The organism is Bradyrhizobium sp. Ai1a-2 (assembly GCF_000426245.1).
In the GTDB taxonomy this organism is placed as follows: Bacteria; Pseudomonadota; Alphaproteobacteria; order Rhizobiales; family Xanthobacteraceae; genus Bradyrhizobium.
The window spans coordinates 1-56,469 of the sequence record NZ_AUEZ01000026.1 but is presented as its reverse complement, the minus strand read 5'-3'; the positions used below and the strand labels follow the sequence as shown (position 1 = coordinate 56,469).

Annotated in this window: 53 protein-coding genes and 1 pseudogene (1 of these 54 only partly in view); 30 read left to right on the top strand and 24 right to left on the bottom strand. The window is 64.4% G+C overall.

Going from position 1 to position 56,469, the window contains the following annotated elements:
- From K288_RS0118045 to K288_RS0118005, 9 genes are all read right to left on the bottom strand, one after another.
- On the bottom strand, positions 1 to 224 hold the start of the coding sequence (locus K288_RS0118045; protein WP_027580820.1) for an RNA pyrophosphohydrolase. 280 nt of this gene lie to the left of the window's left edge; the window shows 224 of its 504 coding nt (coding positions 1–224); the start codon lies at positions 222 to 224; the stop codon falls past the left edge of the window.
- A gap of 2 nt (positions 225 to 226) precedes the next feature.
- Positions 227 to 733, bottom strand: coding sequence for an RNA pyrophosphohydrolase (locus K288_RS0118040; protein ID WP_027580819.1), 507 nt, complete (start codon positions 731 to 733; stop codon positions 227 to 229).
- A 267-nt stretch (positions 734 to 1,000) separates the two neighbouring features.
- Positions 1,001 to 2,197: a divergent polysaccharide deacetylase family protein gene (locus tag K288_RS0118035; protein ID WP_027580818.1), complete on the bottom strand. Its 1,197-nt coding sequence runs from the start codon at positions 2,195 to 2,197 to the stop codon at positions 1,001 to 1,003.
- A gap of 243 nt (positions 2,198 to 2,440) precedes the next feature.
- Positions 2,441 to 3,808 carry a S41 family peptidase gene (locus tag K288_RS0118030; RefSeq protein ID WP_027580817.1) on the bottom strand — a complete coding sequence of 456 codons (1,368 nt, stop codon included), beginning with the start codon at positions 3,806 to 3,808 and terminating at the stop codon, positions 2,441 to 2,443.
- The gene (locus K288_RS0118025) at positions 3,805 to 5,181 is read right to left on the bottom strand and encodes a peptidoglycan DD-metalloendopeptidase family protein (RefSeq protein WP_027580816.1); all 1,377 of its coding nucleotides are present in this window, start codon (positions 5,179 to 5,181) and stop codon (positions 3,805 to 3,807) included. Before K288_RS0118025 ends, K288_RS0118030 begins: the two co-directional genes overlap by 4 nt.
- A 29-nt stretch (positions 5,182 to 5,210) precedes the next feature.
- Positions 5,211 to 5,693 (bottom strand): 23S rRNA (pseudouridine(1915)-N(3))-methyltransferase RlmH, encoded by a 483-nt coding sequence (rlmH, locus tag K288_RS0118020; RefSeq protein ID WP_027580815.1) that lies wholly within the window; start codon positions 5,691 to 5,693, stop codon positions 5,211 to 5,213.
- A gap of 48 nt (positions 5,694 to 5,741) precedes the next feature.
- Positions 5,742 to 6,092, bottom strand: coding sequence for a ribosome silencing factor (gene rsfS / locus K288_RS0118015; protein WP_027580814.1), 351 nt, complete (start codon positions 6,090 to 6,092; stop codon positions 5,742 to 5,744).
- Positions 6,093 to 6,315: 223 nt separating this feature from the next.
- Complete coding sequence (locus K288_RS0118010; RefSeq protein ID WP_027580813.1) at positions 6,316 to 6,942, bottom strand: nicotinate-nucleotide adenylyltransferase; 627 nt, start codon at positions 6,940 to 6,942, stop codon at positions 6,316 to 6,318.
- A gap of 34 nt (positions 6,943 to 6,976) precedes the next feature.
- A complete protein-coding gene (locus tag K288_RS0118005; protein ID WP_027580812.1) occupies positions 6,977 to 8,269 on the bottom strand; it encodes a glutamate-5-semialdehyde dehydrogenase in 1,293 nt (430 codons plus the stop codon).
- 183 nt (positions 8,270 to 8,452) lie between these two features.
- On the opposite strand from K288_RS0118005, the gene K288_RS0118000 reads away from it, so the two are divergent.
- Together K288_RS0118000 and K288_RS54750 are read left to right on the top strand one after the other, a co-directional pair.
- Entirely contained in the window at positions 8,453 to 8,722 is a 270-nt protein-coding gene (locus K288_RS0118000; RefSeq protein ID WP_027580811.1) for a type II toxin-antitoxin system ParD family antitoxin, read from the top strand.
- A 135-nt stretch (positions 8,723 to 8,857) separates the two neighbouring features.
- Positions 8,858 to 9,016, top strand: coding sequence for a type II toxin-antitoxin system RelE/ParE family toxin (locus tag K288_RS54750; protein WP_244443170.1), 159 nt, complete (start codon positions 8,858 to 8,860; stop codon positions 9,014 to 9,016).
- Positions 9,017 to 9,019: 3 nt separating this feature from the next.
- Here K288_RS54750 and proB read toward each other — a convergent pair whose 3' ends face one another.
- The 3 genes from proB to K288_RS0117980 form a co-directional block, all read right to left on the bottom strand.
- Positions 9,020 to 10,162, bottom strand: coding sequence for a glutamate 5-kinase (proB, locus tag K288_RS0117990; protein WP_027580810.1), 1,143 nt, complete (start codon positions 10,160 to 10,162; stop codon positions 9,020 to 9,022).
- A gap of 123 nt (positions 10,163 to 10,285) precedes the next feature.
- The gene (gene obgE / locus K288_RS0117985) at positions 10,286 to 11,341 is read right to left on the bottom strand and encodes a GTPase ObgE (RefSeq protein ID WP_027580809.1); all 1,056 of its coding nucleotides are present in this window, start codon (positions 11,339 to 11,341) and stop codon (positions 10,286 to 10,288) included.
- A gap of 160 nt (positions 11,342 to 11,501) precedes the next feature.
- Positions 11,502 to 14,306, bottom strand: a complete 2,805-nt coding sequence (locus K288_RS0117980; RefSeq protein WP_027580808.1) for a [protein-PII] uridylyltransferase — start codon at positions 14,304 to 14,306, stop codon at positions 11,502 to 11,504.
- 238 nt (positions 14,307 to 14,544) lie between these two features.
- On the opposite strand from K288_RS0117980, the gene K288_RS0117975 reads away from it, so the two are divergent.
- From K288_RS0117975 to K288_RS0117955, 5 genes are all read left to right on the top strand, one after another.
- Positions 14,545 to 15,486, top strand: coding sequence for an aliphatic sulfonate ABC transporter substrate-binding protein (locus K288_RS0117975; protein ID WP_244443171.1), 942 nt, complete (start codon positions 14,545 to 14,547; stop codon positions 15,484 to 15,486).
- Between the two features lie 166 nt (positions 15,487 to 15,652).
- Complete coding sequence (locus K288_RS0117970) at positions 15,653 to 16,501, top strand: ABC transporter permease (RefSeq protein WP_027580806.1); 849 nt, start codon at positions 15,653 to 15,655, stop codon at positions 16,499 to 16,501.
- Positions 16,501 to 17,286: an ABC transporter ATP-binding protein gene (locus K288_RS0117965; RefSeq protein WP_027580805.1), complete on the top strand. Its 786-nt coding sequence runs from the start codon at positions 16,501 to 16,503 to the stop codon at positions 17,284 to 17,286. The genes K288_RS0117970 and K288_RS0117965 overlap by 1 nt, the downstream gene beginning before the upstream one ends.
- Positions 17,287 to 17,339: 53 nt before the next feature.
- Positions 17,340 to 17,849, top strand: coding sequence for an OsmC family protein (locus tag K288_RS0117960; RefSeq protein ID WP_027580804.1), 510 nt, complete (start codon positions 17,340 to 17,342; stop codon positions 17,847 to 17,849).
- A 177-nt stretch (positions 17,850 to 18,026) separates the two neighbouring features.
- Positions 18,027 to 18,824, top strand: a complete 798-nt coding sequence (locus tag K288_RS0117955; RefSeq protein ID WP_027580803.1) for a hypothetical protein — start codon at positions 18,027 to 18,029, stop codon at positions 18,822 to 18,824.
- A 109-nt stretch (positions 18,825 to 18,933) separates the two neighbouring features.
- Here K288_RS0117955 and mutS read toward each other — a convergent pair whose 3' ends face one another.
- Positions 18,934 to 21,663 carry a DNA mismatch repair protein MutS gene (gene mutS, locus K288_RS0117950; RefSeq protein WP_027580802.1) on the bottom strand — a complete coding sequence of 910 codons (2,730 nt, stop codon included), beginning with the start codon at positions 21,661 to 21,663 and terminating at the stop codon, positions 18,934 to 18,936.
- Positions 21,664 to 21,963: 300 nt separating this feature from the next.
- Between mutS and pcaF the strand changes: the two genes are divergently transcribed.
- From pcaF to pcaG, 3 genes are all read left to right on the top strand, one after another.
- On the top strand, positions 21,964 to 23,172 hold the full coding sequence (pcaF, locus tag K288_RS0117945; protein WP_027580801.1) for a 3-oxoadipyl-CoA thiolase: 1,209 nt from the start codon (positions 21,964 to 21,966) through the stop codon (positions 23,170 to 23,172).
- A 189-nt stretch (positions 23,173 to 23,361) separates the two neighbouring features.
- Positions 23,362 to 24,066 (top strand): protocatechuate 3,4-dioxygenase subunit beta, encoded by a 705-nt coding sequence (gene pcaH, locus K288_RS0117940; protein ID WP_027580800.1) that lies wholly within the window; start codon positions 23,362 to 23,364, stop codon positions 24,064 to 24,066.
- Positions 24,063 to 24,662, top strand: a complete 600-nt coding sequence (pcaG, locus tag K288_RS0117935; protein ID WP_027580799.1) for a protocatechuate 3,4-dioxygenase subunit alpha — start codon at positions 24,063 to 24,065, stop codon at positions 24,660 to 24,662. Before pcaH ends, pcaG begins: the two co-directional genes overlap by 4 nt.
- 100 nt (positions 24,663 to 24,762) lie before the next feature.
- Here the strand turns inward: pcaG and K288_RS0117930 are convergent, their stop codons facing one another.
- Positions 24,763 to 25,689 carry a LysR family transcriptional regulator gene (locus K288_RS0117930; RefSeq protein WP_027580798.1) on the bottom strand — a complete coding sequence of 309 codons (927 nt, stop codon included), beginning with the start codon at positions 25,687 to 25,689 and terminating at the stop codon, positions 24,763 to 24,765.
- A 135-nt stretch (positions 25,690 to 25,824) separates the two neighbouring features.
- Between K288_RS0117930 and K288_RS0117925 the strand changes: the two genes are divergently transcribed.
- The 8 genes from K288_RS0117925 (at position 25,825) to K288_RS0117890 (ending at position 34,554) form a co-directional block, all read left to right on the top strand.
- Complete coding sequence (locus K288_RS0117925; protein ID WP_043160139.1) at positions 25,825 to 26,880, top strand: class 1 fructose-bisphosphatase; 1,056 nt, start codon at positions 25,825 to 25,827, stop codon at positions 26,878 to 26,880.
- Positions 26,881 to 26,891: 11 nt separating this feature from the next.
- Positions 26,892 to 27,767 carry a phosphoribulokinase gene (locus K288_RS0117920; protein ID WP_027580796.1) on the top strand — a complete coding sequence of 292 codons (876 nt, stop codon included), beginning with the start codon at positions 26,892 to 26,894 and terminating at the stop codon, positions 27,765 to 27,767.
- Entirely contained in the window at positions 27,764 to 29,785 is a 2,022-nt protein-coding gene (gene tkt / locus K288_RS0117915; RefSeq protein WP_027580795.1) for a transketolase, read from the top strand. The genes K288_RS0117920 and tkt overlap by 4 nt, the downstream gene beginning before the upstream one ends.
- A 2-nt stretch (positions 29,786 to 29,787) precedes the next feature.
- Positions 29,788 to 30,870 carry a class II fructose-bisphosphate aldolase gene (gene fba, locus K288_RS0117910; RefSeq protein WP_027580794.1) on the top strand — a complete coding sequence of 361 codons (1,083 nt, stop codon included), beginning with the start codon at positions 29,788 to 29,790 and terminating at the stop codon, positions 30,868 to 30,870.
- A gap of 32 nt (positions 30,871 to 30,902) precedes the next feature.
- Entirely contained in the window at positions 30,903 to 32,363 is a 1,461-nt protein-coding gene (locus tag K288_RS0117905; RefSeq protein WP_027580793.1) for a form I ribulose bisphosphate carboxylase large subunit, read from the top strand.
- Positions 32,364 to 32,375: 12 nt separating this feature from the next.
- Positions 32,376 to 32,801, top strand: coding sequence for a ribulose bisphosphate carboxylase small subunit (locus K288_RS0117900; protein ID WP_027580792.1), 426 nt, complete (start codon positions 32,376 to 32,378; stop codon positions 32,799 to 32,801).
- 110 nt (positions 32,802 to 32,911) lie between these two features.
- Positions 32,912 to 33,835, top strand: coding sequence for a CbbX protein (gene cbbX / locus K288_RS0117895; RefSeq protein ID WP_027580791.1), 924 nt, complete (start codon positions 32,912 to 32,914; stop codon positions 33,833 to 33,835).
- Positions 33,832 to 34,554 (top strand): HAD family hydrolase, encoded by a 723-nt coding sequence (locus tag K288_RS0117890; protein WP_027580790.1) that lies wholly within the window; start codon positions 33,832 to 33,834, stop codon positions 34,552 to 34,554. Before cbbX ends, K288_RS0117890 begins: the two co-directional genes overlap by 4 nt.
- Positions 34,555 to 34,671: 117 nt before the next feature.
- Here K288_RS0117890 and K288_RS0117885 read toward each other — a convergent pair whose 3' ends face one another.
- The 4 genes from K288_RS0117885 to K288_RS0117870 form a co-directional block, all read right to left on the bottom strand.
- Positions 34,672 to 35,736 carry an SDR family oxidoreductase gene (locus tag K288_RS0117885; RefSeq protein ID WP_027580789.1) on the bottom strand — a complete coding sequence of 355 codons (1,065 nt, stop codon included), beginning with the start codon at positions 35,734 to 35,736 and terminating at the stop codon, positions 34,672 to 34,674.
- A 303-nt stretch (positions 35,737 to 36,039) separates the two neighbouring features.
- Positions 36,040 to 37,653 (bottom strand): MDR family MFS transporter, encoded by a 1,614-nt coding sequence (locus K288_RS0117880; RefSeq protein WP_256378833.1) that lies wholly within the window; start codon positions 37,651 to 37,653, stop codon positions 36,040 to 36,042.
- A 177-nt stretch (positions 37,654 to 37,830) separates the two neighbouring features.
- Positions 37,831 to 38,991, bottom strand: a complete 1,161-nt coding sequence (locus tag K288_RS0117875; protein WP_027580787.1) for an HlyD family secretion protein — start codon at positions 38,989 to 38,991, stop codon at positions 37,831 to 37,833.
- Complete coding sequence (locus tag K288_RS0117870; RefSeq protein ID WP_027580786.1) at positions 38,984 to 39,463, bottom strand: MarR family transcriptional regulator; 480 nt, start codon at positions 39,461 to 39,463, stop codon at positions 38,984 to 38,986. Before K288_RS0117870 ends, K288_RS0117875 begins: the two co-directional genes overlap by 8 nt.
- A gap of 153 nt (positions 39,464 to 39,616) precedes the next feature.
- Between K288_RS0117870 and K288_RS0117865 the strand changes: the two genes are divergently transcribed.
- A complete protein-coding gene (locus tag K288_RS0117865; protein ID WP_027580785.1) occupies positions 39,617 to 40,120 on the top strand; it encodes a transcriptional repressor in 504 nt (167 codons plus the stop codon).
- 75 nt (positions 40,121 to 40,195) lie between these two features.
- Positions 40,196 to 41,140 (top strand): DMT family transporter, encoded by a 945-nt coding sequence (locus K288_RS0117860; protein ID WP_027580784.1) that lies wholly within the window; start codon positions 40,196 to 40,198, stop codon positions 41,138 to 41,140.
- A gap of 48 nt (positions 41,141 to 41,188) precedes the next feature.
- Here K288_RS0117860 and K288_RS0117855 read toward each other — a convergent pair whose 3' ends face one another.
- Entirely contained in the window at positions 41,189 to 42,061 is an 873-nt protein-coding gene (locus tag K288_RS0117855; RefSeq protein WP_027580783.1) for a sulfurtransferase, read from the bottom strand.
- 267 nt (positions 42,062 to 42,328) lie between these two features.
- On the opposite strand from K288_RS0117855, the gene ispG reads away from it, so the two are divergent.
- Together ispG and K288_RS0117845 are read left to right on the top strand one after the other, a co-directional pair.
- Entirely contained in the window at positions 42,329 to 43,612 is a 1,284-nt protein-coding gene (ispG, locus tag K288_RS0117850; RefSeq protein WP_027580782.1) for a flavodoxin-dependent (E)-4-hydroxy-3-methylbut-2-enyl-diphosphate synthase, read from the top strand.
- Positions 43,613 to 43,829: 217 nt separating this feature from the next.
- Positions 43,830 to 44,726, top strand: a complete 897-nt coding sequence (locus K288_RS0117845; RefSeq protein WP_027580781.1) for a TauD/TfdA family dioxygenase — start codon at positions 43,830 to 43,832, stop codon at positions 44,724 to 44,726.
- A gap of 31 nt (positions 44,727 to 44,757) precedes the next feature.
- Here the strand turns inward: K288_RS0117845 and K288_RS0117840 are convergent, their stop codons facing one another.
- A complete protein-coding gene (locus tag K288_RS0117840; protein ID WP_027580780.1) occupies positions 44,758 to 45,033 on the bottom strand; it encodes a hypothetical protein in 276 nt (91 codons plus the stop codon).
- A 182-nt stretch (positions 45,034 to 45,215) separates the two neighbouring features.
- Between K288_RS0117840 and K288_RS0117835 the strand changes: the two genes are divergently transcribed.
- Positions 45,216 to 46,556 carry a Rieske 2Fe-2S domain-containing protein gene (locus K288_RS0117835; protein WP_027580779.1) on the top strand — a complete coding sequence of 447 codons (1,341 nt, stop codon included), beginning with the start codon at positions 45,216 to 45,218 and terminating at the stop codon, positions 46,554 to 46,556.
- A 103-nt stretch (positions 46,557 to 46,659) separates the two neighbouring features.
- Positions 46,660 to 47,460 carry an N-acetylmuramoyl-L-alanine amidase gene (locus K288_RS0117830; RefSeq protein ID WP_027580778.1) on the top strand — a complete coding sequence of 267 codons (801 nt, stop codon included), beginning with the start codon at positions 46,660 to 46,662 and terminating at the stop codon, positions 47,458 to 47,460.
- A gap of 16 nt (positions 47,461 to 47,476) precedes the next feature.
- On the opposite strand, the gene K288_RS0117825 is transcribed toward K288_RS0117830, so the two are convergent.
- Together K288_RS0117825 and K288_RS0117820 are read right to left on the bottom strand one after the other, a co-directional pair.
- The gene (locus K288_RS0117825; RefSeq protein WP_027580777.1) at positions 47,477 to 49,084 is read right to left on the bottom strand and encodes a Na+/H+ antiporter; all 1,608 of its coding nucleotides are present in this window, start codon (positions 49,082 to 49,084) and stop codon (positions 47,477 to 47,479) included.
- A 135-nt stretch (positions 49,085 to 49,219) separates the two neighbouring features.
- A complete protein-coding gene (locus tag K288_RS0117820; protein ID WP_027580776.1) occupies positions 49,220 to 49,594 on the bottom strand; it encodes a nuclear transport factor 2 family protein in 375 nt (124 codons plus the stop codon).
- Positions 49,595 to 49,698: 104 nt separating this feature from the next.
- Here K288_RS0117820 and K288_RS0117815 point away from each other — a divergent pair, with 104 nt between their 5' ends.
- Both K288_RS0117815 and K288_RS0117810 read left to right on the top strand, forming a co-directional pair.
- The gene (locus K288_RS0117815; protein WP_027580775.1) at positions 49,699 to 50,127 is read left to right on the top strand and encodes a GFA family protein; all 429 of its coding nucleotides are present in this window, start codon (positions 49,699 to 49,701) and stop codon (positions 50,125 to 50,127) included.
- A gap of 210 nt (positions 50,128 to 50,337) precedes the next feature.
- Positions 50,338 to 52,206, top strand: a complete 1,869-nt coding sequence (locus tag K288_RS0117810; protein ID WP_043160148.1) for a caspase family protein — start codon at positions 50,338 to 50,340, stop codon at positions 52,204 to 52,206.
- A gap of 59 nt (positions 52,207 to 52,265) precedes the next feature.
- Here the strand turns inward: K288_RS0117810 and K288_RS0117805 are convergent, their stop codons facing one another.
- Complete coding sequence (locus K288_RS0117805; RefSeq protein ID WP_027580773.1) at positions 52,266 to 52,946, bottom strand: DUF1345 domain-containing protein; 681 nt, start codon at positions 52,944 to 52,946, stop codon at positions 52,266 to 52,268.
- A 104-nt stretch (positions 52,947 to 53,050) separates the two neighbouring features.
- Positions 53,051 to 53,971, bottom strand: coding sequence for a polyprenyl synthetase family protein (locus K288_RS0117800; protein WP_027580772.1), 921 nt, complete (start codon positions 53,969 to 53,971; stop codon positions 53,051 to 53,053).
- A 185-nt stretch (positions 53,972 to 54,156) separates the two neighbouring features.
- Between K288_RS0117800 and mtgA the strand changes: the two genes are divergently transcribed.
- The 4 genes and pseudogenes from mtgA to K288_RS54745 form a co-directional block, all read left to right on the top strand.
- The gene (gene mtgA, locus K288_RS0117795; protein ID WP_027580771.1) at positions 54,157 to 54,828 is read left to right on the top strand and encodes a monofunctional biosynthetic peptidoglycan transglycosylase; all 672 of its coding nucleotides are present in this window, start codon (positions 54,157 to 54,159) and stop codon (positions 54,826 to 54,828) included.
- 148 nt (positions 54,829 to 54,976) lie between these two features.
- Positions 54,977 to 55,159: a 50S ribosomal protein L32 gene (gene rpmF, locus K288_RS0117790; protein ID WP_007598106.1), complete on the top strand. Its 183-nt coding sequence runs from the start codon at positions 54,977 to 54,979 to the stop codon at positions 55,157 to 55,159.
- Positions 55,160 to 55,447: 288 nt separating this feature from the next.
- Entirely contained in the window at positions 55,448 to 56,080 is a 633-nt protein-coding gene (locus tag K288_RS0117785; protein ID WP_027580770.1) for a hypothetical protein, read from the top strand.
- A 212-nt stretch (positions 56,081 to 56,292) separates the two neighbouring features.
- Positions 56,293 to 56,469 (top strand): annotated as a pseudogene (locus K288_RS54745) (IS5/IS1182 family transposase); the annotation flags it as partial.

The following is a 56,469-nucleotide window of genomic DNA, read 5'->3' as shown; positions in this document are numbered from 1 at the left end:
AGATAGTCGGCGGAGACGGCGCCGGTCTCCTCCCAGAGTTCGCGAATGACCGCCTGGCGCGGTTCTTCGCCTGCATCGATGCCGCCCTGCGGCATCTGCCACTCGAGACCGGGAAGGATGATTTCCGGACCATCGTCCCTGAATCTGTGGCCGATCAGCACGCTGCCGGACGTGTTGAACAGCGCGATCCCGACATTGGGGCGGTATAGCTTCTGCTCGGACATTCCTATCGGCCCGCAAGCCTGGAAAATTCCTGCACCACACGTTCGTAAACCGGCCGCTTGAACGGCACAATCAATTCGGGAAGATTCTGCATCGGCTCCCACCGCCAGTTCGAGAACTCGGCTTTGTGGCCTCCGCCGCCGGGATGCTCCACGTCGATCTCATTGTCCTTGCCGGTGAAGCGCACCGCGAACCATTTCTGGCGCTGGCCGCGATAACGGCCTTTCCAGGCGCGGCCCGCCACCGTGCGCGGAATATCGTAGATCAGCCAGTCGCCGACTTCGCCGAGCTTCTCGACCGAGCGGACGCTGGTCTCCTCGTAGAGCTCGCGCTTGGCGGCTTCCCAGGTGTCTTCGCCGGGGTCCACGCCGCCTTGCGGCATCTGCCAGATGTGAGTGTCGTCGACATGCTCGATGCCGCCGGCGCGGCGTCCGATAAACACCAGCCCGTTTCGGTTAAGCAGCATCACGCCGACGCAGGTCCGGTAAGGCAGCTCCTCGTAACGCGTCATTCGACCAGGACTCCCAGAGCGTGATCGGGAAACAATGGCAATCAATTCTCCGAAACGATCACGCGCCAACAAAAAGACGAGACCATGACCCGATGCATCCTCGCGGATCGTGATCTGAAAGACGGGCGGGTCCGGAAGTCCGAAGTCGCGCCATCAGGGTGATGCTCTAGAGCATATTCGGTTCTGATTGAATCAGAACCGAAGCTCCAGATCCTTGTTTTGACGCATTTTCTTCACGCGACCGGCATCCACTTCGCTCGAAAACGCTTAGCTCGATTTTGATTTCAGCATCGCGGTTGTCAATGGCGCAAGCAGGATGCCGCGCGCTTCCAGCGTCCTGGTCCAGGCCGCAAGGCGCTCGATCGAAATCGGCAGCGCCGATGCCACGCCGACCGCGACGCCGCGTTCCTTGGCGAGCGTCTCAAGTTTGACCAGCACGCGGTCGATCTCCACCGAGGTCGGAACCGCATCGATGGTGAAATCGGCTTTGGCAAAGGGCAGCGCCTGGCCGGCGGCGAGAGAGGCCGCGACACTGCGCGGGGTGGCGCCGTCGTCGAAATAGCTCAAACCGCGCTTGGCCGCTTCCCGCATGATCGGCTGCATCACCGGGTCGGTCGCCACGAAACGGGCGCCCATGAAATTGGCGATGCCGGCATAGCCCTGGATGCGGCTGAAGTGCCAATAGAGCCGATCGAGATTCTGTTCCGCGTTCAGGGTCGTGAGCAGGGTCTGGGGGCCCGGATCATTGTCCGGGTAATCGAACGGCTCCATCGGGACCTGCAGCAGGATCTCGTGGCGCTGCGCCCGCGCCCGTTCGGCAAGCTTTGTCGGATCGGCGCCATAGGGCGTGAAGGCCAGCGTTACCGCCGGCGGCAGCTTCATGATGGCGTCGGTGGTCTTGGCGGCCCCGACGCCGAGTCCACCGACCACGATCGCCACCACAGGCATTTTCGCCGCCTTGGCGCGGTCGGCATCGGCCGCATAGACCGTGAACGGCTTCAAGCCGTCGGCGACCACCGGGATCATGCCGTAGCGCGATTTTTCCAGAAGGCGCTGGTCAATGCCGGCCATCGGCCCAGGTGCGGCGTCGGACTCGGCCTTGTCGGCGGCGTCGCCGCCGATCACGACGTCATGCCGCGCGCCGCTTGAGCCATCGATGATCGTAACAGTCCTGCCCTCGCCAGCGGCCGGCTTGGGCGGCGATTTCGCTGCAGGCTCGGCGGGAGGGCCGGCCGCCGCGGGTTTTTCTTCTGCTACCGGCACCTTGCGCAAGGCGATATGGGCGACCGGCTCGCCGCCGAGTGGATCGTCGTTGAACAAGGCGACGCCGGCGAAGGCGACCAGAATCAGGCCGAGCACCACCGCGAGCGCCTGCATGGCCGTGAACGGCACCTGAAACCGGCGCTTTTTGGCCACGGTTTCCTGTCCGAGCGGTGCGCTCAGCTCGTCAGCCGCCTCTGCCATGAACCCCCCGAATCAGCTGCACCGACGATAGCACGTGGTAGCCGGTTGCAGAGAAGGTCGGCCCTGTAGCCCGGGTGGAGCGCAGCGCAACCCGGGGACTTCGCCCCCGCATTGAGCAGCGGTCCCGGGTTACGCTGCGCTCCACCCGGGCTACGGGGACTCCGCTTCACCCGGGCTACGACACCTTCCAAATGAAAAGGGCGGCCGAAAGGGCCGCCCTTTGTCTGAATGCGTGGTGGCCGATCAGTTCGCGGCCTTGCTGCCCGGCTTGTTGTCGACCGCAGCCTTGTCGCCGCTCGCGGGCGGCGGCGCTGAACTGGCGGTGGACTTGATGCCATGCAGGAGGTCGTCGGCCAGCTTGAGCGCCTTGTCGTCCTTGGCGTCCGGCGGCACGTAGGACTGCGAGCCGGTCTTCTCGTCGCCGTCGGATTTCAGATGGCCGCGCAGCGAGGCCTCACCCTTGGTGTCGGTACGAGCCTTCAATTCGTCCGGCACGTCCTGCAGCACTTCGATATCGGGCACGATGCCCTTGGCCTGGATCGACTTGCCTGACGGCGTATAGTAGCGCGCCGTGGTCAGCCGCAGCGCGCCATTGCCGCTGCCGAGCGGGATGATGGTCTGCACCGACCCCTTGCCGAAGGAGCGGGTGCCGACCAGCGTCGCGCGCTTGTGGTCCTGCAGCGCGCCGGCGACGATTTCGGAGGCCGAGGCCGAGCCGCCGTTGATCAGCACGATCACCGGCTTGCCCTTGGTCAGGTCGCCCGCGTGGGCGGCCCGGCGCTGAGTTTCCTCGGCGTTGCGCCCGCGGGTCGAGACGATCTCGCCGCGCTCCAGGAAGGAGTCGGAGACCGTCACGGCTTCCTCCAGCAGACCGCCGGGATTGTTGCGGAGGTCGATGACGTAGCCCTTCAGCTTGTCGCCGATCTGGTTCTGAAGATTGGCGATCTCCTTCTTCAAGCCTTCGGTGGTCTGCTCGTTGAAGGTGGTGATGCGGATATAGGCGATATCGTCGGCCTCGACGCGCGCACGCACCGAGCGGACTCGGATGTTGTCACGCACCAGCGTGACCTCGATCGGATTGTCCTGGCCCTTGCGGATGATCTTCAGCCGGATCTTGGTGTTCACCGGCCCGCGCATCTTCTCGACAGCCTGGTTCAGGGTCAGGCCCTGCACCGCCTCGTCGTCGAGCGTGGTGATGATGTCGTTGGCCATGATGCCGGCCTTCGACGCGGGGGTGTCGTCGATCGGGGAGACGACCTTGATCAGCCCGTCTTCCATCGTGACCTCGATGCCGAGGCCGCCGAACTCTCCGCGGGTCTGCACCTGCATGTCGCGGAAGCTCTTGGCGTCCATGTAGCTCGAGTGCGGATCAAGCCCGGCCAGCATGCCGCTGATGGCGCTTTCCACGAGCTTGCTGTCATCGGGCTTCTCGACATAGTCGCTGCGGACGCGCTCGAACACGTCGCCGAACAGATTGAGCTGGCGGTAGGTGTCCGACGTCGCGGCGCGTGCGCTCGATCCCATCAGCACGGCGCGCGGTTGAGTAACGAACAGCGTCAACGCTGCACCGCATGCGGCGCTGAGGAGAATTACAGAAGTCTTGCGCATCATCCGCGAACCTTTTCGCCTTCATTTGCGGCCCACCATGGGCCTGGATCAATTGGAGTGCCGTCCTTACGGAACTCGACATAGAGCACGGGTTGGCTCGCGTTTGTCGCGAAAATGGACGCAACCTGGGATGTAGACCCCATGGTCGCGACCGGCTCCCCCGTAAGTACAAACTGGCCGATGTTTACCGAAATACGCTCCATCCCGGCGATCAAAACATGATACCCGCCCCCGGCGTTGAGGATCAAGAGTTGACCGTAGCTTCGGAAGGGGCCGGCATAGACGACCCAGCCGTCACACGGGGTTGTGACCTGGGCACCGGGCAGGGCTGCCAAAGAAATGCCTTTTTGCACGCCGCCAGCTCCGTCGGACCCGCCAAAATCACGAATCCTGGTACCGTTAACGGGATAGGCGAACAGCCCCTTGGCGGAGGCAAAGGCGACCGCCGGGCTCAGCCGCGCCGAATCCTTCAAAGCGCCCAGATTGGGCTTGCCGTTCGGTGCGGCGGGCGTTCCCTGCAGATTGGCGGTGGCGGCCGCTTTCGCGGCGCTCTTTACATCCTGTTCCATCTTGGCGATCAGGCCCTGCAGGCTGTCAACCTGCTTGGACAGGGCGATGGCGCGCGCGCCTTCCGCTTCCATGTCCTTTTCGACCGCGCTTTGCTGACGTTGCCGCTCCTCGACAAGCGCCGCGAGCCGGACCTGGTCCTCCTTCAGCTTGTCGCGGTCGCGCGCCATTGCATCGCGCTCGCTGGCGATGGTCTTGCGCAATGCAACCAGCTCGCCGAGGTCGGCGGTCAGCTTTTCCGCGCGCCCCCTCAATTCGGGTACGACCGCTCCGAGCAGCATCGCGGTCCGCAGCGACTGGAGTGCGTCTTCTGGCCGCACCAGCAGGGCCGGCGGCGTGCGCCGGCCGGCGCGCTGCAGCGCCGCCAGCACCTCGATGATCTCGGCGCGGCGTGAATCGAGCGAGGCGCGGATCTCCTGCTCGCGGCCGTCGAGCGGGCGCAGCCGCGCCTCAGCATCGACAATCCGACCTTCGACCCCGCGCACCTGGCCTGCAATGTCGATGATCTGCTGGTTGAGCTTGCTGCGGTCCTGGCCGATCGCGGCAATGTCGGCCTTCATTTTCTCCTGCAGCTCGGTCGCTTTTCGCTGCTGCTCGCGGGCGGCCTCAAGTTCCTGCTCCCGCTGCTTGATGGCGTCGGGCGAGGGCGCGGTTGCCGCCGTCTGCTGCGGCTGCGGCGCTGTTTGCGCGATCGCGGCCGTCGCAAGGCTCGCCGACAACAACACGACCGGGAGGGGGAGCGAGGATGCCGGATACCGGCGTCGGCGCGCGGTGTTGGGATAACGGTGAAGGTCGCGCAGCGACGGCATCGGATTGTTCAGCGCTTTCTCTTGTCGGTTCACGCGCGATGATAGGGGTGGTCGGCCAAAATCGTCGCCGCCCGATAAATCTGTTCCAGAAGCATGACGCGGACCATCTGGTGCGGCCAAGTTGCTGCGCCGAATGCGACGCGCAGCTTGGCCTTGCGCTGCAAATCAGGCGAAAGTCCGTCCGCGCCGCCGATGACGAAAATAGTGTTGGCGACCGATTGGTCCCGCCAGCGCCCGAGATACCCGGCAAATGCCGAGCTGTCGACGTTCTCGCCGCGTTCGTCCAGCGCAACGAGCACATGCTTTTCCGGGATCAGCGCCAAGATCGCCGCCGCTTCCTCCGCCATCCTTGTTGCGGCATCGCGCGCGCGGCTTTCCGAAATTTCATGAACGTCCAGGCCGCGGAAGCCGAGCTTGCGGCCGACGTCGTCGAAGCGCTCGCGATAGCGCTCCGCCAGTTGCCGCTCCGGGCCCTGCTTCAATCGGCCGACTGCGATGACGAGTAATCGCATTAACGCATGTTAGCATGCGCATCGGCCGATTTGCATCGGCTCAGAGACCTAGACCGCCGCGACCGGGCTTTGCGTCCACAACCGCTCGAGATTGTAGAACTCGCGTACCTCGGGCCTGAACACGTGCACGATCACATCGCCGGAATCGATCAGCACCCAGTCGCAATTGGGCAAGCCTTCGACATGGATTTTGCCGACGCCGTTTTCCTTCAGGGCTTTCGTGACGTTCTCCGCGATCGCACCGACGTGCCGGTTTGCTCGGCCCGAGGTGATGACCATGTAGTCGGAGTATGCTGATTTGCCGCGAAGGTCGATGGTGACCGTTTCTTCCGCCTTCATATCGTCGAGGCGGGAGAGGATCATATTCAGGGTCTTGTGGGCGTCGCCTTGCGCCTTCAAGGCCGCAGTTTGGGTCGATGTTTTACGCGCAGGTTTTGCTGCCTTGTTAGCTACCTTGGGTAAAACAGACTTGGACAATACAGGTGTGGCCAGGGACCATTCCTTTCACTGTATCGCGAACGCCGAATCTCGGCGCCCGCCGCCTATACTACGCATGTGGGGTTAAGGGTTTCAATATTCCAGTAAGCCCCACTTTACTTGGCATGATCCACACGATCATGCGCTAGACCGTCCTCCAGCTCCCATCAGGGTTCCGAAGGCCGGTCGACGACAGATTGGATTTCATCCCGGTAAGAAAGACCCAGGCCGGCGCCCGCAGATCGGCCAGCCGGGTCGCCTGATTCTCGGGCACGCGGTAGCGCGCGAGCGCCTGGGCGGCGGGCGCGGCGAGCGCGCGGAAACTTTGTGGCGGACGATCGATCACGGCAATCGGCACATCGGAGGCGATGCGCCGCCAGTCTTTCCAACGGTGGAACTGCGCGAGGTTATCGGCGCCCATGATCCAGACAAAATGCACGCCGGAGACGCGGCGCCGCAGATGGATGATCGTGTCGACAGTGTAGCGCGTGCCGATGACAGCTTCGAGACAGCTCACATCGATCCGAGGATCGTCGGCCACTTTCAGTGCGGCTGCAGCGCGCTCGGCGAGCGCATGCAGGCCGTCGTGATTCTTGAGCGGGTTGCCGGGCGTGAGCAGCCACCAGATGCGATCAAGCTGCAGCCGCTTGAGCGCGAACTGGCTGATGGCGCGATGCGCGGCATGCGGCGGATTGAAGGAGCCGCCGAGCAGGCCGATGCGCATTCCGTTGGTGTAAAACGGAAGCGCCTGCGCGACGGATGGCGACGCGATCTGGGCTGGCTTCAACGGGATCACGAGTTTGGGTTCACGGCCGCGTCTGTCCGCTGCCGTGGATGCGATATTTGAAGCTTGTCAGTTGCTCGGCGCCGACCGGCCCGCGGGCGTGGAATTTGCCGGTGGCAATTCCGATCTCCGCCCCGAAGCCGAACTCGCCGCCGTCGGCGAATTGGGTCGAGGCGTTGTGGAGCACGATCGCGGAGTCGACCTCGTTGAGGAATTTCTCCGCAACCGCCGTATCCTCAGTCACGATCGCGTCGGTATGCCGGGAGCCGTGCTGTTGGATATGCGCGATCGCTTCATCCACGCCCTCGACGATGCGGGCCGCGATGATCGCAGCCTCATATTCGGTGTCCCAGTCTTCTTCGGATGCCGGCTTCACGCGGGCATCGGCGCGCTGCACGGCGTCGTCGCCGCGCACCTCGCAGCCGGCATCGATCAGCATCTCGACCAGCGGCTTCAAGCTCGTAGGCGCGCCGGCGCGGTCGACCAGCAGTGTCTCGGCCGCGCCGCAGACGCCGGGACGCCGCATCTTGGCGTTCAGCACGATCGACTTCGCCATCTCGAGATTGGCGGCGCGGTCGACATAGACGTGGTTGACGCCCTCGAGATGGGCGAACACCGGCACGCGTGCTTCCGCTTCCACGCGCGCGACCAGGCTCTTGCCGCCGCGCGGCACGATCACGTCAACGCCGCCGTTCAAGCCGGTGAGCAATAGCCCGACCGCGGCGCGGTCGCGGGTCGGCACCAGCGTGATCGCGGCCTCCGGCAGGCCCGCCTCGCGCAGGCCCTGCACCAGGCAGTCATGGATCGCGCGGCAGGAACGGAAACTGTCGGAGCCGCCGCGCAGGATCACGGCGTTGCCCGATTTCAGGCACAGCACGCCGGCGTCGGCCGCGACATTGGGGCGGCTCTCGAAGATCACGCCGATGACGCCCAGCGGCACGCGGACGCGTTCTATGGTCATGCCGTTCGGACGCTGCCACCTGTCGGTGACGGCGCCGACCGGATCGGGAATGTCGCGCACGGTGGCGACGCCGTCGGCCATCGCATCGATGCGCGCCTGTGTCAGCGTCAAGCGGTCGACGAACGCCGATGTCGCGCCGCTCGCACGCGCCTCGGCGACATCCTCGGTATTGGCGGCAAGGATGGCCGGCGCGTTCTCCCGGATGGCGCGCTCAATCGCCGTAAGCGCGCGATTCTTCTGCTCGGGCGGCGCAAGCGCCAGCACGCGCGCAGCCGCACGCGCTTGTGTCGCGAGTTCATTCATCAGGGTCGGCAGATCGGCGTTCCCGTCGATCGCCTTCAGCGGCGCAGTCATGGAGCGTCCCAGCGTTCAGTTAAGGCCATGGTCTAGCACGGAAATCGGGCCCTTGGCGAGGCAAGGAACCGGCATGGCTGGCGGGCGAGTCCTAACGTCGGCCTATGGTCGAGCTTGGCGGACGGTATCTTGCCTCTGCCGTGGATATCATTAGATATCATTTATTGATATCCACGTACGACCATGGCCACCAGCTACAGCATCGGCAAGCATTTCGAGGACATGATCCAAGGCCTGATCGAAAGCGGCCGCTATTCGACGGCGAGCGAGGTCTTGCGCGACGGGCTGCGCCTGATCGAAGAGCGCGAAGAGCGCCGCAAGGCCAAGCTCGAAGCGCTGCGCGCCGAGATCCAGAAAGGCTTTGATAGCGGTCCGGCAGAGGAAGTTGGTGACATGTTCGCGCGGATAAAGGCCGAGGGACGAAAGCGGTTGGCTGCTAAGCGTGGCCAATAACAATAATAGGGCGCGCAAAAGCCCTCAGGCCGAGGTTGACGTGACCGCAATCTGGGAATTTGTCGCCGAAGATAACATTCGGCCGCCGACGCGCTGCTCGACCGCATTGAAGCTGTATTTGACAAGCTGGCGGAGATGCCGCGGGCAGGCCGCGCGCGGGAGGACCTGGCGCCTAAGCTGCGCAGCTTCCCTGTCGGTAACTACCTGATCTTCTATGTGCCGGTACCCGACGGCATCGAGGTTGTTCGCGTGATGCACGCCCGGCGAGATATCGACGCAGACGACATGCAATAGAGATCAGGCCGGATCGGCGATCCTTGGTCCACCCACCACCAAATCGTCCCGGTGGATCATCTCGGCCCGGCCACTGATGCCGAGGATGGCCATTACGTCCGGGGAGGAGCGGCCCTTGATCTTGTCGGCTTCCTCGGCGTCGTAGGCGACGAGGCCCCGGCCGATCTCATGGGTGTCGGGGCCGCGGACGATCACTGCGTCGCCGCGGGCGAACTGGCCGTCGATCCGGATCACGCCGGCCGGCAACAGGCTTTTTCCGGCCCGCAGGGCAGCCACCGCGCCGGCGTCGATGGTCAGCGTGCCCTTCGGTTCCAGCGAGCCCGCGATCCAGCGCTTGCGCGCGGTGATCGGATTGGCCGGCGTCAGGAACCAGGTGCAGCGCCCGCCGTCCGCGATCGCCTGCAGCGGATGCTCGATCTTGCCCGAGGCGATCAGCATATGCGTGCCGCCGGTGGTCGCGATCTTCGCCGCCTCGATCTTGGTGCGCATCCCGCCGCGCGATAGCTCGGACCCGGCTTCGCCCGCCATCGCCTCGATCTCCGCGCTGATGCTTTCCACGACTGGGATCAATTTTGCGTCCGGATTGCTGGCCGGCGGCGCGTCATAGAGGCCGTCGATGTCCGACAGCAGGACCAGGAGATCCGCGCTCGCCATCGTGGCGACGCGGGCAGCGAGCCGGTCGTTGTCGCCATAGCGGATCTCGTTGGTGGCCACCGTGTCATTCTCGTTGATCACAGGCACCGCGCGCCATTCCAGGAGCTTTGCGATGGTCGAGCGGGCATTCAGATAACGGCGGCGCTCCTCGGTATCCTGCAGCGTGACCAGGATCTGCCCGGCGCGGATCCCGTGATCGCCAAGCACTTCGGACCAGATCCGTGCCAGCGCGATCTGGCCAACGGCGGCCGCACCCTGGCTCTCCTCGAGCTTGAGCGGCCCACGCGGCAGCCTCAGGCGGCTGCGCCCGAGCGCGATCGAGCCGGAGGAGACGATCAGAACCTCGCGGCCTTCTCCGTGCAGCTTGGCGATATCGGCGACCAGCGCCGACAGCCATGACGCCTTGACCTCGCCAGCCTCGGAATCGATCAGCAGCGACGAGCCGACCTTGACGACGATGCGGCGAAAACGGTTGAGCGCGGGGCGTTTCATGGGATCGGTCAGCAGTGGAGCGTCGGTTGCGAAGCAATACGCATCACCCCCTTACTTTGGAAGTGGCGCACGGGAAAGAGCGTTAAGGGAACATCAACCCTGCGGGCCGAACAGGCCCTGAAATCAGCCCTGCGGCGTCGGCTGCGCCCAGGGTTCGGCATCAGCGCCACTCTTGGCCTTGGCCGACACCGGCGCTTCGCCGATCACCTCGACCAGCGCCTGCAGCGCTTCCGGGATGCCCTCGCCGGTGGCGGCGGAGACCAGCAGCGGCGTCTTCTTCGCCGCCCGTTTCAGGCGGTCCCTCTGCTTCTTCAATTCGTCCGGGGAGACTGCGTCGATCTTGTTCAGTGCGACGATCTCGATCTTCTCGGCAAGGTGGCCCTCATAGGCCTCGAGTTCGGTACGCACCGTCTTGTAGGCCTTGCCCGCATGTTCGCAGGTGGCGTCGATCAGGTGCAACAGCACGCGGCAGCGCTCGACATGGCCCAAAAAGCGGTCACCGAGGCCGGCGCCCTCGTGCGCGCCCTCGATCAGCCCGGGGATGTCGGCGAGCACGAATTCGCGGCCCTGCGCGCTCACGACGCCGAGCTGCGGGTGCAGTGTGGTGAAGGGATAGTCCGCGATCTTCGGCTTGGCGGCGCTGACCACGGACAGGAAGGTCGATTTGCCGGCGTTCGGCAGTCCGACCAGGCCCGCATCGGCGATCAGTTTCAGGCGGAGCCAGATCCAGCGTTCATCGCCCGGCAGGCCGGGATTGGCATTGCGGGGGGCGCGGTTGGTGGACGACTTGAAGTGCGCATTGCCGAAACCGCCATTGCCACCTTCGGCCAGCACGAATTTCTCACCGAGCTTGGTGAAATCGTGGATCAGCGTTTCGCGGTCCTCGTCGAACACCTGGGTTCCCACCGGCACCTTCAGCACGATCGGCTTGCCGTTGGCGCCGTGGCGGTCCTTGCCCATGCCATTGGTGCCCTTTTGGGCCTTGAAATGCTGCTGGTAGCGGTAGTCGATCAGCGTGTTCAGCCCGTCGACCGCCTCGATGATGACGTCGCCGCCACGCCCGCCATTGCCGCCGGAGGGGCCGCCGAACTCGATGAACTTCTCGCGCCGGAACGCGACGCAGCCGTTACCGCCGTCGCCGGAACGGATATAGACCTTTGCTTCATCGAGGAATTTCATAAATCTACCATAGCGTTTTCGAGCGGTTCGCGTCGAGAAAACGCCCAAGACAAAAGTTCAGAGCCTAGCTCACGAAGGCTCTAGGTAAGGCAGGGGGTCCCGTGCGGCAACCCCGTTTCGTCCCGGAAAGTCACCCAAACCCCTACTTCCAGGCCCGAAACTATGCCGCCGGCTGGGCGGCCGCATTCTCATCGGCGAGCAGGTGCAGCAGAGCGCTCTTGATCGCAGCCTGCCGGGTCGGCGCAGTGATCTGCGCGCCGAGGAGGTCGGTGACGTAGAACACGTCGCGGGCACGCTCGCCGAAGGTCGCGACATGGGCGGAGGCGATATTGAGGTTGAGCTTCGAGATAGCGGTGGTGAGCTGATACAACAGGCCGGGCCGGTCGAGGCCAGACACCTCGATGACAGTGTAGCGGTCCGACCATTGGTTGTTGATCGTGACCTCCGGCTCGACGGTGAACGCCTTCACCTTGTTGCCGCTGCTGCGATGAACGGCGCGCCGCGCCATCGCCTCGGGCAGGCGCAATTTGCCTTCCAGCACATCCTCGATCATTTCGCCGATCCGGGTGGCGCGCCGGCCCTCATCCTCGTCGCGGTCGTATTCCCGGGAGATCGCGATGGTGTCGAGCGCGCGGCCGTCGGTCGTGGTGTAGATCTGGGCGTCGACGATATTGGCGCCCGCTGAAGCGCAGGCGCCGGCGATGATCGACAATAGCCAGGGATGGTCGGTGGCCAGGATCGTCAGTTCGGTGACGCCGCGCGCCTCGTCGAACCCGACATTGATCGCAAGCTTATGCCCGGCCTGCTCGCTGGCGCGGATGAAGCGCGCCTGGCGGATCTTGCGCGGCAGTTCGACCTTGAGCCAATACGCTGGATAATGCCGTTCGATATAGGCGTTGAGCTCCACTTCCGGCCATTCGGTGAAGGCGGCACGGAATTCGGCCTGCGCCACCGCGATGCGGCGGGCTCGGTTCACCTCGGAGAAGCCGCCGGTCAGGACCGGTTCGGTCTCGTAATAGAGTGTGCGCAGGAGCTGCGCCTTCCAGCCATTCCACACGCCGGGGCCGACGCCGCGGATGTCGGCGGTGGTGAGGATCGTCAGCAGTTTCATCTGCTCGACCGATTGCACGACGGCGGCGAAATTCTCGATGGTCTTGCGGTCGGACAGATCGCGCGACTGCGCGACCGTCGACATCGTCAGATGCTCCTCGATCAGCCATGCCACGAGTTCGGTGTCGGCATTGCTGAAGCCGAGCCGCGGGCATAGCCGCCGCGCCACCTTCGCGCCGGCGATCGAATGATCCTCGGGGCGGCCCTTGGCGATATCGTGCAGCAGGGTCGCGATATAGAGCACGGGACGATGCTCGGGGCGGATCTTGCGGAACAGGTCGCTGGCGACGATGAACTCGTCATTGCCGCCGCGCTCGATCTCCTGCAGGAAGCCGATGCAGCGGATCAGATGCTCGTCCACCGTGTAGTGGTGGTACATGTTGAATTGCATCATCGACACGATCTTGCCGAAGGCGCGAATGAAGTGACCGAGCACACCGGTCTCGTTCATCCGCCGCAGCACGATCTCGGCGTTGTCCGACGTCAGGATCTCCATGAACAGCCGGTTGGCTTCCGTGTTTTCGCGAAGCTGCGTGTTCACGAGCTTCAGCGAGCGTGTCACCGTGCGCATCGCGTCGGGATGGAAGGCGAGGTTGTTCTTCTGCGCCAGGCGGAAGATCCGGATCAGATTGACCGGATCGTGCTTGAAGACGTCGGGCGCGGCCAGGTTGATACGATTGTTGTCGACGATGAAGTCGTCGCTCTCGGACACGCGCCGCTTGGTGCCGCCCGGACGCAGACGGGCCACCATGCGGCTCAGCACCGGCGCCGGCTTCTTCTGCTCCTCTTCCAGCTTGGCGCACAGGATCGCCGTGAGGTCGCCGACGTCCTTGGCGATCAGGAAGTAGTGCTTCATGAAGCGCTCGACGTCCTGCATGCCGGGATGCGAGGTGTAGCCGAGCCTGATCGCGATCTCACGCTGGACATCGAAGGACAGCCGCTCCTCGGCGCGGCCGGCGACGAAATGGATGTTGCAGCGCACCGACCACAGGAAGTCGGCGCAGCGGCGGAAGGTGCGGTACTCCTGCGCGTCGAATACGCCGCGTTCCAACAGCTCGTCGGTCTCGCGCACGCGGTAGACGTATTTTGCGATCCAGAACAGCGTGTGCAGGTCGCGCAGACCGCCCTTGCCGTCCTTGACATTGGGCTCGACCAGATAACGCGACTGTCCGACGCGGCGGTGGCGCTCCTCGCGCTCGGCCAGTTTGGCGGTGACGAATTCGGCCGCGGTGCCCTGCACGACGTCCTTGTCGAAGCGGTCGACCAGTTCGTCATAGAGCGGCCGGTCGCCGGCCAGGAACCGCGTCTCCAGGATCGCGGTGCGGATCGTCATGTCGCCGCGCGCCTGGCGGATCGATTCATCGACCGAGCGCGTGGCGTGGCCGACCTTCAGTCCCATGTCCCACAGGCAGTAAAGGATCGCTTCGGCGACCTGCTCGCCCCAGGCGGTTTGCTTGTAGGGCAGGATGAACAACAGATCGATGTCGGACTCCGGCGCCATCAGGCCGCGGCCGTAACCGCCGGTGGCGACGACCGCCATGCGCTCCTCGCCGGAGGGGATCGGCGAATGATAGAGATGCTTGGTCGCCGCCGCATAAAGGATGCGGATGATCTCGTCCTGCACGAAGCAGAGCCGCTCCGCGCAGCGCCGGCCGTGGCGGTCCTTGAGCAGCAAGGCCTGCGCCGTGGCGCGTGCCGCGATCAGTTCCGCCTTGAGCAGTTGCGCCATGGCCGAGCGGAATTGGTCCTCGCGTCCCGCGTGTTTCTCGGTGAGTGCGTCGACCGCGGCGGTGATCCGCGCGGTATCGAAACGGTCATCCACTTCCGGGCGGGGTTCGGCCACGACACTATCCATGGTCTATCCCGATAAAGGACGGCGCCAGCGCTGTCACGGGACATTGTGAGCCCGCGATCACTCTGTGCTGAATTCCCGTCGATTTGAGCAAATCCATTCTCGCGCGGCCCTCTTCAAGGTGCGGATTTTCTTGTTGACCTTCGAACCTAACTCATTGAGATAAAAAGACGTTTTATCAAGATTTTCCAACACCTGGAGGCTGAGGATGGTCCGGATTTCAAGGCGCGCCGTGGCTGCGATGATTGCAGGTTTGGCGCTTGCGCCGGCGGCAAGTTTTGCTGCGGAGCCGCTCAAGGAGATACGTATCGATTGGGCGACCTACAATCCGGTCTCGCTGGTCCTGAAGCAGAAAGGGCTCCTGGAAAAGGAGTTCGCCAAGGACGGCATCAGCATCGTCTGGGTGCAATCCGCCGGCTCCAACAAGGCGCTCGAATTCCTCAACGCAGGCTCGATCGATTTCGGCTCGACGGCGGGCTCGGCCGCGCTGGTTGCCAAGATCAACGGCAACCCGATCAAATCGATCTACGTCTATTCGCGTCCCGAATGGACCGCGCTGGTCACGGGCAAGGATTCCAAGATCGCCTCGGTCGCCGACCTCAAGGGCAAGCGCGTCGCGGTGACCCGCGGCACCGACCCGCACATCTTCCTGGTGCGCGCGCTGCTTGATGCCGGCCTCTCCGAAAAGGACATCACGCCAGTGCTGCTCCAGCACGCCGACGGCAAGACCGCGCTGATCCGCGGCGACGTCGACGCCTGGGCCGGCCTCGACCCGATGATGGCGCAGGCGGAAGTCGAGGACGGTGCAAAGCTGTTTTTCCGCAAGGCGGACGCCAACACCTGGGGCATCCTCAATGTGCGTGAGCAGTTTTTGAAGGACAACCCGGACGTCGTCCGCCGCGTGCTCGCCGTTTACGAAGAGGCCCGCAAATATTCGCTGGCGAACTACGACGAGTTGAAGAAGACCTTCATTGCCGTGACGAAGCTGCCGGACGCCGTGGTCGACAAGCAGCTCAAGGAGCGCACCGAGTTGACCCACAGCCGCATCGGCGCCCCACAGCGCGATTCGATCCTCGCCGCCGGTCTCGCGCTGCAGCAGGCCGGCGTGGTCGACGCCAAGGTCGATGTGAAAGCGGTGCTGAATTCGCTGATCGACGACCAGGTCCCGCTGCCGACGAATTGACGACCGTAGCCCGGGTGGAGCGCAGCGCAACCCGGGATGCTCTAACTGCCCGCGAGACTGTTCCGGATTGCGCTGCGCTCCCTCCGGGCTACGAAGCTTCGCGGGGACGACGCGGGGGTGAGACCGACCTTGCAATCTGGCGCGGGAAAGGGTTCTTGCCGTGGCGATGACCATTGAAGTGCCAGTGCTGGAACAGACCAACGCTGACGTCGCGCGCCCCGTGGCGTCGGTGCGGCTGTCGCGTCTTGTGCGGCCCGCGCTAGGGCTGCTCTTGCCGCTAAGCCTCGCTCTCGGCTGGGAGCTGGCGGTCTGGCTCGGCTATTCCAACGGCCGCCTGGTGCCGCCGCCGACCAAAGTCTTCGCCACGATCGTGGAACTGGCGAAAAGCGGCGAGCTGTCGCGGCACATCGCCACGACCCTCTCCCGTGTTGCTGCCGGCTTTGCCCTCGGCGTCGTCGCCGGCACGCTGCTCGGTGCTGTCTCCGGCTATTGGGGCCTGGCGCGACGGCTGCTCGATCCGACCGTGCAGGCGCTGCGTGCGATCCCATCGATTGCCTGGGTGCCGCTGTTCATCCTCTGGCTCGGCATTTTCGAAACCTCGAAGGTCGCGCTGATCGCGGTCGGCGTGTTCTTCCCGGTCTATCTCGGCGTGATGGGCGCGATCCACTCGGTCGACCGCAAGATCGTCGAGGTCGGCCGCATCTTCCGCCTGTCCGGCCCGGCGATGATCCGCCGCATCCTGTTGCCGGCGGTGCTGCCGGCCTATGTGGTGGCGCTGCGCGTCGGCCTTGGCCTCGGGTGGATGTTCGTGGTTGCCGCCGAGTTCATGGGCGCCTCCGAGGGGCTCGGCTATCTCCTGATCGACGGCCAGCAGCTCGGCAAGCCGGCGCAGATCGTCGCCGCGATCGTGATCTTCGCGATCCTCGGCAAGACCACCGACTGGCTGATCGAGCTTGCGACCGCGCCGCTGTTGCGGTGGCAGGACGCCTTCGGCCGCGGGCGCGGAGCGGCCTGATGCTCGCGCTTGATAGAGTCGGCAAGACCTATCCCAACGGGGTCCATGCGCTTTCGCGCTTCTCCGCCGAGATCAAGCTGGGCGAGATCATCGCCATCATCGGCGGATCCGGTTGCGGCAAGTCGACGCTGCTGCGCGCCATCGCCGGGCTCGATCGCGCCACGTCAGGCACGGTGACACTCGACGCCGCCACCATCACCGCGCCGCATGCCAAGATCGGCATCATCTTCCAGGAACCGCGGCTGCTGCCCTGGCTCAGCGTCGCCGACAATATCGGCTTCGGTCTCTCGGACCTGCCAGCCGATGCGCGACGTGAAAAAGTGACCCGCGCGCTTGTCCGCGTCGGCTTGGCCGACAAGGCCAACGCCTGGCCGCGCGAGCTTTCCGGCGGGCAGGCGCAGCGGGTGGCGATCGCGCGCGCCTTGGTGCCGCAGCCGGAGGTGCTGCTGCTCGACGAGCCGTTCTCCGCGCTTGACGCCTTCACCCGGCGTGACCTGCAGGACCACCTGCTCGACCTCTGGGCCGATACAAGACCGACGCTGATCCTGGTGACGCACGATGTCGACGAGGCCGTGATGCTGGCGGACCGCGTGCTGGTGATGCGGCCGCGGCCGGGCCGGCTGTTCGAGGAGATCGCGATCAATCTGGCGCGGCCGCGCGACCGCAACTCGCCCCACTTTGACAATTTCAAGCGTCGCGTGCTCACGGCGCTCGATCGTTCGCTGGACCGCAACGTGCCCGACAGCGAGGCGGCCGCGAACGCAGGCGAGGCGATGTGGTGGTGACAGCGGCGCATCCAGAGAGTACATGCATAAGCAAGAAATCCGGGAGAACAACAATGGACGCCACCGAGCTCCGCGCGCTGCAAGCCCCGATCAAGGAACGCTACAAGGCCGACCCCGCCACCGCCGTCATCACGCTGAAAGCCAAAGGCTCGATCGAGAACGAAGGCATTGCCTGCAAAGTCGAAACCGGCCGCGCACTCGCGGTCGCCGGCCTCCATCCGGCAACCGGCGGCTCCGGGCTGGAACTCTGCTCCGGCGACATGCTGCTCGAAGCGCTGGTCGCTTGCGCCGGCGTGACGCTCAAATCCGTGGCGACCGCGATCGAAGTGCCGCTCAAGAGCGGCAACGTTTTCGCCGAAGGCGATCTCGATTTCCGCGGCACGCTTGGCGTCGACAAGGAGGCCCCGGTCGGCTTTGCCGAGATCCGGCTGCGCTTCGAGGTCGATACCGACGCGCTGCAGGACAAGCTCGACCTCCTGCTGAAGCTGACCGAGCGCTATTGCGTGGTCTACCAGACCATCAGGCACGGCCCGCAGGTCGCGGTCTCGATGAAACGGGTGTGATGTCTTCTCTTACCTCTCCCATAGGGAGAGGTCGCGCCGAAGGCGCGGGTGAGGGGTTTCGCTCTCTCGAGGGACTTGAACCCCTCACCCGATTTGCTGCGCAAATCGACCTCTCCCTCCGGGAGAGGTGAAAGCGGCCGTCGCTATGACGATCCTGCAATAAATTCTTCCACACCAATGCCCCCTGAATTCATCTTCCTGCTGACGCTCGTCTTGCGCATGGCGATCACGGCCGCCTTTGTCGTGACCGCCTCCATCATCACCGAGCGATCAGGGCCGGTGATCGGCGCGCTGGTGGCGACGTTGCCGATCTCGGCGGGACCATCCTACGTCTTCCTCGCGCTCGACCATGATGCGGCATTCATCGCCGAGGGCGCGCTTGCAAGCCTGCCGATCAATGCGGCGACGATCTATCTCGGATTGACCTATGTCGTGCTGGCACAACGCCGCAGTGCATTGCTCAGCACGGCCGCGGCGGTCGCGGTATGGATCATGCTCGCATCCATCTTCCGCCAGTTCCACTGGACGCTCGCCGCCGGGCTGGTCGTGAACGTCATCACCTTTGCGATCTGCGTGCCGCTGCTGCAGCGCTACCGCCACGTGAAGAAGATGCCGCTGATCACGCGCCGCTGGTACGACATCCCGCTGCGCGCCTCGCTGGTCGCGACATTGGTCGCGGTCGTGGTGACATCCTCAGGCTGGGTCGGCCCGCGGGTCAGCGGCATCATCGCGCTGTTTCCGGTGGTGTTCACCTCGATGATGCTGATCCTGCATCCGCGCATCGGCGGCCCGCCGACGGCCGCCGTGATCGCCAACGGCGCCTGGGGCCTGATGGGATTTGGAATTGCAATCGCGGTGCTGCACCTCGCCGCGCTGCAATTCGGTTCGGTTGTAGGCTTGAGTCTTGCGCTCGCCACTTGCGTGACGTGGAATCTCGGCCTGTGGTGGCATGGGCGGCGAAGGCTTGCGCGTTAGTCGCGGCCGAACGCGGATCTGTAGGGTGGGCAAAGCGAAGCGTGCCCACCATCACGAGTCGAGTGCTTGAAGGTGGGCACGCTGCGCTTTGCCCACCCTACGGCTGCGTCTATTGCTTCGGCAGTTTTGCCTTCAGCCCATAGAGTGCGTCCAGCGCCTCGCGCGGCGACATTTCGTCGGGGTGCAGCGCTTTCACTGCTTCCATCAACAGCTCCGCTTCGCTCGGCGGCGCGGCTTCCGCGGCGGCGCGGGAGGGAACGGCGAACAGCGGCAGGTCGTCGGCCAAGGCGCGTGCAGTCTGGCCGCGGTCCTGCGCCTCCAGTTTCGCCAGCACGGACTTGGCGCGGCTGATCACAGCCGGCGGCAGGCCAGCGAGCTTTGCCACCTGGATGCCGTAGGAGCGGTCCGCCGAGCCCGGCAGCACCTCGTGCAGGAACACGACATTGCCCTGCCATTCCTTCACCCGCACCGTGGCGTTGAACAACCGCGGCAGTTTTGCCGACAGCGCGGTGAGCTCGTGATAGTGCGTCGCGAACAGCGTGCGGCAGCGGTTGTTCTCATGCAGATGTTCGATAGCGGCCCACGCAATCGAGAGGCCGTCGAAGGTCGCCGTGCCGCGGCCGATCTCGTCGAGGATGACAAGCGAGCGCTCGCTGGCCTGGTTGAGGATCGCCGCCGTCTCGACCATCTCGACCATGAAAGTCGAGCGTCCCCGCGCCAGATCGTCTGCCGCGCCGACGCGGGAGAACAGCCGATCGATGATGCCGATCCGCGCCCGTGAGGCCGGCACATAGCTTCCGATCTGCGCGAGCAGCGCGATCAGCGCATTCTGGCGCAGGAAGGTCGATTTGCCGGCCATGTTCGGACCGGTGAGGAGCCATATCTGTCCGGATTTCTGCGCCGGCCCCGGCGACAGGTCGCAAGCGTTGGCGATGAACGGCTGGCCGTCGCGCTTCAAGGCCTGCTCGACCACGGGATGGCGGCCGCCTTCGATCGCAAAGCCCAGCGAATGATCGACCTCGGGCCGCACGTAGTTTTCGTCGACCGCAAGCTTTGCCAGCGCGGTTGCGACATCGAGCAGTGCGAAGGCATGCGCGGCGGCGCGCAGATCATCGCTTGCGGCAAGCGCCGTGGCGCTGAGCCGGTCGAAGATCTCGAGCTCGAGATTGAGCGAGCGGTCGCCGGCATTGGCGATCTTGGCTTCGATCTCGCCGAGTTCTGACGTGGTGAAACGGACCTGGCCGGCTAGCGTCTGGCGATGGATGAAGGTCGCGTTCAAGGGCGGCGTCATCAATTTGTCGCCGTGCTGTGCGGTCACCTCGACGAAATAGCCGAGCACATTGTTGTGCCGGATCTTGAGCGCCTTGACGGAGGTCGCTTCGGCATAGCGCGCCTGCATCGAAGCGACGACGAGGCGCGAGGCGTCGCGCAGGTTCCGGCTTTCGTCGAGCGCGGCCTCATAGCCTTCGCGGACAAAACCGCCGTCGCGCTTGATCAGCGGCAATTGCTCGGCGAGCGCGCGCTCGAACTCATGCGCCAGGTCCCGCGACGGACGGCGCAGCGCCTCCATCACGGCCACGATTTCCGCCGGCGGCTGATCGAGCTGCGCCAGCCGCACCAACGCCTGATCGGCCGCCAGAATGCCGTCGCGGAGCCCTGCGAGATCGCGCGGGCCGCCGCGGCCGACCGACAGCCGCGCCAATGCGCGCGACATGTCGGGCGCCGCGCGCAGCACGCTGCGGATATCCTCGCGCGCGGCGCTATCCGCGACGAAGGCTGCGATGGCATCGAGCCGCCGCGTGATCGCAGTGCTATCGGTGAGCGGCGCCGCGAGCCGTTGCGCCAGCAGCCGCGAGCCGGCGGCGGTCACGGTGCAATCGATCGCATCGAGCAGCGAGCCGCGGCGTTCGCCACCGAGCGTTCGGGTCAATTCGAGATTGGCGCGCGTCGCCGGGTCGATCGCCATGGTGGTGCCGACGGCCTCGCGCGAGGGCGGCGACAGCGGCGGCCGTTTCCCAACCTGCGTGCGATCGATATAGGTGACGGCGGCCGCGGCGGCTGTCGCTTCCAATCGCGACATCGCGGCGAGGCCGTCCATGGTCGCAACAGCGAAATAGTCGCACAGCCGCCGCTCCGCGGTGGCGCCGTCGAAGACGTCACGGGTGAGCGGCGTCACCGCCGGCAATTCTCGAAGCAGTGCCCCGAACTCGACGTCATTGTAGAGCGCGTCGGTGACAATGGCTTCATTCGGATTGATCCGCGCCAGCGTTGCCGGAAGCTCGGCGACCGAGCATTCCGTCACCATGAATTCGGAGGTCGAGATATCGATCCAGGCAAGCCCGATGCGGTCGCCGCCCGACGAACCGCGGGCGCGGGCGATCGCTAACAGGTAATTGTTGGTGCGAGCATCGAGCAGCGTGTCTTCAGTCAGCGTGCCCGGCGTCACCAGCCGCACCACGTCGCGCTTGACGACGCTCTTGTTGCCGCGGGCGCGCGCGGTGGCTGGATCCTCGCTCTGCTCGCAGACTGCGACGCGGTGGCCGGCCGCGATCAATCGATGCAGATAATCCTCGGCGCGTTCCACCGGCACGCCGCACATCGGGATGTCCATGCCCTGGTGCTTGCCGCGCTTGGTCAGCACGATGCCGAGCGTCTTCGAGGCGATCTCGGCGTCTTCGAAGAACAATTCGTAGAAATCGCCCATCCGATAGAACAGGAGCAGGCCCTGATTGGCGGACTTGATTTCTAGGTACTGTTCCATCATCGGCGTGACGCGCGTAGGCGCCTCTGCGGCAGGCGTCGTCTCGGGTGGAACAGGAATGGGCTGCTGGACGGTCATTAGAGCGTTTTCGAGAGAAGTGGACACCGGTTCGCGTGAAGAAAACGCGTCAAGACAAGAATCTGGAGCCCGGTTCTTCTTCAAGCAGAACCGATAAGGCTCCAGGGGGCGGAAACTACAGAATTTCGCTCTTCCGTCCCACCGCTTTGCCCTGTGATTGCGGGTTTTCCACCCTCTCCACGTCTTGAACGCGGGCGAGGGGCGCGTTCCCCTCAATTGACCTCCTGCCAACCCGCTCCTAAAACTCGGTCCAATCCAAGCCTCTAGCGCCGAACCGGCGGCAATCAGGGAGAGAAATCAATGCGTGATGTATATATCTGCGATGCCGTCCGGACCCCGATCGGCCGCTTCGGAGGATCGCTCGCCAAGGTGCGCACCGACGATCTCGCCGCCACCCCGATCAAGGCGCTGATGGCCAAGCATCCGAACCTGGACTGGTCGCAGGTGGACGAGGTCTTTTTCGGCTGCGCCAATCAGGCAGGCGAGGACAACCGCAACGTTGCGCGCATGGCGCTGCTGCTCGCGGGCATGCCTGATACGGTTCCCGGCCAGACGCTGAACCGGCTTTGCGCCTCCGGTCTCGACGCGGTCGGCGCTGCCGGCCGCGCCATCCGCGCCGGCGAGATTGATTTCGCGATCGCTGGCGGCGTCGAATCGATGACGCGGGCGCCCTTCGTGATGGGCAAGGCGGCGGAAGCATTCTCGCGCTCGGCGGAAATCTTCGACACCACGATCGGCTGGCGCTTCATCAATCCCTTGATGAAGGCGCAGTATGGCGTCGATGCGATGCCGGAGACCGGCGAGAACGTCGCCGAGGAATTCCAGGTCTCGCGCGCCGACCAGGACGCGTTCGCGATCCGCTCGCAGCAGCGCGCGGGTGCTGCAATCGCGGCCGGCTATTTCGCCGAGGAGATCACGCCGGTGTCGGCGCCCGGCGGCAAGGCGGGCCCCATTACCGTCGACAAGGACGAGCATCCGCGTCCGGAGACGACGCTGGAAGGCCTCGCCAAGCTCAAGCCAGTGGTGCGCAATCCCGGCACGGTGACGGCGGGCAACGCCTCCGGCGTCAATGATGGCGCCGCCGCCATGATCCTCGCCTCCGAGGCCGCCGTGAAGAAGCACGGATTGACGCCGCGGGCGCGCATCCTCGGGCTTGCGTCCGCCGCGGTGCCGCCGCGCATCATGGGCATCGGCCCGGTGCCGGCGACGCGCAAATTGATGGAGCGGCTCGGGCTCAAGATCACTGATTTCGATTTGATCGAGCTCAATGAGGCCTTCGCCTCGCAGGGCATAGCCTGCCTGCGCCAGCTCGGGGTCAAGGAGGATGCCGACTTCGTGAACCCGCATGGTGGCGCGATCGCGCTCGGTCATCCCCTTGGCATGAGCGGCGCGCGGCTTGCTTTGACCGCGGTGCATGGCATGGAGAAGCGGGGCGGGAAGCTTGCCTTGGCAACCATGTGCGTCGGCGTCGGCCAGGGCGTTGCAGCGGCGATCGAGAAGCTGAATTGACCTCTCTCCGTCGTTGCGAGGAGCGGAGCGACGAAGCAATCCATACCTCCGCAAGCGGCGAGACGGATTGCTTCGCTGCGCTCGCAATGACGGGACGGAAAAGCAAAACACCGCTTTTCCGGGTTAGTTATATCCTATAATGATTTGGCGGCTGGCTCACCGGCAAGGAGCGCCAGGGAGGAAATCGTTATGACCTTGCTCTATCCGCTGCAATCGCTCGCGGCGCATCCGCCGCGGCTGTCGCCGGGCTATCGCTCGACGATCAAGCGCGCGCCGCAGAAGCCGCTGATCCCGATCCGGCAAACGCTCTCCGAACTGACCGGCCCAGTCTATGGCCACGAGACGGTGCGCGAGAACGACAACGACCTCACCATCCAGCACAAGGGCGAGCCGCTCGGCGAACGCATCATCGTGCACGGTCATGTGCTCGACGAAGACGGCCGCGGCGTGCCGAACGCGCTGGTGGAGTTGTGGCAGGCCAATGCCTGCGGCCGCTACGTCCATGTCGTCGACCAGCATCCGGCGCCGCTCGATCCGAACTTCACCGGCGCCGGCCGCGCGCAGACCGATGCAAGCGGCTATTACCGGTTCGTCACCGTCAAGCCCGGCGCCTATCCCTGGGGCAATCACCACAACGCCTGGCGCCCGGCCCACATCCATTTCTCGGTGTTCGGCCATACCTTCATCTCGCGCCTGGTGACGCAGATGTATTTCCCCGGCGATCCCCTGTTTCCGTTCGACCCGATCTTCAACTCGGTGACGGATGAGAAGGCGCGCGCGCGGATGATCTCCTCGTTCGATCTCGAGAACACCCAGCCGGAATGGGCGCTGTGCTACCGCTTCAACATTGTCCTGCGCGGCAGGAACGCGACGCCGATGGAGAATAAATCGTGAGCGAGCAGCGGCCGGACGGCATCACGCCATCGCAGACCGTCGGCCCGTATTTCAAATACGGACTGACGCCGAACGGCGAATACGCATGGAACGACGCCTTCACCAACAACCTGATCACGCCGGATGTTTCCGGCGAGCGCATCCGCGTCGAGGGTATCGTTTATGACGGCGACGGCGTGCCGGTGCCGGACTGCATGCTGGAGATCTGGCAGGCCGACGCGCAGGGCCGGTTCTCCGATCCGCAGGATGCCCGCGCGCTGCCCAACAGTTCGTTCAAGGGCTTCGGCCGCGTCGGCACCGATGCCAAGGGCGGCTATTGCTTCGATACCATCAAGCCCGGGCCGGTGCCCGATCCGGACGGCACGCCGCAGGCGCCGCACATTCTGCTCGCGGTGTATGCGCGCGGCATGCTGCTGCATCTCTACACGCGGATCTATTTCGACGACGAAGCGGCCAATGCCGCCGACCCCGTGCTGGCGTTGGTGCCGGCGGATCGCCGCGCCACTTTGATCGCCAGGAAGGCGGCGTCGAATCCGACCTACGTGCTCGACATCCACCTGCAGGGTGACAACGAGACAGTGTTCTTCGACGTGTAATTCCCGGCCGTCATTGCGAGGAGCGGAGCGACGAAGCAATCCATCTCTCCGCAAGTGGAGGCATGGATTGCTTCGCTCCGCTCGCAATGACGGGTTGCCGCTACCGCACATTCGGCAGATAGCGCGAGCCTTCCTTCCCCAAAAACTCCAGCATCGCCTGCGCCGGCGGCAGCAGGATCTTGTCGGCGCGGCGGATCGCGTGCCATTGGCGCATCACGGGCAGGCCTGCGACCTTGAGCACCGCCAGCCGTCCTTCCTCCAGTTCGTGGAACACCGTGTGCTGGGAAATGAAGGCGATGCCGAGCCCGGCCATCACCGCCTGCTTGATGGTCTCGTTGCTGTCCATGGCCATGCCGATCTTGGGCTCGATCCGGTGCTTCTGGAAGAACTGTTCCATCAGCATCCGCGTGCCGGAGCCGTGCTCGCGGGTGATGAAGGTCTCGCTGGCGAGATCCGCAGCGGCGACGCGCTTCTTTCCATTGAGCCGATGATCGGCGGCGGCGATGATCACGTGCGGATGCCTGCCGAGCGGACGCATCTCGACCTCGATATCCGCAGGCGGCTGCCCCATCACGGCGATATCGAGATCGTAGCCGCGTAGCGCGTCGCGGATGTCTTCGCGGTTGCCGATCCTCAGCGTCACATCGATCTTCGGGTAGCGCTGCGAGAACGCCGCGATCGCGAACGGCACGAAGTATTTCGCGGTGCTGACCGCGCCCATGGCGACACGCCCGCCGCTCTTGCCCGCGATCATGTCGAGCGACTGTTCGCAGTCGGCGAGCGCGGATTCGATGCGCTCGACCAGTGCAAGAACGGTGCGGCCCGCGTCGGTCAGCGCCATGCCTTCGCCGGTACGCTGGATCAGCGGCAGGCCGGCGAGTTCCTGCAGGTTGCGAAGCTGCAGGGTGACCGCGGGCTGGGTGAGGTTGAGCCGGTTCGCTGCGCCCGTGATCGAGCCCGCCGCATGCACAGCGGTCAGCGCGCGCAACTGACGAATGGTGAGGTCGCGCGAGAAATGTCCCGGCATGGGCACCTCCATAAAAAATACTTTGGCCACCCTTAAGATATTAAAATTTCACTAATCCGACAATTCGCGCGTTGATAGTGGCGACAGCGACTCTGCCCGGAGCCGCCTCAAGCGAAGCCCCGTCGAGAGGGCTCGATGAATGGGAGAGCGGCCGTGGATCATCTTCCTGCATTGCATGCCTATCTCGACGACCCCGCGCGTCAGGATACCGTTCGCACCGCCGCCGTCGCGGTAGTCGAGGCGCTGGCCGTGGCCGCGGTCGAACTCGCAGGCGTCATCGCCTCGGGCCCGCTGGTCGGCATCACCGGCCGGGACGGCGCGGTCAATCCCGACGGCGACACCCAAAAGGACATCGATATTGTCGCAGATCGGCTGATGCTTGGCGCCCTGCGCACAGCGCCGGTGGCCGCCGTGCTCTCCGAGGAAGTGGAACTACCGGAGACGCTCGACGCCGAGGCGCCGCTTTGTGTTGCGATCGACCCGCTCGACGGCTCGGCCAATCTTGCGAACAACATCTCGGTCGGCACCATCTTTTCGATCCGGCCCAAAGCGCGCGATATCCTCTCGACCTTCTTCGAGCCCGGCACCGCGCAGATCGCCGCCGGCTGCTTCATCTATGGCCCGCAGACCGTGCTGGTGCTGGCACTGGACCAGCGCGTCGATGTCTTCACCCTGTATCCCCCCAGGCGAGAATTCGTGCTGACCGGGCGCGGCGTCCGCATTCCGCCCGACACGCCGGAGTTCGCGATCAACGCCTCGAACCGCCGGCACTGGAGCGGAGCGGTGCGCGGCTATATCGACGAATGCCTCGCCGGCGCCAATGGCGAGTGCGGCCGCGATTTCAACATGCGCTGGATCGGCTCGCTGGTGGCGGAAGCCTACCGCATCCTGGTCCGTGGCGGGGTGTTTCTCTATCCGGCCGATGCGCGTCCGGGCTACCGCGAGGGCCGCCTGCGCCTGCTCTACGAAGCCCATCCGGTGGCGCTGATCATGGAATGGGCTGATGGCGCGGCCTCCAGCGGGCGGGCGCGTATCCTCGAACTTTCGGCGCGGACGCCACACCAGCGGGTGCCCTTGATCATGGGATCGCCGCGTACTGTGCGCGGCATCGAGGTGATGCACGAAGGTGTCGAGCCGCTATTCGAAAACGCCGACGCGCCGTTGTTCGCGCGCCGCGGACTGTTTCGCTGAAGGAGGCCGGCATGTCGCGGCGTCATCCCATCATATCGGTCACGGGGTCTTCCGGCGCCGGAACGACGTCGGTCCGGAAGACCTTCGAGAACATCTTCCGACGCGAGAATGTCAGCGCCGCCTATGTCGAGGGCGATGCCTTCCACCGCTACGATCGCGCCGAGATGCGCACCAGGATGGTGGAGGAGGCCGAGCTCGGCAACAAGCATTTCAGCCATTTCAGCCCCGATACCAATTTGTTCGAGGAGCTCGAAAAGCTGTTCCGCGACTACAGCGAGTCCGGCACCGGCACGACGCGGCACTACGTGCACGACGAAGAGGAGGCGCGGCTATACCGCGGGGATCCCGGCACTTTCACCAAATGGGAGCCGCTGCCAGAGAATTCCGATCTCCTGTTCTATGAAGGGCTGCACGGCGCCGTCGTCACCGAAAAGGTGAACGTCGCCAAATATGCCGACCTCAAGATCGGCGTCGTGCCTGTCATCAATCTCGAATGGATCCAGAAGCTGCATCGCGACCGCAGCCACCGCGGCTATTCCACCGAAGCCGTGACCGACACCATCCTGCGGCGCATGCCTGATTATGTGAACTACATCTGTCCGCAGTTCACGGAGACCGACATCAACTTCCAGCGCGTGCCGACGGTCGACACGTCGAATCCGTTCATCGCGCGCTGGATTCCGACGCCGGACGAATCGATGGTGGTGATCCGGCTGAAGAACCCGCGCGGCATCGATTTTCCCTATCTGCTCTCGATGATCCCGCACAGCTTCATGTCGCGCGCCAATTCCATCGTGATCCATGGCGCCAAGCTCGACCTCGCGATGCAGCTCATCCTCACCCCGCTGATCCTGCAACTGGTGGAACGAAAGAGGCGAACGATATGACCGCACTTGCGTCTGTGGCCAGCCGCGCCGAAGTCAGCCATGCCGAGATGGCGAACGCCATTCGCTTCCTCGCCATCGATGCCGTGGAGAAGGCGAAGTCCGGGCATCCGGGCATGCCGATGGGCATGGCCGACGTCGCGACCGTACTGTTCTCGCGCTTCCTCAAATTCGATCCCGATGATCCGGCCTGGCCCGACCGCGACCGCTTCGTGCTCTCGGCCGGCCATGGCTCGATGCTGCTCTACGCGCTGCTGCATTTGACCGGCTATGAGGGTGTCACGCTGGATCAGCTCAAGGCGTTCCGCCAGTGGGGGTCGGCAACGCCCGGCCATCCCGAATATGGCCACACCGCCGGCGTGGAGACGACCACCGGGCCGCTCGGGCAGGGCATCGCGACCGCCGTCGGCATGGCGCTCGCCGAGCGATTGATGAATGCGCGGTTCGGCGACGAACTCGTCGACCACTTCACCTACGTCATCGCCGGCGACGGCTGCCTGATGGAAGGCATCAGCCACGAGGCGATCTCGCTCGCCGGCCATCTGCGGCTGAACCGGTTGATCGTGCTGTTCGACGACAACCGGATCTCGATCGACGGGGCGACCTCGTTGTCCTGTTCGGACCATCAGCTCGCGCGCTTCAGGGCCTCCGGCTGGTCGGCCTGCCGGATCGACGGCCATGATCCGCAAGCGGTTGCGAGGGCGATCGATGAAGCCAGGAAGAGTAACCTGCCGTCGCTGATTGCCTGCCAGACCGTGATCGGCTTCGGCGCGCCCAATCGTCAAGGCAGCGAGAAGGTTCATGGTGCACCGCTCGGATCGGAGGAGGTCGCCAAAACGCGGGCAGCGCTTGATTGGCGTCACGAGCCATTTGAGCTTCCCGAAGCCGTGCTTGCGGAATGGCGGGAGATCGGCGCACGCGGCCGCGCGGCGCGCCGTGCCTGGATCGAGCGTTCACGGCGCGCCTGCGCCAACGGCAGGTCGCCGTTCCACGATGCGCTGAACAAGAAGTTGCCCGGCGCCTATGCCGAGGCGATGACGAAGCTGAAGGAGCGGTTCGCGCTCGAGCGTCCGAAGCTTGCGACACGGCAGGCGTCGCAACACGTGATCGATGTGATCGCCGAAGCGCTGCCGAACCTGCTCGGCGGCTCGGCCGACCTGACGCATTCCAATCTCACGCTGGCGAAGACCCAGGTGCCGGTTCACGCCGGTTGGCTGCACGGCAGCTATATCCACTATGGCATCCGCGAGCATGCCATGGCGGCCGCGATGAACGGCATCGCGCTGCACGGCGGCTTCATCCCCTATGGCGGAACATTCCTCGCTTTCGCTGACTATAGCCGCCCGGCGATCCGGCTCGCCGCGCTGATGGGCATCCGCGTCATCCACGTCATGACCCACGATTCGATCGGGCTGGGCGAGGATGGTCCGACCCACCAGCCGGTCGAGCACCTCGCCGCGCTCCGTGCGATCCCCAATCTACTCGTGTTTCGTCCCGCCGATCCGGTCGAGACCGTGGAAGCCTGGGATTGCGCGCTAAAGGCTGAGACCTCGCCGTCGATTCTGTGTCTGGCGCGGCAGGCGCTGCCCGCCTTCCGCGATGCGACCGATACCAACTACGTCGCTCTTGGCGCCTATGTGGCGATCGAGCCGGACGGAGGCCGTGACGTTACGCTGATCGCGACCGGCTCGGAAGTGTCGCTCGCGCTCGAAGCAGCGAAGCTGCTCGCAAGCGAGAACATCCGCGCCGCCGTCGTCTCCGCGCCGTGTTTCGATCTGTTCCGGAAGCAGCCGAGCGACTACCGCGCCAAGGTGTTGGGCGATGCGCCGCGCGTCGGCGTAGAGGCTGCCGTCGAGGGCGATTGGGCGCGCTGGCTTGGCGACGACGGCGAGTTCGTCGGCATGAACGGCTTCGGCGCGTCTGCGCCGGCCGACGTGCTCTACCGCGAGTTCGGCATCACACCGACCGCCGTCGCTGCTGCAGCGAGGCGCGTGATCCGGCAGGCGAGCGAAAGGAGATAAGCATGGCGCGGATAACCTTGAGGCAATTGTTAGATCATGCCGCCGAGCGCGGCTACGGCGTGCCGGCTTTCAACATCAACAATATGGAGCAGGGCCTCGCCATCATGGAGGCGGCCGCCGCCTGCGATGCGCCCGTCATCATCCAGGCCTCGCGCGGCGCGCGCGCCTATGCGAACGACATCATGCTGGCGAAGATGATCGATGCGCTCGAGGAGATGCATCCGGACGTACCGCTCTGCCTGGATCTGGATCATGGCAACGAGGAATCCACCTGCGCCACTGCGATCCGCTACGGCTTCACTTCGGTGATGATGGACGGCTCGCTGAAGGCCGATGCCAAGACCGCGGCCGATTATGACTACAATGTCGACATCACCCGCCGCGTCGTCGATATCGCGCATTGGGTCGGTGCCTCCGTCGAGGGCGAGCTTGGCGTGCTCGGTTCGCTCGAACATGGCGGCGGGGAGCAGGAAGACGGCCACGGCGCCGAAGGCAAGCTCAGCCATGATCAGCTTCTGACGGATCCCGGCCAGGCCGTCGACTTCGTCCGCGCCACCAAGGTCGATGCGCTCGCGATCGCGATGGGCACCTCGCATGGCGCCTACAAGTTCACACGGCGGCCCGATGGCGAGATTCTCGCGATGCGCGTGGTGGAGGAGATCCACCAGCGGCTGCCGAACACGCATCTGGTGATGCACGGCTCGTCCTCGGTGCCGCAGCCATTGCAGGACATGTTCAACCAGTTCGGCGGCGAGATGCCGCAGACCTGGGGCGTTCCGGTCGATGAGATCGTCCGAGGCATCAAGCACGGCGTGCGCAAGGTCAACATCGATACCGACTGTCGCCTCGCGATGGCGGCCGCCTTCCGCAAGGTCGCGACCCAATCGAAAAGCGAATTCGATCCGCGCAAGTTCTTGAAACCCGCGATGGAAGCCTTGCGCGACCTTTGCCGCGACCGCTTCGAGCAGTTCGGTACCGCGGGCAATGCCGGAAAGATCAAGGTGATTTCGCTTTCCGAGATGGCGAGGCGCTACCGCGCCGGCGCGCTCGATCCGCAGATTGGGGCGATGACCGAAGCAGCGTGAGGGGCACGCCAGAACAATTTCAGGAGGACCATATGAACATGCAGTCGATGACCCTGCGCGGCAAGGATCGCTACAAATCCGGCGTGATGGAATACAAGCGGATGGGCTACTGGGAGCCCGATTACGAGCCCAAGGACACCGACGTCATCGCGCTATTCCGCGTTACGCCGCAGGACGGCGTCGATCCGACCGAAGCCTGCGCGGCGGTAGCAGGCGAATCCTCGACCGCGACCTGGACCGTAGTGTGGACCGACCGCCTGACGGCGGCGGAAAAATACCGCGCGAAATGCTACCGCGTCGATCCGGTGCCGAATTCGCCCGGCAGCTATTTCGCCTACATCGCCTACGACCTCGATTTGTTCGAGCCGGGCTCGATCGCGAACCTCACCGCGTCGATCATCGGCAACGTCTTCGGCTTCAAGCCGCTGAAGGCGCTGCGGCTCGAGGACATGCGGCTTCCCGTTGCCTATGTAAAGACGTTCCAGGGACCGGCGACCGGCATCGTGGTCGAGCGCGAGCGGCTCGACAAATTCGGCCGCCCCTTGCTCGGCGCCACCGTGAAGCCGAAGCTCGGCCTCTCCGGCCGCAACTATGGCCGCGTCGTCTATGAGGCGCTTAAGGGCGGGCTCGATTTCACCAAGGACGACGAGAACATCAACTCGCAGCCCTTCATGCATTGGCGCGAGCGCTTCCTCTACTGCATGGAGGCGGTGAACCGCGCGCAGGCTGCGACCGGTGAGATCAAGGGCACCTATCTCAACGTCACCGCGGCGACCATGGAGGACATGTACGAGCGCGCCGAGTTCGCGCGGCAGCTCGGCTCGACCATCGTCATGATCGATCTCGTGATCGGCTACACCGCGATCCAGTCGATGGCCAAATGGGCGCGCAAGAATGACATGATCCTGCATCTGCACCGCGCCGGCCACTCCACCTACACGCGGCAGCGCAATCATGGAGTCTCGTTCCGCGTCATCGCCAAGTGGATGCGGCTGGCGGGCGTGGATCACATTCACGCCGGCACCGTGGTCGGCAAGCTCGAGGGTGATCCGAACACCACGCGCGGTTACTACGACATCTGCCGCGAAGACTTCAATCCGATGCAGCTCGAGCACGGCGTGTTCTTCGACCAGCATTGGGCCAGCCTCAACAAGCTGATGCCGGTCGCCTCGGGCGGCATCCATGCCGGCCAGATGCATCAGTTGCTCGACCTGCTCGGTGAGGATGTCGTGCTGCAATTCGGCGGCGGCACCATTGGTCACCCGCAGGGCATCCAAGCGGGCGCCACCGCCAACCGCGTCGCGCTGGAAGCGATGATCCTCGCCCGCAACGAGGGGCGCGACTACGTCCATGAGGGGCCGGAGATCCTGGCCAAGGCGGCGCAAAGCTGCACGCCGCTGCGCGAGGCGCTCGAGGTCTGGAAGGACGTCACCTTCAACTATGAATCGACCGACGCGCCGGATTTCGTTCCGACGCCGAGCGTCGCGGTCTGAAAGGAGCACATCATGCGCATAACCCAGGGCTGCTTCTCCTTCCTGCCCGATCTCACCGACGAGCAGATCACTGCGCAGGTTCAATACTGCCTCGACAAGGGCTGGGCGGTGAACATCGAGTTCACCGACGATCCGCATCCCCGCAACACCTATTGGGAGATGTGGGGCCTGCCGATGTTCGATCTGCGCGACGCTGCCGGCATCATGCGGGAGCTCGCCGAATGCCGGCGGGTCTATGGTAACAGTTACATCCGGATCTCCGGTTTCGATTCGAGCCACGGATGGGAGTCCGTTCGCATCTCCTTCATCGTCAACCGGCCCAAGCACGAGCCCGGTTTCCGGCTCGACCGGCAGGAATCCGTCGGCCGCAACCTCCGCTATTCGACGCGCGCCTATGCGGCGGAGCGGCCTGAGGGCGAGCGCTACGCCGATCGTTAACCCCGCGTCCGGTTGAAACCAGGCGGGTGGCTCCCTCGGCCGACCTGGTCCGGATGCACTTCTCCGTCGTCGCGAGCCGCGACGACGGAGCTTTTCGACACGAGAGCAGGATGACGCAACCACAGCCACAGACTCACGACGCCCCGCTGGAGGCCGTCGATCTCCGGCGCGAATTCGCCGACCTCGGCATCGGCGCCGTGCTCGACCAGCTCGATTCCGAGCTGATCGGCCTGGCGCCGGTGAAGACGCGCATCCGCGAGATCGCGGCGCTGCTGCTGGTGGAGCGCATCAGGCAGAAGATGGCGCTCGCCACCACCTTTCCGACCCTGCATATGTCCTTCACCGGCAATCCCGGCACCGGCAAGACCACGGTGGCGTTGCGGATGGCCAGCATCCTGCACCGGCTCGGCTTCGTGCGCCGCGGCCACGTCATCAGCGTCACCCGTGATGATCTGGTCGGGCAATATATCGGCCACACCGCGCCGAAGACCAAGGAGATCCTGAAGAAGGCGATGGGCGGCGTGCTGTTCATCGACGAGGCCTATTACCTCTATCGCCCCGACAACGAGCGCGACTATGGCCAGGAGGCGATCGAAATCCTCCTGCAGATCATGGAGCAGCAGCGCGAGGATCTGGTTGTGATCCTCGCCGGCTATGGCGACCGCATGGAAAAATTCTTCCAGAGCAATCCGGGTTTTCGCTCCCGCATCGCCCATCACATCGACTTTCCCGATTATGCGGATACCGAGCTGCTGGCGATCGCCGAATTGATGCTGCAGCAGCAGAACTACCGCTTCTCATCGGCGGCGCGAGATGCCTTCATTCGCTATATCGCCGTGCGCAAGACCCAGCCGCTGTTCTCCAATGCGCGCTCGATTCGCAACGCGCTGGATCGTATCCGGCTCCGCCAGGCCAACCGCATCGTCTCGCGGCTCGACCGCGTCTTGACCACAGACGATGTGATGTCGATCGAGGCCGGCGACGTGCTGGCAAGCCGCGTTTTTTCGAAAGGCGCGACGGACAACGAGACATGAGCGAGACGCTGGCAGCTGTGCGCGCGTCGGGCTTCGGGGACGTCATCGCCCGCGCCCACGCGCTGATCTTCGACGTCGACGGCACAATGGCCGAGACGGAGGAAGTGCATCGCCGTGCGTTCAACGACGCGTTCTCCCGCGCACGCCTCAACTGGTACTGGGACCAGGCGACCTATGGACAGTTGCTGCGTGTCGCCGGGGGCAAGGAGCGGATCCGCGCGTTTGCCATGCGCAAGCGAACCATGCCCCTGCTGTCGCATCGCGAGATCGCAGAGCTGCACCGGATCAAGACCGAGCGTTATGCCGAACTGATCGCAACGGGCGGCTGCCCGCTGCGGCCCGGCGTGGAGGCTTTGCTCCGAAAGGCGCGACGGCGCAGCCAGCGGCTGGCGATCGCGACGACGACTTCGCGCGCCAATATCGATGCGCTGTTGTCAGTCGCGCTGGGCGAGGATTGGGCCGAATGGTTCGAGGCGATCGTTGCCGGCGACGATGTGCCCGCGAAGAAGCCTGCACCCGACGTCTATCTCATGATGCTGGCGCGACTGTCGCTTCCGGCCTCGCGCTGCATCGCCATCGAGGACTCGCGCAACGGATTGCTCGCGGCCTCGCGTGCCGGCATTCCCGTGCTGTTCACCCGGAGCGCCTATTTCCGCGACGATGATTGTTCGGAAGCGCTGCTCGCCGTCGATGAGTTGACCGAGATCGGACTGCCGTAGCCCGGGTGGAGCGCCAGCGTAACCCGGGGGCCGCTCACAAATCTGGGCGCAGATGTCCCGGGTTGCGCTTCGCTCCACCCGGGCTACGTCCGGCTCGATGCGCTGGCGTAACCAGCCTTACGGAATAATCCGCTCGTCGCGCAGGCGGGCGAACAGATCAAAGAAGCTGTCGTCGGTCGCCTGGTAGTCCAGGAAGCCGAGCTTGCGGCTCTTGCTCATATCGGTGACGACCTCGATCGGGCGGCCGAGGTCGGCATCGGTGTGCCAGGCCGAAGCGAGCACGCCGAGATCGTGCTCGGCCAAACGATGTTTTCGCGCGATGTCGGACCAGATTGGACCGGCATCGGCCAATTGCCGCTCCAGCGGAATCCCTTCGCCTGGAAATGGCGCCGGCTCGAGGTTGAACCAGTCGGCCAATCGCCGCCACATCCAGCTCCAGCGAAACACATCGCCATTGACGACGTTGAAGGCTTGATTGCGGGCGGCAGGCGTTGTCGCCGCCCATTCCAGATGGCGTGCGAGCAGCCGTGCATCCGTCATGTCGGTGAGGCCATTCCACTGCGTCGCGGAGCCCGGAAACAGGAAGGGACGTCCGGTCTCGCGGCAAATGGTGGCGTAGACCGCGAGCGTCACGCCCATGTTCATCGCGTTGCCCACGGCATAGCCGATGATGGTGTGGGGACGATGGACGCTCCAGCCAAAGCCGTCGCGCTTGGCCGCGGCGAACACCTCGTCTTCCTGGGCGTAGTAGAAATTCTCGATATCGAGCCGCGGCTGGTCTTCCCGAAACGGCGTGGCGGGCAGGCTGCCCTTGCCGTAATTTTCGAACGGACCAAGATAGTGCTTGAGCCCGGTCACGAGCGCGACATGCCTGACCGAGCGCGCGGGCGACAACGCATCGAGCAGGTTGCGCACCATTGCGGAGTTGACCCTGATATTCTCGGCCTCGGTGTTCTGCCGCAACCACGTGCTGATGAACACGTCCGTCGGTCTCAGATCCTGCAGCCCCTTGCGAACCGATGCGGGATCTAGCAGGTCCGCCGCCACGGGCTGCACGCCATCGATGTTCGTCGGCGGCCGACGCGCCAGCGCGTAAACCTGCCAACCCTGCCGACGAAGGTGCCGGACCAGATTATTGCCGACGATACCGCTCGCACCGACGACCAGCGCCGAACCCGCCATGTTCCAGCCTCCTCGAATCTTGATGAGGAGATAGGATTGGCCGATGCATCAGCCAGGGCAACCGCGCCGGGAATAACGCCTTCGTGAGCGCCGCAGCGCCGTAGCCCGGGTGGAGCGCCAGCGTAACCCGGGGCCGCTCGCAATCGTTGATGCGGATGTCCCGGGTTGCGCTTCGCTCCACCCAGGCTACGGCCGCTGACAACCCCGTCATTGCGAGCGAAGCGAAGCAATCCACGCCGCGGCAAGCTGAGAGATGGATTGCTTCGCTCCGCTCGCAATGACGGAAAGGGGCCCAGGCCCCGACTACTCCATCACCGCCGCATGGTCCGATGATGCCTGCGACTGCGACCGCAGCGCCGCCTTGGTCGAGCCGATCATGATCGCAAGCGGAATCGAGGCCAGGATGAACACCATCACGAGCTGGTAGTCGTGCGCGAATGCGATGATCTGTGCCTGCGCCGCGACGATCTTATCTGCCATCGCGCGGCCGGCGTCGGTGTTCATATTGATCATGCCAGTGACGTTAGGCATCTGCAGCGCGTGGTTGAACGGGTTGATGTGCTCGGACAGCGTCGCATAGATGCGCCGGGAGCCTTCCGTGAGCTGCGCGATCACGATGGAGATGCCGATCGAGCTCGCGACGTTGCGCAGCAAGGTCAGCATCGAGGTGCCATCCGTGCGCAGATGATTGGGCAGGGTTAGGAACGCCACGGTCGAGAGCGGCACGAACACCAGTCCGAAGCCGAAGCCCTGCGCGATGCTCACGAGCACGATCTCGGTTGCGCCGGTCTGGTCGGTCCAGCCGGTCATCACGAACAGCGATGCCGCGGTCAGCGCCAGGCCGGAGATGATCAGCGTGCGCGCCTCGATGAAGCGCATCATGCGTCCGACCAGCATCATCGCAACGAAGGTGCCGCAGCCGCGGCTCGCCAGCAGCACGCCTGCGGTGATGATGGGATAGCCGATCACGTTCTGCAGATAAGGCGAGGACAGCGCCATGGTCGAGTAGAGCACGAGCCCCATCACGGTCATGAACACGCAGCCGCCGACGAAATTCTTGTCCTTGAACAGCTCGAACCGGATGAACGGCTTTGATGTCGTGAACGAATGGGCGAAGAAATAGTAGAAGCCGATGCCGCTGATGATGAACTCGGCGATAATCTCGTTGGATTCGAGCCAGCCGAGCTGCTCGCCGCGGTCGAGCGCGAGCTGCAGCGAGCCGATCGCGACCGCGAGCGCGCCGAAGCCGAACCAATCGAAGCGCAGGTTCAAATCCTGCTTGGTCTCGTCCATGAAGACGATGAGGCCGAGCACGGTGATGGCGCCGAACGGGAGGTTGACGAAGAACACCCAGTGCCAGGAATAGGTCTCGGTCAGCCAGGCGCCGAGCGACGGGCCCATGATCGGGCCCATCATCACGCCCATGCCCCAGATCGACATCGCCTTGGCGCGCTCATGCAGCGCGTAGGAGTCGAGCATTACGGCCTGCGACAGCGGCACCAGCGCCGCGCCGAACACGCCCTGCAACAGGCGGAACAGCACCATCTGGGTAATGTCCTGTGCCAGGCCGCACAGCACGGAAGCCACGGTGAAGCCGGCTGAGCAGATGATGAAGACGCGCTTGCGCCCGAACCGGTTGGCGATCCAGCCCACCGGCGCGGTCATGATCGCGGCCGCCACGATGTAGGACGTCAGCACCCAGTTGATCTGGTCCTGCGACGCCGACAGCGTGCCCTGCATATAAGGCAGCGCGACATTGGCGATGGTGGTGTCCAGCGCCTGCATGATCGTCGCCGTCATGGCGCAGATCGTCACCATGTTCCGGCGCAGGCCGGGCACCATGCTGGGCGAGGGGACGGGAGCGGACATTTGTAGCTTATCGCGTGATGCTAGTTGGTGGAATCGGTGTGGCCGCAAGAACCACCTCTCCCCGCCGGGGAGAGGTCGCGCCGAAGGCGCGGGTGAGGGGGATCAGGTCCCACGAGAGAGCGTAACCCCTCACCCGGATCGCATCTTGCGATGCGATCCGACCTCTCCCGATGGGAGAGGTGGACAGCGCCGACGCGGCAACAACTCGATCTGATTTCATCAGACCTAGTCCTGCTCGTGGGTCGCCGCGGCCGAGGACAGGCCGAGCAGGCCGGACAGCGTGCGGCGGTGGTTGGTGTCGATGGTCGCGTAGACGCTCATGCCCGCCTTCAGCTTGCGCACCATCTTGTCGTTCTTGTCGAAGTAGATCCTGACCGGCACGCGCTGCACGACCTTCACGAAGTTGCCGGTCGCGTTCTGCGGCGGCAGGATCGCGAACTGTGCGCCGGTGCCCGGCGAGAGCGAGCCGATCGTGCCCTTGAACAGGTGGTTCGGGAACGCGTCGACCTCGAGCTCGACCGGCTGGCCGACCGCGACATAGGTGAAGTCGGATTCCTTCGGGTTGGCGTCGACCCAGGGGTTCGCCACATCGATGATGGAGAACACCGGCGTGCCGGCGGCGACGAAGCGCCCGAGCTGAATCTGCTCGACCTGGGTTGCGACGCCCGCCATCGGCGCGCGCATCACGGTGTGGTCGAGGTTGCGCTGGGCATCATCGAGCTTCGCCTTCGCCTGCGCGTAAGGCGGGAATTGCTCGAGCGGCAGCTCGGGATTGCCGAGCAGCTGCGCCTTCGAACTGGAGATCTGCTGCTTGATGAACTCGGCTTGCGCGCTCGCGGTCACAAGCGACGTCGCGGCGTTGTCGAGGTCGAGCTGCGAGCCGAAATTGCTCTTCACCAGCGACTGCTTGCGGTCGACGTCACGCTGTTTCAGGTCGACCCCGCGTTGCGCCAGATCGAGCATTTGTCCGTAGATTCTGATATTGGCGACCAAATTGTCATAGGTCGTGCGCGCCTGGTCGAGCGCACCCTTGGCTTGGTCCACCGCAAGGCGGAACGGCACCGGGTCGATCTCGAACAGCACGTCGCCTTCCTTGACCTGCTGGCCTTCCTTGACCACGACCTTCTCGATCTTGCCGGAGATGTCGGGCGTGATCAGCACCTTCTGCGCGCCGACATAGGCGTCGTCGGTCGACACGTAGCGGCCGCCATTCAGATAGAAGACGACGCCGCCAACCAGCGCCACCAGCGGCAGAACGACGAGCAGGAGGAAGCGGCGATAGCGCCGCAAGCCTGCCACCAGTCCGCGCGGCTGATCGGTCTTCGGCGGCGACGAAGCCGGATTGTTCCTCTGCTCGGGCGCGAGTTTCAGTACGGGATCAGCCATAGCGCTGCTCCTTTCTGGGAGGTTCGCCGGCCGGGGCTTGGATGGCATTGCGGACGTTTTCCTTGATTAATTCGAGTTGGGCGAGCAGGCGGTGGGCATCGGCGGGATTGATGCCTTCCATCGCTGCCGCGGTGAGTTCGGAGCGGAGGCCGGCGAGCTTGGCGAGCAGCGGGCGCGCCGCCTTGCGCAGATAGAGCCGGTTGACGCGACGGTCGTTCTCGTCGCCGCGGCGCTCGATCCAGCCATTGTCGCAGAGCTTGTCGATCAGCCGCGTCAGCGTGATCGGTTGCATATCGAGCTGCTCGGCGAGCTCGGTCTGCTTCATTCCCTCGCTGCGCTCGACCTTGGCCAGCACCGCCCATTGCGCGCGGGTGATTCCGTAGCGCGCGGCTTCCTTGTCCGCGTAGACGCGGATCAGGCGAAACAATTCACCAAGCGTGAACATGAAGTTCGCATCGACGGAACCCGGCATGACCCACCCTCCATAAGCTTTGGCTATAATAAGCTAGCTTATGATTTCCGCATGCCCGGTTAGCGGAAGGCAGCTCCGCTCGGAGAACATGGCTGGGAACGCGACGAGTCCCGGGGCTTTGGGATCGCCTGTCAGGCTGTTAAATTGATGGGTATGACGTTGGCAAAACCCACATTTCCCGCGCCCGACCACGATCACGGCCGCTGCACTGCGGACGGGATTGCGCATGCCGAGGAGGTCTGCGCACGGCGGGCGCAGAAGTTCACGCCGATCCGCCGCCAGGTGCTCGGGGCGCTATTGTCCAGCCACCGGCCGCTCGGCGCCTATGAGGTGATCGACGAGCTTGCCAAATCGATGCCGCGCCCGGCGCCGATTACCGTCTACCGCGCGCTCGATTTCCTGATGGAAAATGGCCTCGTCCACCGCATCGAAAGCCGGAACGCGTTCCTGGCCTGCGCCCACGACCATGACGAGACCTCGATGGTGGCGTTCCTGATCTGCGACCGCTGCGGCGCAGTCGGCGAAATCCCGGCAGCGCCGGTGGCTCAGAGCCTGAAGGCCGCGGCGCGCGCGGCCGGCTTTGCCCCGAAGCTGTCGGTCGTCGAGATCGCCGGCACCTGCGCGCATTGCCAGAAAGAAGCCAGATCCGTTTCCTGATTGAATTGAAGACGCGGAAGCCCCTGTTCCGGATTCCAAACGATAACACGGCGCCAAGCCGGAAACCGAGGCAACATGTCAACGCAAACCATCTCCAGCGTCGCCGCACCCGGGCGCGCGCTCACCCCGGGCGCGGTCGCGATCATGCTGATGCTGTGCGTGAGCTGGGGATTCAACCAGATCGCGGTCAAGCTCGCGCTGCCGGACATTCCGCCGATGCTGCAGGCGATGTTCCGCTCCGCCGGCGCGTTGCCGGTGATGCTGATCGTGGGCTGGCTGCGCGGCGTCAAATTCTTCGAACGCGACGGCACGCTTCTGGCCGGCCTGGTCGCGGGCTTGATGTTCGGCATCGAATTTGTGCTGATCTTCAGCGGCCTGATGTTCACCTCGGCGTCGCGTGCGTCGGTATTTCTCTATACGGCTCCGTTCTTCGTCGCGCTCGGCTCCTACCAGTTCCTCGGCGAGCGGCTTTCCGCTTTGCAGTGGGGCGGCCTCGCCTTGAGTTTTGCCGGTGTCGCGCTCGCAATCGGCGTGCCGCAGCCGGATGTCGACGCGAAAGTATTGCTGGGCGATCTCATGGTGGTCGGTGGCGGCGCGCTATGGGCTGCTACCACGCTGGTCGCTAAGGGGACGGCGCTGCGCAGGGCCGCGCCGGAAAAGGCGCTCGGCTACCAGGTCGCCCTGTCGATTCCGATCCTGGGTATCGCCTCGTGGCTTACGGGAGAAACGATCACCCATTTTCCGAGCCCGCTGTCGCTCGCGTTGATGACGTATCAGGCGATCTGGGTGGTGGGCTGCACCTTCGTGATCTGGTTTGCGATGGTGAAGATATATTCCGCCAGCAAGCTGTCGTCCTTCACCTTCATCACGCCGCTGTTCGGCGTCGTCGCAGCCTACATGATCATGCACGACACGCTGACAGCCGTCTTCGGCGTCGCGGCGCTGTTGGTGATCGTTGGCCTCTATCTCGTCAACAAGCCTGATCCCAAGGTAACCCCAGACCCCAACGTGCCGGCGTGAGCCACCGCTGTCATTCCGGGGCGCGCGTAGCGCGGAGAGAACTCGCGCCTACCCCCGCTCGATCGGGAGTGTCTCGTCCTTGGCCCATTCGCCTATCGAGGCGTCGTAGAGGGTGAGGTTGTCGTAGCCGAGCCGATGGAGCTGGAACAGGTCGACGGTCGCGGAAATGCCGCCGCAATAGGCGATCACGCGCTTGTCCTTGCTGATGCCCTGGCTCGCGAATTTTGCTTCCGCCTCCGCCGGCGCAACGAACGTCTTCGCCGCCGGGTCAAGCAATGTCGCCGCCGGCACATTGACGCTGCCGGGAATGCGCCCCGGCCGGCCGTAGCGGCTGGCCTCGAGGCCCAGATGGAATTGCGGACCCAGCGCATTGACGGTGACGGTGCCCAGGTCCCCGCGCGCGGCGAGCACGTCGTCCTTGCCGACGAAGAAACCCGTTCGCGGTTTCCCGGCGAACGTTGCCGGCCGATAGCCTTTGGCGGGGCCGGTCTCGAGCGGGCGGCCTTCCGCCTTCCACTTGTCCAGGCCGCCGTCGAGCACGGAGGCCCCGTCGAAGCCCACCGATTTCAGCATCCACCAGAAGCGCGTCGCCCACATCGGGGTGCCGATCGAATACAGCACCACCCGGCTGTCGGGACCGATCCCGTGGCGGCCGAATGCCGCCTCGAGCTGGGCGACGTGGGGCATCATGAACCGCAGTTCCGTGTTCGGATCGGAGAATTCGCCCTGCAGATCGAGAAAATCGGCGCCCGCGATATGGCCGGCCTCGAACGTCGCTGTCCCTGGCACCGCAATATAGGGGATGCCGCTGCCTTCGGGCGCGGGCTCCAGATAGGTCGTACAGTCGAACAGGCGAAGATTCGGCTGCTGCAGGATATCGGCAAGTTCCGCTGTGGTGATAAGCCCATTCCCGGTCGCCATCTTCGCCTCCCGCACTTTGTGTTTCGCTGTAAGCTACGGCACGCGGCAGGGGGTGAAAAGCCGCCCTCTCATGTTCGCGGCCCCTTTAATCCCCCGAATCCGGGCCGATATAGCGGTCAGCCGCCGGACGGCGACAGGTCTCGCACTGATCTTCACTTCGGGTGCAACTTGTTGAATCTCCGTTAGAAAATATGTGATCCAATAAAGCTCCAGCCCGCCTTAGTGCCCCCTTGGTGAATGTCACCAAAACCTGATATTCGAGACGCCATGAACAAGCCCGAACTCTTGAGCGATGTCGCCGGCCCGAATCCGCGGCATCAGACAACCCAGGTCATGGTCGGCCATGTCGCCGTCGGCGGGGGCGCCCCGATCGTCGTGCAGTCGATGACCAACACCGACACCGCCGATGTCGACGGCACCATCGCCCAAGTCGCGGCCCTTTCCCGCGCCGGCTCGGAGATGGTCCGCATCACCGTCGACCGGGAGGAGGCTGCTGCCGCCGTCCCGCACATCCGCGATGGCCTGCGCAAGCGCGGCATCAACACGCCCCTGATCGGTGACTTCCACTATATCGGCCACAAGCTGCTCGCCGAATATCCGGCCTGCGCCGAGGCGCTCGACAAGTACCGCATCAATCCCGGCAATGTCGGCTTCAAGAACAAGCGCGATTCGCAGTTCGCCGACATCATCGAGATCGCCAACAAGAACGACAAGCCGGTCCGCATCGGCGCGAACTGGGGTTCGCTCGACCAGGAACTGCTGACCAAGCTGATGGATGAGAACACGGCCTCGCCGAATCCGCGCGATGCCCGCGCGGTGACGCGCGAAGCCATGGTGCAATCGGCGCTGTTGTCGGCGGCCCGCGCCCAAGAACTCGGCATGCCCAAGAACCGCATCATCCTGTCGGCCAAGGTCTCGGCCGTCCAGGATTTGATCGCGGTCTATCAGGATCTGGCGCGCCGCTCGGACTATGCGATCCATCTCGGTCTCACCGAGGCCGGCATGGGATCGAAGGGCATCGTCGCCTCGTCCGCCGCGCTCGGCATCCTCCTGCAGGACGGCATCGGCGACACCATCCGCATCTCGCTGACGCCCGAGCCCGGCGGCGATCGCACGCTGGAAGTCCAGGTCGCGCAGGAACTGCTGCAAACGATGGGTTTCCGCACCTTCGTGCCGCTGGTTGCGGCTTGCCCAGGTTGCGGCCGCACGACTTCGACCACCTTCCAGGAGCTGGCGCGCTCGATCCAGGATTTCATCCGTGACGAGATGCCGAGCTGGAAGACGAAGTATCCCGGCGTCGAGCAGCTCAACGTCGCCGTGATGGGCTGCATCGTCAACGGCCCCGGCGAATCCAAGCACGCCAATATCGGCATCTCGCTTCCGGGCACCGGCGAAGCGCCGGCTGCGCCGGTGTTCGTCGACGGCAAGAAGTTCCGCACCCTGCGCGGCCCCTCGATCGCCGCCGACTTCAAGGCGCTGGTGATCGACTACATCGACCAGCGCTACGGCCAGGGCGGCAGCGTGCCGAACACGGTGACGGCGGCAGAGTAAGTTGCTCCGCCGACCGCCCCCTCTCCGCTGTCGTCCCCGCGAAGGCGGGGACCCATAACCACAGGATTTTGTGGTTAGGCAGCGTGTCACGCCGAGTTATCGCAAAACACAATCCTGTGGTTATGGGTCCCGGCTCAAGGCCGGGACGACGGATTGATTGCGCTTCGCTCCATCCGGGCTACGATGCTCCCAACAACAACGATTGGGAGCAACACCCATGAGCTCGCTGTCCGGCAAGCAAGGTCCCCGCTACAAGCATCTCTCCGACGAAAGCGAGCCCTACGAGACCATCAGCGTCGAAAAGCTGACGCCGATCATCGGCGCGGAGATTTCCGGCGTTGATATCGCAGAGCTTGTCTCCGACGACGCGCGCTCCAATCGCCAGATGGACGAGATCCATCGCGCGCTCGCCGAGAATCTCGTGATCTTCTTCCGCGACCAGCGTATCGCGCCGAAGGACCATCTCGCCTTTGGCCGCAAGTTCGGCGAACTGCACGTCCATCCCGCCGCGCCGCATGAGGGCGAGGATCCCGCGCTGATGAAGATCTACGCCGACAAGGATTCACCGCGCGCCAATGGCGAAGGCTGGCATTCGGACGTATCCTGCGATCTCGAGCCGCCGATGGGCTCGATCCTCTACATCAGGCAGTGCCCGCCGCACGGCGGCGACACGCTGTTCGCCAACATGTATGCGGCCTATGAGGCGCTGTCGGACCGGATGAAGGCCTATCTCGACGGGCTCACCGCGCTGCATGACGGCGAGCCGATCTATCGCGGGCTCTATGCCAATTACGGCGTCGCCGACAAGCCGAACTATCCCCATGCCGAGCATCCGGTGGTGCGCACGCATCCGGTGACGGGAAAGAAGGCGCTCTATGTCAATCGCGGCTTTACGCGCCACATTTCAGGCGTTCCCCGCGACGAGAGCGACGCGATCCTCGCCTATCTCTACCAGCATGCGGAAAACCCGCTGTTCCAGTGCCGCTTCCGCTGGACCGAGAACGCGATCGCGTTCTGGGACAATCGCTGCACCCAGCACCGCGCGATGTGGGACTACTGGCCCCACACCCGCGCCGGCACGCGCGTCACGGTGAAGGGCGAGCGGCCGGTGTAGCGGTGCACGCAGGACGGCGCGCCGCGACCTGTCACGTGTAGAACATCTGGAAGTCGATGCGGATGTCGGCGAGGCTCATTGCATCCTCATCGATCTCGCTCTGGAGTGATGCGATCGCCTGCTTGAGCTGCTCGACGAGGGCTGGATTGCGCGTTGGTTGAGTCTCCGCCTTCCTCAGGCTGGCTTCGAGGACGACGAGCCTGCGCCGTTCGTCGCGGATCCTGATTTCCAGGTTCGCGATCATTCGCTCGAAGAGCGCGCATCCGCCACGAATGGCGGTTTGGACCTCGGCTTCCGACGTCGCCATCTGAGCATCCTTTCCTGAACGAAGGCCTGGTAGTGCGATCGTCCGTATCACCTTCACCTGAAATTGCGTGTGATAAAGATCACAATCCCCACATGTGACATGTTGATGCGGCGCGCGTTGACCGGCGCGGGCCCTTGCGCCAAGCTTCCTTACAACCAAAACAAGAATCGGGAGGACGCCCTATGCTCCGCGCGGAAGACAACAGGTTCCTGACCGAAAGTGGGCCTGGGACAGGAATGGGCGAGCTGTTGCGCCGTTTCTGGCTGCCGGTGCTGCTGTCGGAGGAACTGCCCGAGCCTGACAGCGAGCCGAAGAAGATCATCGTCCTCGGCGAGGAGCTGCTCGCCTTCCGCGACTCACGCGGCGTCGTCGGCGTCATCGATCAATATTGCCCGCATCGCGGCGCCAATCTCTGGCTTGGCCGCAACGAAGAGTGCGGCATCCGCTGCGTCTATCACGGCTGGAAGTTCGACACCGACGGCCGCTGCGTCGACATGCCGACCTCCTATCCCGATCTCAACGCCAAGGATCACATCCGCATCAAGTCCTATCCGGTGCGCGAATGGGGAGACATGATCTGGGCCTATATGGGTCCGGCCGATGCCGTGCCGGAACTGCCGGCGCTGGAGATGGCGCTGGTGCCGCCGTCGCACCGCTACGTCAGCAAGAAGTGGCAGGATTGCAACTGGGTGCAGGCGCTGGAAGGCTCGATCGATACCGCGCATTTCACGTTTGCGCATTTGTGGTTCGAGAAGGAGGAGAACGAGATCCTCGACATCAAGAGGCATTTCGTCAATCCGCTGGTGCGGGTGGCGACCGAGCACATGCGCTGGATCGCCGAAGACCCGCGGCCGGTGATCAAGATCAATTCGCATGATGCGGGGCTGACGATCGCGGGCGGGCGCCTCACCGGTTCCGACAACATCTACTGGCGCATCGCCCAGTTCCTGATGCCGGCTCACGCCTACGCGCCGAGCGCGATGCCGGGCGAGAACATCTTCGGCCAGAGTTTTGTGCCGGTCACCGATACCAATTGCTGGATCTACACCTATGCCTGGAATCCAGAGCGCCCGATCACGCAAGCGGAGCGTGACGCCTATGATCGCGGCAACGGTGTGATCGCCGAAGTCGACGAGAACTATGTGCCGCTGCGCAACAAGTCGAACGACTACCTGATCGATCGCAAACTGCAGAAGACCAAGAGCTACACCGGCATCAAGGGCGTCTCCGAGCAGGACGCCGCGGTGCAGGACAGCCAGGGCCCGATTGCCGACCGCACCCGTGAGCATCTCGGGCCGACCGACCTCGGCATCATGCATTTCCGCAAGCTGGTGATGGAGGCGGCCCGCGCGCTGCAGCAGGGCGAGGCGCCGCCCCATGTTGCGCACCAGGATCGTTACACCGTCCGTTCCGGCGCCTGCGTCACCAGCAAGGCGAAGGATCTGGCGGCTGTCATGATCGAGCGTTTCGGCGACCCCGCGGGCTTCGTCGGCGATCCCGGCCAGAACGCCGCGGCGGAGTAGGTCGCAGCCCCGGGTGACGTAGAAAGCCAACCCGGGAGATCTCGGCAAGCTGCCAGAGCGATCCCGGATTGCGCTTCGCTGCATCCGGGCTACGATGCTTGGCGTGTGGCGCAACCGTCCGATCATCATGACGTCGATCATCGTGCTGTCGCTCGTGTCGTTCGACACGAGATATGCCGCATGGTCGCGCGGGAATGTCAGGACCGCACCGAAAACCGTGCATTCGAAATGCGACCGGTCCAAATTCAAGCTCATCCTTGATGTCGGCCATACCGCCGAAGCGCCCGGTGCGAGGAGCGCCCGCAACCTTCGGGAATTCGATTTCAATCTCCGCCTCGCGAAACACATTGAGGACAAGTTGAAGGCCGAAGGCTTTGCGCAAACCAGCCTCTTGGTGACGGAGGGCCCGAAAAGGCCAAGCCTGTTCAAGCGCGCCAAAACCATCAACGATTCAAAGGCCGATCTGGCCCTGTCGATCCACCATGATTCGGTGCCTGATTCCTTTCTCGAAGAATGGGAGTTCGAGGGAACGAAGAGCCATTTCAGCGACCGGTTCAGCGGCTATTCGCTGTTCGTTTCTCAGGACAATCCGAAATTCTGGGCCAGCCTGAGGTTCGCCCGGCTGCTCGGCAATCGAATGAAGGAGCAGGGCCTGCAATATGCCCGCCAATACGCCCTGCCGGTGATGGGTCGGTACCGGCGAAAACTGCTGGACAAGAAAGTGGGGGTCTATCGGTACGACCAGCTCATCGTGCTGTCGCGGACCCGCGTGCCCGCCGTTCTGTTCGAGGCCGGCTCAATTATCAACCGCGACGAAGAGCTGGCAATGGCGTCCACGGAACGGCAGGACATGATCGGCGCCGCAGTGGTCGATGCCGTCAAGGAATTCTGTCCGTCGCGCTAGCGAGGGAAGCCCCCCGCTACAGCGGTATCTTCCGGTACTCGCGGTTCGCGAGGCTCGCTTCTTCCAGGTCGAGATCGCGCTCGATCCGGCGCCGCGTCTCGTCGGTGATCTTGCCGTCGCGGAGCAGGGCGTGGATGAACTTGCGCTCGGTCGAGATCAGTTCCCGCGTCAGCTCGGTGCCGTTGGCGGAGACGTCGTGGTTGTCGGGATCGAGGGCGGCCGGCAGCTGGCTGGTGCGGATATGGTGCCGCGCCCTCAGCAGCTTCACGACCTCCTCGGAGAGCTCGCGCTCGTCGACGATGGCATCCAGCGATGCGAGGCCGGCGGCTAGCGCCTCGCGCCTGGCGACAATTTCGGCTTCATGCTCGGCGATACTCTCGGCGCGACCGTCCTTGGCGATGTTCAGCCAGCCTACGACAGTGGGCAGGGTCAAGCCAAACCCCACCAGGGTGATGAAGATGACGCCGAAGGCCACGAACAGGATCATGTCGCGATAGGGAAAAGGCTCGCCGCTCGAGAGCGCGAACGGCAGCGCCAGTGCGGCGGCGAGCGACACCGCGCCGCGCACGCCGACGAAGGCGATCGCGAATGTCCATTGCCAGCGCGGCTGCGGATCACGCCGTCGCACGCGCTCGCTCAGGATCCGCGGCAAGTAGGTCGCGGGAAACACCCAGGCAAAGCGGGCGATGACGATGACCGCGATCACCAGCGCGGTGGCGGAGAGGATGTCGTCGAGCGGAAATGCCTTCGACTTTTCGTAGAGCGAACGCAACTGGAAGCCGGTGAGCAAGAACAGGATGCCTTCGATCAGGTAGATCACCAAGTCCCAGAAAAAGATGCCTTGCAGGCGGGTGGCGGAAGGAATCAAAAGCGGCCCGTTCCAGCTCACATAGAGACCGCAGGCGACCGTGGCGATCACGCCGGAGCCGCCAAAGTGTTCCGGCAGCCAATAGGCCGCATAGGGCGTGATCAGCGAGAGCGTGATCTCGACCTGCGGATCGCGCGAGTGCTGGCGGGCGCGCAGGCTCAACCATCCGACCGCGATGCCGAACGCGATCTCGCAGACGACGATAGCTGCAAATTCGCCGGTGGCTTTCGGCAGCGAGAAGGCGCCGGTGGTGATCGCCGCGAGGGCGAAGCGGTAGAGGATCAGCGCCGTGGCATCATTCGCCAGTCCCTCGCCTTCGAGTATGACGAGGATGCGGCGGGGCAGATGGAGTCGCCGCGCAATCGCAAGGGGGGCGACCACGTCGGGCGGCGCCACGATCGCGCCAAGCAGGAACCCGACCTCCCAGGGCAGCCCGATCAGGTAATGAGTGGCGGTCGCCACCGCAGCCGCCGTGAAGATCACGCAGCCGACGGCGAGCAGCACGATCGGACGAAGGCTGTTCTTGAACTCGCGCCAGCTCATGGCCACCGCGGCCATGTAGATCAGCGGCGGCAGCACCAGGAGCAGCACCAGTTCCGGCGGCAATTCGATGCTGGGCATGCCCGGTACGAAGGCGAGCGCGATGCCGGCCAGCATCAACAGGATGGCGGGCGCGACATTGAGGCGCCGCGCCACCAGCGCCGTGCCTGCCAGCACGGTGAGCAGGATGAGGAAGGTCTGGTACATGGCTTCCATGGCCGGTCCAGTTGGCCCGGAAGCACAGGCGAGGTCAATGCGCGAGTACGGCTCGACCGTGCGAGATCGAAAAAGCTGCCGTCCGAATCCGCTACAGCGTGATCCGGAAAAGTGGAAACCGGCTTTCGGGCGAGCTTACTCCCGCAGGTCGTACCGATAGGATTTCGAGACGATCTGCCAGCCGTCGTTCAGCTTCATCGCCACCAGGTAGTCGGTGAAATAGCGCGGCGGCAATTGGCAGCGGACCTTGATGAAGGCCGTGGAGTCATCCGAACGGTCGATGGTGACAATGAAATCCTCGCGCGGCTTGCCTTCCGCCTTCGCCGACGGCCGCTTGCGGATCCGGTCGAGCCAGTCCGGCACGGTCAGCACCTGAAGCTGGCCCTTTTCCAGCCAGCGCAGGTCGGCGGACGGGTGAAACATCGCGCCGAGCTTATCGGCGTCGCCCTCATAGAGCCCGTCGAAATAGTTCTGCACGACGGCTTCGACGGTTGATCGGTCTTGGCTCATGGTTCGTTCCTCCCTCGTGCCACTATCGGTCTGGTGTGAATTAAGCCATGAAGTGATGCGTTAGGCCATCGATGACTTTCCCATCATCCGCGACGGAGACGCCCGTGGTCCAGTCGGAAAAATCGAACGCTCGCATGCTCCGTGGCGAATGCTTCTGCCGAGCCGTGCGCTATAGCGTGGCCGACGAATTTGCCTATTCCATGAATTGCCACTGCTCGAATTGCCGACGGGCGACCGGGTCGGCGTTCAAGCCGTTTGCCGGTATCTCGCGTGACCGCTTCGCGGTTGTCAGCGGCGGCGATCGCCTTCTGATCTACGGCGACGAGACCGCGCACGATGCCCACTGCGGGAGCTGCGGTTCGCTGCTCTTTTCGGTGGTCCGCGAAGGGACGTTCGTCCATGTCACCATGGGAACCCTGCTGGATGAGCCCTCGATCCGGCCGAACGCGCATATCTTCGTAGGCTCCAAGGCGCCGTGGTATGCGATCACTGATAGTCTGCCGCAATATCAGGAGCATGTCGTCGCACGCTGATCGGGCCGGGTAACCGAACCAGTCGCCTAGCCCCTTCGGACCGGAATTGCATGGATATCGGCCGGTTGGCAGGCCGAACCATCGTTCGTCCGGCGGTACTAAAGCTTATCGGATGGTGCAGCCCGTTCGTGACCTGGCTCACCAAACCCTGCTCCGGCTTCTGATAGGCTTTGTTATCATATTGAGCAGGCGGTTTTTGAAGGTGCGATGATGAAATCGATTGGATTTCCGGGATTGCATCGGTTCGTTCTGGCGCTGTTCCTGCTTCTGATCGGCCAGCCGGCCTTCGCCGAGAAGCGCGTGGCGCTGGTGATCAGCAATGCGGCCTATCAGAACGTCGCGCCGCTCCCCAACCCCGTCAATGACGGCGCGCTGATCGCGGCGACGCTGAAGGACGCCGGTTTCGACGTGGTGGATTTCCGCCGCGATCTTCCGGCGGTTGAGACCCGCCGCGCGCTGCGCGACTTTGCCGATCGTACCCGCGATGCCGAGATCGCCGTGGTCTATTACGCCGGCCATGGCATCGAGGTCGACGGCGCCAATTACCTCATTCCGGTCGATGCCAGGCTGGAACGCGACACCGACGTCTATGACGAGGCATTTTCGCTCGACCGGATCCTGATCGCGATCGAGCCGGCCAAGAAGCTGCGGCTCGTCATCCTCGATGCCTGCCGCGACAATCCCTTTGCCAAGACCATGAAGCGCACGGTGGCCTCGCGCGCGATCGGGCAGGGCCTCGCCAAGGTCGAGCCGACCAGCCCGAACGTCCTGATCGCCTATTCCGCCAAGGCCGGCTCCACCGCCGCCGATGGCGACGGCAAGAACAGCCCTTTCACATCAGCGCTCTCGAAACACCTGACGACGCCCGGGCTCGATGTGCGGCGCGCGTTCGGCTACGTCCGCGACGACGTGCTGAAGTCGACCAATAACCGCCAGGAGCCGTTCGTCTATGGCTCGCTCGGCGGCGAGGATGTGCCGCTGGTGCCGGCGCCTGCCAAGGCGGCGTCGCCTGCCGCGCCCGCGCTGAGCCCGCAGGCTGACATCCGCCGCGACTACGAGCTGGCGTTGCAGGTCGGCAACAAGAGCGCGCTCAATGCCTTCCTCGCGCAATATCCCGACGGCTTCTATGCGAGCCTTGCCAAGCTCCAGCTCGAGAAGATCGCCGCCGAGGAAGCCCGCGTCGCCGCCACGGAGAAGGCGCGGGCGGCGGAACAGGAGCGCGCCCGCCTCGCCGCCGAAGGTGCGCAGAAGGCCCAGCAGGCCAAGGCGGCCGCCGACGCCAAGGCTGCCGAACAGGCGCGTATCGCCGCCGAAAAGGCCAAGCAGGTCGCGCAGGAGCAGGCGGCGGTCGCCGAGCAGAAGCGCCTTGCGGCCGAAAAGGCATCGGCCGACAAGATCGCCGCCGAGAAGGCCGTAGCCGACAAGGCTGCCGCGGATCAGGCGACCGCCGCGCCCGTGGCGGCGCCGGTCGATAAGGACAAGGCGGTGAATGTCGCCGCGCTCAGCACCGGCTCACCGCAAGTCGACGTCACGAAGTCGGTGCAGACCGAGCTGCGCCGAGTCGGCTGCCTCACCGGTACAGCCGATGGCGAGTGGAACGCCGCCTCGCAGCGGTCGCTAACGCTGTTCAATCGCTATGCCGGAACCAGGCTCGACACCAAGGTGGCCAATGCCGACACGCTCGATGCCATCAAGCAGAAATCCTCGCGCGTCTGCCCGCTCGTCTGCGAGCAGGGCTATAAGCCCGACGGCGATCGTTGCACGAAGATCGCCTGCGGGGCGGGCTCGTTCCTCAACGACAGCAATGAGTGCGAGAAGCGGCGCGAGAAGAAGCCGGTCGCCAAGCGCGATTCCGACGATCGGCCGGCGCGGCGCGAGCGCGCCGAGCGGCCAACGCGCGATCGGCCCGATGTCCGCACGCGCCGGCCGGTCGCTTCGTCAGGCGGCGGGGGAGGGCAGGTGGTGTGCGACCGCGGCGGCTGCCGCCCGGTCTCCCGCGGTTGCCACCTCGAATTCCGCACCACTGCGCAAGGCGGCCCATACGAGGGCGGCGGCGGCAACGTTCAGGTCTGCAATTAGAGCGTTTTCGAGCGAAGTGGATGCCGGTTCGCGTGAAGAAAACGCGTCAAAATAAGAATCTAGATCGCGCTCGCCGCGATATTGACCATCAACGCCAGCAGCGCCGTATTGAACACGAAGGAGATGATGCCGTGCACGGTCGCGGTGCGGCGTATGATCCTGTCAGTGATGCCGACATCGGAGACCTGCGCGGTCATGCCGATCACGAACGAGAAGTAGACAAAATCCCAATAGTCGGCCTCGATGCGTTCCCTCCCGCTGGGAAACTGCAGGCCGCCCGGTTCCTTGCCGCGATAATATTCGTGTGCATAGTGCAGCGAAAAGGCGGTGTGGACCAGCGCCCAGGATAGGGCGATGGTGACGATCGCAAGCGTCAGCGCTTCCGGGCTGCTCTTGGAGGCGCCGAGCTCGAAGATGATGGCGGCAAGGCTGGCGAAGGCGCCGAACGCGGTGACAAGCAGGATCAGGAACCGGCCGTCGTCCTGCAGGATGGCGTTGCGGCGGATGTAGGCGATGGTGCATTGGAGCATCATCGTGAAGGCGAGGGCGAGATACAGCGCGACGAAGATATCCCAGCCGATCAAGAGCCGCGTCACCGGCCGCAGCGGCTGCGGCAGCAGGAAAAACGCGGCGACGCCCACTGCGATCGAAGTGAAGATGCGCGGCCGCGAATACACCACGCGGACGGCCTTCGGCAGTTTCCGGAAGCGAACAAGGCGTTCCTCGAATTCCTTGCTCATGCTCCGCCCTGTTTGCTCTATCCGATTGTAACGGTCAGACCGCGAACTCGTTCACCTCCCCCGCAAGCGGGGGAGGGAGCGCAGCGTCGCCTCGGGCTGGCAGTCTAATTCTTGCGCTCGGCGACGAATCGCGCCGCCGCGCGCAGCACGTCGCCCTTCGGTCCGAACAATGACAGGGCGGCATCGGCGCGGGCCAGGAGGTCGCGGACGCGCTGCTTGGCGCCCTCGATACCGAGCTGGGTGACGAAGGTGGTCTTGCCGAGCGCTGCGTCCTGGCCGGTCTGCTTGCCGAGCGCGGCAGCATCGCCCTCGACGTCGAGCAGGTCGTCGGCGATCTGGAAGGCTTCGCCGAGCGCGCGGCCGAAATCGTCGAGCGCCTGATATTCTTTCTCCGAGGACTGACCGAGGATGGCGCCGGCGATGCAGCCGAAGCGGAGCAGCGCGCCGGTCTTCATCTGCTGCAGCCGCGCCACGTCCACCGGCTCGCGGTCGCCGAACCGGCCTTCGCCGGCAAGGTCGAGCATCTGCCCGCCCGCCATGCCGCCGACGCCGGAGGCGCGCGCCAGCGCCCGGGTCAGCGCCAGCCTGACGCCGGCATCGCGATGGATCTCGTCGCGGGTGATGATGTCGAAGGCGATGGTGAGCAGCGCGTCGCCGGCAAGGATCGCGGTCGCGTCGTCATAGGCCTTGTGCAGGGTGGGGCGGCCGCGGCGCAGATCACTGTTGTCCATCGCCGGCAGGTCGTCATGGATCAGGGAGTAGCAGTGGATGCATTCCAGCGCGGCGCCTGCCATCAGCGCGGCATTGCGCGGCACGCCGAACACCGCCGCACTCTCGACCACCAGGAACGGCCGCAGGCGCTTGCCGCCGCCGAGGCTCGAATAGCGCATGGCCTCGATCAGCCGCTTCGGCCGGACGATCTCGTCCTTCTCCACGGTGTCGGCCAAGAGTTTCGCCAGCAGGGCCTCGGTATCGTCAGCGGTCTGGTCCAGCCGCGTGGCGAATTCTGCAGTACCGGTCGTCATTAAGAATTGCTCCAGATCGGATTCCGGGGGCGGACAATCGTTGATGGCACCGGCTTCGTCAATTCCGCCCGCCGGCCGGAAGTGCCTTAAAAGCGCTGGAAAAACCGCCAATTGTCGCAAAATCTCATCCGAAACCGGCCAATATTGCCGGCCGCGCCGACCCGCTTTCAGCCGGAACCTCCGATTTGCGCATTGTCCGGATCCTTTTGCTGCTGCTGGTGGCCGTATTGCTCCTGCCCTACGTGTTGACGCCGCTTTACCGGTCCGGCCATCCGGTCTCGGCGCTGATGGCCTGGCGTACCCTGAAGGGCGCGCCGGTCACGCGGCAATGGGTCGATTTCAACGCGATCTCGCCGTATCTCCCCCGCTCGGTGGTGGGCTCGGAGGATTCGAGGTTCTGCAGCCATCGCGGCATCGACTGGGACGCGCTGCAGGATGCGATCGACGATGCCGAGGACGGCGAGCCGAGCCGGGGCGGCTCGACCATCACCCAGCAGGTCGCCAAGAACCTGTTCCTGTGGCCGGGCCGCAGCGTGGTCCGCAAGGCGCTGGAACTGCCGCTCGCGATGTGGATCGATTTCGTGCTCTCGAAGCAGCGGATCCTGGAAATCTACCTGAATATCGCGGAGCTAGGCCCGTCGGGCCAGTTCGGGGCCGAGGCCGGCTCCCAATACGCCTTCGGCCATTCGGCAGCGACCCTGTTGCCGCGCGAGGCGGCGCTGTTGGCGGCGATCCTGCCCAATCCGGTCAAGCGCAGCGCCCGCAATCCCGGTCCCGGCGTGCGCCGCCTCGCCGCCACCTATATGGCCCGCGCCAGCGCGGTCCAGCGCTGCTGGAGCGAAAATCGCGGATTTTGAGCCCGTTTCGGGCGGCTTTTGGCGCTGCCGGCCCTAGCTTTACGCCATGCCTTCCTCTATAAGCGCGGGCTTATCGGCATCGCAGCTCGCTTTTGACGCGCGTCCTTAATTTCGGACGATGCCTCCGCAGCACCCCTAGAGGACCGTTATGGCTGTTCCCAGAAGAAAAACCTCGCCGTCGCGCCGTGGCATGCGCCGTTCGGCGGATGCGATCAAGAAACCGACCTATGTCGAGGACAAGGACTCCGGCGAACTGCGCCGCCCGCACCACCTCGACCTCAAGACCGGCATGTACAAGGGCCGCCAGGTCCTGAAGAAGAAAGAATCCTGATCCTCGCGGGGTCGGACAAGATTTGGATTCCCGGCTCTGAGGGCAGGGCCGGGATCACGATTGAATGGGCCGCCTGAAATCGGCCAATGAGTGCGATCAGACGGTCCAGGTCGGCGCGTCGGGTGTGATCCGGGAAGAGTGGCACCGGTTTCCCTCGCGACAAACGCGTAGCGTTTGCGCGGAGGTCATGCTCAAACAATGAAATGAGATCATGGTCTGATTCAACCTGATCGGATCACGCTCTCGGGGCGTTTCGCTCCCGGTTTCCTTCGCTAAGGCCTCGCTCGCATGGTCGGTTTTCCGCTGCTGCTGATTCCGCTCGCGGTCTACAACATCATCGTCTTCCTGATGCCAGGCGTTTCCCTGGTCGATCCGCTGGTGACGGTGACGCTGATGTCGGGGGCGGAATGGCCGATAACGCTCAGTGACATCCTGCTTGCGCTCGGCATCCTCCTGTTGTTGCTCGAGGTCATCAAGGGCGCGCGTCCGGGCGCCAAATTCGTGATGGATCACCTGCTGTCGCTGATCGTGTTCGGCGCGGCAGCCGCCGAATTCGTGCTGTGGCCAAAATTCGGCACCTCGACCTTTGGCCTGCTGACACTACTGGCACTGGTGGATTTCATCTCCGGGATTGCGCTGCGCACCCGCCGTCGTGCGGCGGTCGCGCCCGCAGCACGGGTGCAGCAAATCGAGCCGGAGCCTGCCCTGCCACCGCAACCCGCGCCGATACCCCAGCCGGCTCCCGCGCCGGCCTCGCCACCCGCTGCCTCAACGCCTTCAGCGAACACGGTGCCGCCGGCGGCCTCGGTCGCTGAATCAGTGCTGCTGGATCACTCCAAGCCGACGCAGGCGCAACCCACGATCGCCTCCCCGGACCTCCAGCCGGGCCGCAATCCGCCCAGCGAACCGGAGCAGCGCTGACCGGCGACTGGAGCGTTTTCGAGCGAAGTGGACATCGGTTTGTCGTCCGTGAAGAATCGCCCAAGCCATTGATGTGGAGTCGATTTTTCGGTCGTGAGGGGGTTTGAGATTGCAAGCTTTCGGGGTTTGACGCCGCAAAAGCTTGCAAATCTGCATTTGAGGATACCGCCGAATCGCGCGTCGTGATTCCCTCGGTCTGACCGGAGGGGACGATGAAGCCAAAGGAACGACGCGACAGCGGACAGGCCGATCTTCTGCGCTCCCGGCTGGACGCGATCCTCGACATGGATCATGCACTGGTGAAGCTTTCGCGGACGATCGACTGGTCGGTCCTGGAACAGCGGTTCGGTGCGGTGTATGAGGACAAGGCGGGCCGGCCGCCACTGCCG

Coding starts and splice junctions, on each gene's coding strand:
- K288_RS0118040 (WP_027580819.1), bottom strand. CDS start 733: ATGACGCGTTACGAGGAGCTGCCTTACCGGACCTGCGTCGGCGTGATG.
- K288_RS0118035 (WP_027580818.1), bottom strand. CDS start 2,197: ATGGCAGAGGCGGCTGACGAGCTGAGCGCACCGCTCGGACAGGAAACC.
- K288_RS0118030 (WP_027580817.1), bottom strand. CDS start 3,808: ATGATGCGCAAGACTTCTGTAATTCTCCTCAGCGCCGCATGCGGTGCA.
- K288_RS0118025 (WP_027580816.1), bottom strand. CDS start 5,181: ATGCCGTCGCTGCGCGACCTTCACCGTTATCCCAACACCGCGCGCCGA.
- rlmH (WP_027580815.1), bottom strand. CDS start 5,693: ATGCGATTACTCGTCATCGCAGTCGGCCGATTGAAGCAGGGCCCGGAG.
- K288_RS0118005 (WP_027580812.1), bottom strand. CDS start 8,269: ATGACTGCGCCGCTGAAGGCGATCGACGGGAACGCCGATCTGCCGACC.
- K288_RS0118000 (WP_027580811.1), top strand. CDS start 8,453: ATGGCCACCAGCTACAGCATCGGCAAGCATTTCGAGGACATGATCCAA.
- K288_RS54750 (WP_244443170.1), top strand. CDS start 8,858: ATGCCGCGGGCAGGCCGCGCGCGGGAGGACCTGGCGCCTAAGCTGCGC.
- proB (WP_027580810.1), bottom strand. CDS start 10,162: ATGAAACGCCCCGCGCTCAACCGTTTTCGCCGCATCGTCGTCAAGGTC.
- obgE (WP_027580809.1), bottom strand. CDS start 11,341: ATGAAATTCCTCGATGAAGCAAAGGTCTATATCCGTTCCGGCGACGGC.
- K288_RS0117980 (WP_027580808.1), bottom strand. CDS start 14,306: ATGGATAGTGTCGTGGCCGAACCCCGCCCGGAAGTGGATGACCGTTTC.
- K288_RS0117975 (WP_244443171.1), top strand. CDS start 14,545: ATGATTGCAGGTTTGGCGCTTGCGCCGGCGGCAAGTTTTGCTGCGGAG.
- K288_RS0117970 (WP_027580806.1), top strand. CDS start 15,653: ATGACCATTGAAGTGCCAGTGCTGGAACAGACCAACGCTGACGTCGCG.
- K288_RS0117965 (WP_027580805.1), top strand. CDS start 16,501: ATGCTCGCGCTTGATAGAGTCGGCAAGACCTATCCCAACGGGGTCCAT.
- K288_RS0117960 (WP_027580804.1), top strand. CDS start 17,340: ATGGACGCCACCGAGCTCCGCGCGCTGCAAGCCCCGATCAAGGAACGC.
- K288_RS0117955 (WP_027580803.1), top strand. CDS start 18,027: ATGCCCCCTGAATTCATCTTCCTGCTGACGCTCGTCTTGCGCATGGCG.
- mutS (WP_027580802.1), bottom strand. CDS start 21,663: ATGACCGTCCAGCAGCCCATTCCTGTTCCACCCGAGACGACGCCTGCC.
- pcaF (WP_027580801.1), top strand. CDS start 21,964: ATGCGTGATGTATATATCTGCGATGCCGTCCGGACCCCGATCGGCCGC.
- pcaH (WP_027580800.1), top strand. CDS start 23,362: ATGACCTTGCTCTATCCGCTGCAATCGCTCGCGGCGCATCCGCCGCGG.
- K288_RS0117930 (WP_027580798.1), bottom strand. CDS start 25,689: ATGCCGGGACATTTCTCGCGCGACCTCACCATTCGTCAGTTGCGCGCG.
- K288_RS0117925 (WP_043160139.1), top strand. CDS start 25,825: ATGAATGGGAGAGCGGCCGTGGATCATCTTCCTGCATTGCATGCCTAT.
- K288_RS0117920 (WP_027580796.1), top strand. CDS start 26,892: ATGTCGCGGCGTCATCCCATCATATCGGTCACGGGGTCTTCCGGCGCC.
- tkt (WP_027580795.1), top strand. CDS start 27,764: ATGACCGCACTTGCGTCTGTGGCCAGCCGCGCCGAAGTCAGCCATGCC.
- fba (WP_027580794.1), top strand. CDS start 29,788: ATGGCGCGGATAACCTTGAGGCAATTGTTAGATCATGCCGCCGAGCGC.
- K288_RS0117905 (WP_027580793.1), top strand. CDS start 30,903: ATGAACATGCAGTCGATGACCCTGCGCGGCAAGGATCGCTACAAATCC.
- K288_RS0117900 (WP_027580792.1), top strand. CDS start 32,376: ATGCGCATAACCCAGGGCTGCTTCTCCTTCCTGCCCGATCTCACCGAC.
- cbbX (WP_027580791.1), top strand. CDS start 32,912: ATGACGCAACCACAGCCACAGACTCACGACGCCCCGCTGGAGGCCGTC.
- K288_RS0117890 (WP_027580790.1), top strand. CDS start 33,832: ATGAGCGAGACGCTGGCAGCTGTGCGCGCGTCGGGCTTCGGGGACGTC.
- K288_RS0117885 (WP_027580789.1), bottom strand. CDS start 35,736: ATGGCGGGTTCGGCGCTGGTCGTCGGTGCGAGCGGTATCGTCGGCAAT.
- K288_RS0117875 (WP_027580787.1), bottom strand. CDS start 38,991: ATGGCTGATCCCGTACTGAAACTCGCGCCCGAGCAGAGGAACAATCCG.
- K288_RS0117870 (WP_027580786.1), bottom strand. CDS start 39,463: ATGCCGGGTTCCGTCGATGCGAACTTCATGTTCACGCTTGGTGAATTG.
- K288_RS0117865 (WP_027580785.1), top strand. CDS start 39,617: ATGACGTTGGCAAAACCCACATTTCCCGCGCCCGACCACGATCACGGC.
- K288_RS0117860 (WP_027580784.1), top strand. CDS start 40,196: ATGTCAACGCAAACCATCTCCAGCGTCGCCGCACCCGGGCGCGCGCTC.
- K288_RS0117855 (WP_027580783.1), bottom strand. CDS start 42,061: ATGGCGACCGGGAATGGGCTTATCACCACAGCGGAACTTGCCGATATC.
- ispG (WP_027580782.1), top strand. CDS start 42,329: ATGAACAAGCCCGAACTCTTGAGCGATGTCGCCGGCCCGAATCCGCGG.
- K288_RS0117845 (WP_027580781.1), top strand. CDS start 43,830: ATGAGCTCGCTGTCCGGCAAGCAAGGTCCCCGCTACAAGCATCTCTCC.
- K288_RS0117840 (WP_027580780.1), bottom strand. CDS start 45,033: ATGGCGACGTCGGAAGCCGAGGTCCAAACCGCCATTCGTGGCGGATGC.
- K288_RS0117835 (WP_027580779.1), top strand. CDS start 45,216: ATGCTCCGCGCGGAAGACAACAGGTTCCTGACCGAAAGTGGGCCTGGG.
- K288_RS0117825 (WP_027580777.1), bottom strand. CDS start 49,084: ATGGAAGCCATGTACCAGACCTTCCTCATCCTGCTCACCGTGCTGGCA.
- K288_RS0117820 (WP_027580776.1), bottom strand. CDS start 49,594: ATGAGCCAAGACCGATCAACCGTCGAAGCCGTCGTGCAGAACTATTTC.
- K288_RS0117810 (WP_043160148.1), top strand. CDS start 50,338: ATGAAATCGATTGGATTTCCGGGATTGCATCGGTTCGTTCTGGCGCTG.
- K288_RS0117805 (WP_027580773.1), bottom strand. CDS start 52,946: ATGAGCAAGGAATTCGAGGAACGCCTTGTTCGCTTCCGGAAACTGCCG.
- K288_RS0117800 (WP_027580772.1), bottom strand. CDS start 53,971: ATGACGACCGGTACTGCAGAATTCGCCACGCGGCTGGACCAGACCGCT.
- rpmF (WP_007598106.1), top strand. CDS start 54,977: ATGGCTGTTCCCAGAAGAAAAACCTCGCCGTCGCGCCGTGGCATGCGC.
- K288_RS0117785 (WP_027580770.1), top strand. CDS start 55,448: ATGGTCGGTTTTCCGCTGCTGCTGATTCCGCTCGCGGTCTACAACATC.